We start from the raw sequence: 57,671 nt of genomic DNA, 5'->3' as shown, positions 1-57,671 counted from the left end.
CTTCCAGGAAAGAGTATTGAAAATTACTAGGCTAGGTCCTTCAGTCTTAACCTTTGAAGCTAAGTTATTTAACACCTCAGCCTTTAGTCTGTTTCCTGTGCTTAATACTTCTTTGTATTGAGCATCGCTGTCCTCATAAACTTCAGTTATTGAAGATCCTGGTATAATATCATGAAACTGATTTAAAAGCACAAGTTCCCAAGCATTGTTTATTTCTTCTTGATGATAGTTTGCATTTCTGTCTACAGTCTTAGCAAAGGTATTTAACGCTTCTACATCGTGAAGAACTATTTCTGATTGTCTATTGTATTTCTTAGTCTTAGCCTGAGAAGTAAGGGTTCCTCTGTGAACTTCAAGATAAAGTTCTCCATCCCAAGTATCCAAGTGCTTGTTTTCTGCAACTTCTGCTTCTAATCTCTTGAAGAAATCTTCAGCTTTTCCCATCTTTGCTTTTGGCATTACAGGCATATCTTCAGAAATATATATGCTTTCAATCATATCTCTTGTAGTTCCGCCGCCGCCGTCGCCGTGTCCGAAGGAAATAAGCACGTCTTTACTGTTGATGTCTTTATGTCTGTAGTTTTCCCATACTCTCTTGAAGCTGTATGGGTTTATATCTCCATTGTAGGTGTAGCCCCAATCTTCAGGGTTCTTTGCATTTTCAGGCATTGTCATGAAGTGTGTTAAAACTTCGCTGCCGTCTAGGCCTCTCCACCTGAAGGTATCGTATGGAGGTCTGTTAAACTGATTCCAGCTTATTTTTGTTGTTAAGAAGTAATCAAAACCACTCTTCTTCATTATTTGAGGGAGGTTTCCACTAAATCCAAAGGCGTCTGGAAGCCAAACTAATTTATTATCCACTCCAAATTCTTTCTTAAAGAATCTAGTTCCGAATAACAATTGTCTAACTAAGGATTCCCCTGAAGTTACGTTGGAATCTGCTTCTACCCACATTCCGCCAGTAGCTTCCCATCTTCCTTCTGCAACTCTTTCCTTAATCTTTTCATAGATTTCTGGGTAATCTTCTTTAATATATTTATATAGCTGCGGCTGTGATTGAAGGAAGTAGTAGTCTGGGTACTGCTTCATAAGATTTAATACCGTGGAGAAAGTTCTTGAAACCTTTTCTCTTGTGTGCCATAGCTGCCAGTACCAAGCTACGTCTATGTGAGAGTGGCCTATACAAGTTACCTCTGGTCTCTTACTTCTTCCAGCTGCTGCCTTTAATTCTTCTTTTATATAGAATAAGGCTTTATATATAGAATCATAGAAATTGTCAGATCCTTCTTCTCTCCAGTCTATAAGGTTTAGTGTGTTATCTATTACTGAAAGTATAACACCTCTCATATAGTCATCCTTTGGAAGAGTTAAAGCTGTATGAAGAGCCATCTTCATAGTAAGATATAAATTCTCTGTCTTCTCATCTATTGTAACTACTTCAGCATAAAGGAATTTGTTTTTGTAATCTCTTCTTCCGCTGAAGGCTTTTACATTGACCTCAAGCTTCCCATCTTTTATTAATTCCTTTGGAACAACTATTTCTCTGTGGTTCTTGTCACATCCTTGTATTGGTGTTCCATTTACATATATTAAGGATTCTGGATTTACACTAGGTACAGTGTAGTCTGAAAGTTCAAGATAAAGAGCAACCTTCTTATTTATATAGCTTTCTGGAAGCGTTATGATTGGGGATTTAAACCATACCAATACGTTCTTGCCCCCCCACATAAGCCCCCTATACGTGTCCTTATATTCCTCAGTTCCATCTTGTCTGTACTTAAGACCTAGATCCATTCTTTGTCTATATATAAACTTGAAAATTTCTTCTAGTCTTCTTTCAGTTTTCTTTTCTACGAAAAACATTAAATCATCTCCTTAAAGCTAATGCTGCATTTATCTTCTACAAAGTCTTTCTTCTAAGAACTTTAAGTTGTCTATAGCCTTCTTTAAAAACTCTTTGGTTCCAAAACTTCCTGATTTCAATACCATTAGAAGTCTTTCATTTGAGTTATAGCCAAACATATTTGGAAGACCTGGTTCAATTTCCTCTATTATTCTCATCTTTTCAATATTAAGGCCTTCGCTTACAGCCTCAGAGGTATCTCCCCCAGCAACAACAATTTTTCTAAGCCCCGTTGCCTTGTAAACTTCTTCAACTATAGCTGTAAGCGCAGCTGATATTTTCTTTCCTATTTCATTGTCTTTTAGCCCAAGCTGATAACCAAACTCTTTAGTTTTTCTAATTACCTCTCTGTCATTTGAGGTATGTATCAGAATATCTTTACCTTGGCTGACAGTTTTAATTGCTATTGCTGCAATTTCCTTTATAGCTTTCGCATAATCCTCTTCATCATAAATAATTAAAGTATCAAACTCTATTGTCTCAACCCCAACTTCTTTAAGGTAATTTATCTGTTCTAAAGTTTGCGGAGTTAAACTACCCGCTAAGGTTAATACTCCGTTTTTATCAATGCTGCTGTAAACTCCCTCTTCAAGCTTAAGTTCTTTAGAATTTCCAAAAGCCTTTGGCAGCTCCTCAGCAATTGCTGAGCTTCCGCAAAGATTTATTTCATCCTTTACTGACTCTGCAATTATTCTTAGGTCTTCCTGTCCTATTACATCCAAAATAATATATGAATACTCTTTTTTCATTTCTTCTATATTAATTTTCAGTGCTTCTTTGCCCTGCTTAACAATGTCGTAAGGAATAAAACCAACTGGCTTATCAGTTTGTGCTCCTAAAATCTTAACAAGATTTGATTCCTTCATAGGGTGTATAGGATCATTTGCAAACTGAGAATTTTCAAGAAGAACTCCATTTACATAGTGAAGACCATTCTTAGTTGCCCTGCCATTAGCAGGGAAGCCAAGGATTACAACTGATTTGTTTATTCCTAAAGCCTCCTGCATTGCATCAAACTCTACACCTATATTTCCTCTAAACACTGAGCAGGTCTTGTTAAAATACATATCGCAAGGTATCTTCATCAGGCTCTTGGTGGAATTATATACCTTTTCTGCGGCCACCTCTGGTTTATCAAATCTACTGTCTGTATCTATTATTATTACATCCACATCTCCAGAAGCTTCAAACTCCATATCCTTCTGATATCTGTACACCTCTGTTACCAAACCATTTTTAGCAAACATTATTCCTATATCATTTCCACCTGTAATATCGTCTGCTACTACACCTATTAGCTTCCTCAACCTCTCCACCGCCTCTTATGAAGTAAATATAGTCTTGTTAAAAGTCTGCTGACTTATCTGCACTTCCTAAGTATTCTTGAATTTTTTTCTTAACTTCTTCTTTAACTGCCATACCAGCCTTTTCTAATAGTTCAGCATCTAGCTGCCAGATTTCCTTGTTTAATAATCTCTTTTCCTTACCCAAAGCTTTAAGAAAAACTAATTCTAAATCAGTAGCAATATTTATCTTGCTTACTCCGCCTTCAGGTATGTTTATTGAATTTTTTATAGTTTCTATTGGAAGTCCTGAACCTCCATGAAGTACCAATGGAGTCTTAACAAGGCTTCTTATTTCCTTTAGTCTGTCAAAATCTATTTTAGGGTCTTTTACAGCATAAACACCGTGAGCTGTGCCAATAGAAACAGCTAAAGCATCTACTCCTGTTTCCTCAACAAATCTTTTTGCTTCTTCAGGTATTGTGTAGAATTCATCATCGCTATCAGTTTCTAGCTTATCTGTTGCGCCTATTCTTCCAAGTTCTGCTTCTACAGAAACACCCTTTGCATGAGCATACTCAACTACTTCTTTAGTTATCTCAATATTTTTATCCAAGTCTTTGTCTGAAGCATCTATCATAACCGAAGTAAAGCCTGCATCAATTGCCTCTTTTATTACGTTTATATCTTTTGTATGGTCTAAGTGTAAGCCAGCAACTATGCTGAATTGATCTTTAACCTTGTGGAAAGCTTCTCCAAACTCAGTAGCACTTACTTCAAACCATCTGAATTCATTTGCAGACATTTGAACTATAACAGGTGAATTTAATTCTTCAGCTGCCATAAGCACATATTTAATAAGAAAAGTGTTTCTTGCTGAGAAGGATCCCACTCCATATCCCTTAGCTTGTGCTATAGGGAGCATTTTATTTAATCCCATTAGTTTCATACTATTCCTCCTTGTAGTCGGAAGCACTGAGCAATTAAAGATTACTCGCTCCCGCTTGCTAATTGCTCGTTTAAGTCCATTTAGGACTTAAACCTCCATTCTTATTACATTTTCTATATCTTCAAATTTGTTTTTATATCTTTCATAACCCTTTTCATAGAGTGAAATAAGCTCGCTGTCCGGGTTTAATTCCTGCTTTAGTGCAGTACTGTTTTTTATATTAGCTAAGGCTTTTATACCTATACCTGCCAGCACTGCAGCACCTACAGCAGAAGCTTCATCCATTGAGGATAAAAGAAGTTTTTTGTTTAATATATTGCACTTAACCTTCATCCAAGTTGAATTCTTTGTACTTCCGCCAACTGCTTTTATCTTATTTATCTTTTTTCCCTTAAGACGCTCAAGTGTATCAATTACCCATTTGCCTTCGTAGGAAACACCTTCGTATATGGCTTTTATCAAATCAAACACATCCGTATCTGTCGATAGTCCAATAAAGCATCCTCTTCTTAAAGGATCTACATGGGGAGTACCGCTTCCACTTAAGTAAGGCATGTATATTACTTTTGAAAGCTCATCTATTTTCTTTCCATTATCAAAGAAGTTGTACGGAATTTCTCTGTCGATGGATATTATTTTTCTAAGCCACTCGATAGAACCTCCAGAAGCTGGAGTACTAGTCATCCAGTAATAGCCTCCTCCTGGAAAAGCACCTTGGTTAAAGCCCAAGTTGTAGAATTCCTCAGTTAAAACAGGTTCATCCTCTCTTCCAACGAACACTTCTGAAGTACCCATGGAATCCAGAATTTCATCCTCATCTTTTATTCCCAAGGCCATGGCTGCACATATATGGTCATGTGCTCCAGCAACTATCACCGTAGCTTTTGATATTCCAGTTTCCTCAGCTATTTCCTTAAGCAAAGTACCGGCTGGTTTTCCCGGTTCAAGCACTCTTGGAAGTATATCCTTAGTTCCCAAATAGCTCACTAAATCCTTATCCCACGCTTTTTCACTTATGTTATAAAGCATAGTTCTGCAAGCTAGTGTACTGTCTGTGACTATCTCTCCGCTTAGCTTAAAAATTATGTAATCACCTACGGATAGCCAATACTCTGTTTTCTCATACAGTTCTTTTTCATTTTCTCTAAGCCACATAAGTCTTGCTATGCTGTGTTTTGGGTGGGCAATAAGACCTGTCTTTTTATATATTTCGTAGCCGCCTAATTCCTTTTTGAGCCTATCCATCTGTTCTTTAGCTCTCATGTCATTCCAAGGGATTACAGGATACAGAGGTTGTTTATCTGCACTTAAAGGAACTCCAGCCTCAGCCATACTGGAAACTGAAATGGCAGTTATCTCGAGAGGATTAATAGTTTTAATTGCTTCCTTTATGCATCTTAATGCAATACTCCATAAATCCTCTGCTAAATAGACCTGGCCTTTGCCTTCTATATTAACTGAGTTATTGTCTTCAATATGAAGAGCCGTAAGTTCCAAGTTTTCATTTACTACGGCCGCTTTAATATGAGTGGTTCCTATGTCCAATCCTAATAAAAGCATAATTTATTCCCCCAATACTCTTTTAACAGCCTCCATACCTGTATAAGGGCTTATAAGGAATTTTTCCTTAAGCTCTTCTGGAATAAGCTTTACAGCTCTTGCCATTGAAGCTTGAGCCAATACTACAATGTCATTGCTTCTTAAAAGTTCTATAAGTTTTTGTGAAACAATTTTATCGTATTCTTCTTCCTTACCTTCGTTTAAAAGGCTTCCAACTCCTTCAATAAGCAATTTATCAATTCGTACTTCTTTTCCTGCTTCCTTTGCTTTGTTAAGAACAAGGCTTGAAGTTGGGCCTAGAGTGGAAGCTAAGGTAGCTGCCACTCCAATTTTATTTCCACTTTCAACAGCTATTTTAGCCATTGGCTCATCTATTCTAAGCACTGGAACCTTTACTAAATCCTTGCCTAAGTCAACAAGCTCTCCTATAGAAGAACAAGCGCATAAAATTGCATCTGGCTTTAATGTTGCAGCATTGACTAAGTAGTTGTTGAATCTGTACTTTACATCCTCTGGTATATAACCGATAGAATTTATTTCAGGTAAAATGCTATCATCAAGCACATTTACTATTTCGCAATCTATATTTAATTCGGAAGCTATATTCATTAACACCCCTATAGTAACTGGAGTGGTATGAATTACAGCTAATTTTTTACTCATACTTTTCACCTCTTTCAAAGGCATCCCAAGCTTTTCTTATAACCTTGTAGTCTTCCTCTGTAATGTCTTCCTTTGAATTATCTATCATATCAAGATAATACAGTGATGGAACACCAAGTTCAGGCTGAAGCTTAACATAATCTAACCAAGCTTGCTTATTTGGCATTGGCCAGTTGTCTGTATCTATAACTAAGTTAGGACATGCAGCTTTTGCAACTCTTGCTCTATGAAGCATTGCGCTGTTTATGTCTGTTGCAGTATTAACATCGTTAAGTCTTATCATATCTGTAACATCTTCCAGGTATGGGTTTGGCGTATGGCTCATAACCAATGCATCCTTTTTTACCTTCTTTGCTTCTGTGTATATGATGCCTAAATACTTTTTCATAAGCTCTAGGCCCCATACATTTTCGTAGGTTTTACAGTAAGCACCTGAAGGAATTCTTGCTGTAAAATCTATCTTGAAGCCATCAGCATCCAAGCCTTCTTCAGATAACATATTTCTTATGGAAGCTCTAAAAATTTCTTCATATTTTGGATTAGTTGGGTCAACAGCTAATTTGTTTCCTTTGAAATCTCTTATGCATAATTCTTCTGGAATGCCTTCTGGATCCCAAGCCTTAAGCCATAATAAAAGCTTTCTGCCACTGTTGTGAACTTCTTTTATAAAGCTCTTCATATCTGGCCACTTTTCTGTATCTACGTCATTTAACCCGTAGCTCTTCTGCCATTTATCATCAATAACGATTATGCCAGGGTTTAACTCAATTTCTTTAATCTTTTTTAAGAATCCATAGTAGTTTGATTCTGTAGCTAGCTTAGGTGCAAACTCGCCAGTCTTAGCTCCAATAGCGCATTGTGCTCCCCAGCCGCAGAAAATAGGCTTCTTCCACCAGCTTGGTTGCTCATAGCTTTCTCTATTGACTCTGTTTAAATCGCTGTAGGTTTTTAACAGCTCGTACTCATCTTCTCCAAAGATAAACACCATTTGTGGAAGTTCATATCTTCCTCTTACTTTTGTATGCCCTTCGTAGGATAAACTTAGATAAGAACCCTTTCCACCTTTGTAGATAAACTCTGTAAAGCCCCATTTTCCTGCTTCAGCCTTAATTCCCATAGTGAACTTTACATCTTCCTTTATGCCTACAAAAGAAAATGGTGGTGGAGTAAAGAACCAGTCATCCTTTCCGTAAATCGGAACTCCTGTTAAGTCTATTGCTACTGTTTCACTTGGCGAAGAATAAAATACTTCTTTGCAGTCTGGCTCAGGATTGAAAATTTTATCTACAGCAAAGCCTGAATAAAATCTTCCGCTCGCCCATCTAAGGCTTCCAGTAAAGTAACCGCTGAAGTATTCAGCCTCGTCTATGCTTCCTTCTCCCTCAACCTCGAAGCCATATTCAACTCTGTCTTCCTTACAAACAAGCTTGTAAATTTTATTTTTCCAAATTGCACTGTCAGATTTTGCAGTAAAAATTATTTCTTCTCCCTTTTCTTCATAGTCCCAAGCAGATATATTCGAAACTATGTCTCTGCCTTCTAAAGTGTGGCAGGAAGACATAAGATATAAATCCATTAAAAGCTTTCCTTCTTTGTTTCTTATTCCTACATAGGGCTTATCCTTGTAGAAATTCAAATCGTACTTTTCAGTACTAACTTTTATTACATCATTATTTTCAAATCTCATTGTCATTTCTCCTTACGTTCCTTAAGTTCATAACTTTTTAAATTTCCAACATATTTACTTCCCTGCATATATAATCTTGTTCTTCACCTGCAATCAATAAAGTTTTTATTTCGCATGGTAAAAAACTCAAATCATATTTCTTATTTAAAACCTTCATATCTAGCTGAACTTTGGTTTTAATTCCTTCAGTTTCATACATTCTTAAGATGTACCCTTCTATATCCTCTGCTTCTTTTAAAACCTCAATTACTACGTTCTTTTTGTCTATATTAATTAAACTCTTACTCTGCGCTTTCATATCGCCTTTATGATAAGTATCAATTAAGTACTCATATCCTATATTAATAATATCTGATAATCTATTTGCCTTTTGATATCCAGCTTTCTCATCGAAGCTTATTACATAACAGAAAGTTTGCTCTCCCTGATCCATATATCTATAGCTCATGCCTTCTTCTATTGGTGCCGGATCATGATGAGCGTAAACAGGGCTTCTGCATACAGTCATGTTATATACATTGCCTGTCATATCATAAGCATACTTGCTGTCGTTAGCTATAACAACACCATAATTCTTATGTTTTTCTTCTATTTTCACCCAGCTGTGCGCAATTTCTTCGTGTCCTTCATAAGATTCTCTATTTAAGTATCCGTAAGGTATCTCGCAAACAAGCTTAGGGACTTCAACATTAATGGGCATAGAAAATTTCAGCATCTTGTGCTTCTCATTCCAGTTAAGGATATTTTTAACCCCTATATAATCAGCATCTTCATACAAGTAGTAAAACTGCTCAAGTTTGGATTCCCCATAGATTGAGGTAACTCTTATAGTAGTTCTGTTACACCCTGTTTCTACAATCTTAATATCGATGACCTTGAATTGCCCTATAACTTCATCGAACTTAGTTACACCATGACCCCAAGTGTCGCTTTCATCCTTTATTACCTTAGCAATAGCTTCTCCCTTTAGAAGCTCATAGTTGTTTTTCTTATCATAGATGCTGCATATATTTCCTGTTTCTTTGCTGAAGATCACTTTAATATTTTTATTTTCAAGAACATTATCACAAATATTCATAGATTCTTTTGTTACTGAAGGCTCTCTATCAAAAATTCTATAAACTCTATAGCCAAAAGCAGGTATGCTGACTTTGAAAACAAGCCTTCTTCTTCCACCAAAATTGACATTTATAGTGGCAGCAGAAGTTTTAATCCTTTGATAGGTCACTTCATTCCCAAGCTCATCAACTATTGTCAATGACCTTTTGCAATCCCAAGCTATCTCGATATCAGCCCATTCATCGAAGTCATATGAATTAGTGTTGAATAAAATTAAAGGATAGCCTTCTCCAGAGGTATCTATTTTGTTAGCAATAGCTTGAATAGCTGTATTACTTATAACCTCTCCTTTATTAATTACCGAATTTAACTGTGCAGCTGCATCGTTTCTTGCTTCTTCTATGGAGGTTCCTGCTAAAATATCATGGAATTGATTAAACAGCAGCAGCTCCCAAGCTTTTTCAATTTCCTGATTTGATTTCTTGTTCCAGCCAATCATTTTTGACATGGCTACAAGCTTCTCAGTAACCATAAGCACATTTTCTGCTTTTCTATTTAAGCTCTTTAATTCAGAATCCGCTGAATAGCAACCTACTGAATGATGCTGCATTTCGTCCTTGTATACAGGAAGTTTTGTTTTATCTATCTTATTAAAGAAATCCTCCACTGTTGAGAATATTAAATCGGGCATGTTTTCATCTTTTTTCAGATCAAAAATAGTGTTTATATTCTGTATTGTAGGTCCACCGCCGTGGTTTCCAACTCCGTAGAAACAAAGCATCTCATCGTAGTTTTCCATAGTAGCTAAGGTTCTTTCTATATTCTTTAGCAAATGCTCCTTAAACCAAGCAGTATATTCACCTGGAAGTCTGCAGGTTATTACTTCGCTTCCATCCTCGCTTTTCCACTGGAAAAGAGGACTATCTAAATGCTTTTCATTTTCTGAAGGTCTCATAAACAAGTAATAATCAAACCCGCTCTTCTTTAGTATTTGTGGGAGCATAGCATTGTGACCAAAACTGTCTACGTTGTATCCTATCTTGCACATCTCCCCAAAAGTTTTCTTTAAGTATCTTTGTGAATAAAGCCCTTGTCTAATAAAAGACTCTCCACTAGGAATATTGCAGTCTGGTTCAACAAACCAGCCTCCTACTATTTGCCATCTACCTTCTTTTACCCTCTGTTTGATTTTCTCAAACATTTCAGGAGCTATTTCTTCTATCCATTTATAGTAAGCAACTGAGCTAGCTGTAAAATTGAATTCTTGGTATTCGCCCATCCTATCCAGTGCAGAAGAAAAAGTGGCCTTTACTTCCTGGAAGCCTTCCTGCCATCTCCAAAGCCATACTGGATCGATATGAGAATTGCCAATCATATGGAGTGTTTTTTTACTGTCGTTTTTCATGTCGCTTCTCCCTTTATCCACTTTATAAATCGTTTCCAAGACTTATAAACACTGTATGTTTTTAAGTTGTAATTCTATTTATACTCACTATTACTTATACTTATATTTTACTTATATAAGCAGTTTTATAAATAGAAGGGTGTTATTAAAACATGGTATAATGTTGGATTAAAGCTATATATAATAAAAAGTCTATTTATGTAGTTTTTATTACACAAATAGACTTTTGGGATGGCATCAAAATATTTATTTCTACTTATTAAAGTATTCTACTCTTATATCATCTATATCATCTTTAAGGATTATCTCTTTCTGTTCCTTAGGTAGAATTATGAAGTAATTATCATCAACTGCCTTATTAACGTAAACAAACAAGGCTGCATATTCACCTGGATTAAAAAACTTGATTTTTCCCTTATGTTTTTCGTATTGTAACGTTGCACCTTCAAGGTTTCTTAAAGTTGAAAGGTCCTCACCTTTAACAAATATATACTCATTATATTCTTGAGATAAAGTCGAGCTAACCCTTATTATTAATATTTTCTCGTCCGTCGTAATGCTCTCGGATGACAACCTAATTGCTTTTTCAGCTTCTAGACAACCGACGTTGTATTTCTTATCATATAGCTTTTGTCCCCTTAGGCTGTATATTTTCACATAACTTTCACTTTCCCGGACTATATCGTTACTGCTATTTACCCATACCTCAAAATCTAACTTATCCTTAAAAGACTGTGAAGAATATTTTAAACTCACGTTTACTGGTGCATAAGCTTTTTTCACATAATAATAGGACATTTTAGGAATACCATAGTAATTAATACTAGCAGTACCTACCCCATTAGGGAAAGGTTCGTTAAACTGCCAAGGTAAGGTTCCTCCACATTGGAGAGTCCTTCTTCTGTTGGCTTCGACAGCGTATCTTAAAGCTTCAGCCTGCAGGTAATGACTAAGCTTGCAATATTCTTTTATATCATCTAATTGTCCAAATGTTTTGCACATCATGTCGTAATTAATAAACCAAGCGCCGTGATGGCTCCAGTGTCTGTTTTCTCTAGTTGGAGGCCACATTTTATCTTCAGGCATAAATTTCTTTAAAGTTTCGTAGTCAACTGTTCCCTCAACTCCGAACTCGCTTTGAAGTGCACAGCTGTTTTCATTGTAAAGTTTATACTGAAGCTCTACACCTTGATATGCCCAAGGGCCGTGAATATCGTAAAGCTCGCCTTTTCTCCTAGTATTATCTAAATTCAGACCAAATACCTTTCCAAATGGTGAGGTTGGTAAATACAAGTGATTGTTTCCGTGCTCTTCAACAACCTTTTTAAACTCTGCAAGCATTGGGATATCGTTATCAAGAGGCATGCCGCTGTCGGAGATGAGCTCGTTGCCTCCGCACCATAAAGCAAGGGATGCATGATTCCTTCTTTTCCTTACTGCTGCTACTGCATACTGACGGAACATATCGATATACCACTTTTCATCATTTGGTTTGTTTTCAATACCCGAGCTTGAGTGATTGAACTCCTGCCATATCATTATCCCAAATTTGTCACAAAGCTTATAGAATATATCCTTTTCTATAAGGCCTCCGCCCCATACTCTTATTAAGTTAACATTAGCCTCTTTCGCAAGATTTAAAAGGTGTTCATACCTTTCGGTTTTGTCTCTTCCGTAAAGCAAATCTATAGGCACCCAATTCCAGCCCTTTATGAAAATGCTTTTTCCATTTACGTTGAACTTGTAGTTTGGCGCTTTTTCAAAGCCTTCATTAGCAAGCATTTTAACGGTTTTAAAGCCGAACGCTTCCTTGTGGCCGTATATTTGCTTATTGTCCTCTATTAGGCTCACTTCAAGTTTATATAAGCTCTGCTCTCCATAGCCATTAGGCCACCACAACTTTGGTTCATATATATCTATATAAATATTTGCTGTATTAAAGCCCTTCTTTAAACATACAGGCAAGGCTTTTTCAGCAACTACATCATCATTAATTTTTATTTTTATTTCAGCCTTTATTTCTGTAACTCTTATAGAACCAATCTCAAGCTCTGTATAGATTTTACCTTCCTTAAAGCTTTCATTTAGTTCTGTGAGGATCCTCGCATTATCAATACTCACTCCATCGTCAACTATAATATAAGCCTCATCCCAAATGCCAAGAGGAATAATCCTTTGTGCAAAGTCCCACCAGTAGTTTACTCTTGCCTTTGTTGTCTTTACCTTGCTTGTGTAACCTATCTGGCATTGCTCCTGTGGAGCTTCGTCAATAGCAACTGATATGATATTTCTTTCTCCATACTTTACATGTTCTGTAATATCAAACTCGACAGGCTCAAACATTCCTTCATGCTGTCCTAGTAAAATGCCGTTTATATAAAACTTTGCGGAATAATCCACGCCTTCATAATGAAGTCTAAGCCTTTTTCCCTTAAGAGAAGCATCTATGTCTAAAAACTTTTTATAAAGCCAGTTTCTTTGAGGCACCCACTCAGTCTTCATGGAGTTCATGTCATAATATAAATCTTCAATAAAGCCCTGCTCTAAAAGATCCTCCTGCACAACTCCAGGCACCTGTGCTGGTATAAAGCCCAACAATCTTTCATTTCTATAGTCGTTTCTTATAAACCATTCTTCTCCGTTGTACCATGCCAATTTCCAGTCTCTATCGTTTAAATTTATTTTATTCATTTGTCCCACCACCTATAATATAAACTAATATTTATATTTATCCTTAAAGGTCTTAAACCATGGATTATAATAATGTGCAAAGCTGTTTCTTGCATCATTAAGCCTGTCTTGTGCGTCCCCTAATAAAGTTGGATTTGAGTGACCAATCACCATCAAATCAAACTGCCTGTCGCAAAGTTTATCCAGTGACTTTTTCCAATCCTCTTCATTTGAGTCAATTTTAGCGCTGAAACCTCCGTACAAGGTATCTCCAGCAATAAGCACCTTTAAGCCTGTGGTTTCTAAAACATAGCATACACCGCCTGGAGTGTGGCCTGGAGTGTGTATTACTTCAATATTTATATATCCAAAACTGAAGTTTTCACCTCCCTTTAAAATTCTATCAACCTTAAAAGCTGTAAAGCTTTTTCCATACAAAAGCTCAGCTGTTGTTTTCATTCCATCTCCGCTTTCAACTCTCTCAACATCCTTTTCATGCAGAAATACTTCAGTACCGTACTTTTCTTTGAAAAGATAAGCTGCTCCAACGTGGTCATAGTGTCCATGGGTTCCAAAAATGTATTTAATATTTTCAGGCTCAACTCCGCACTTTTTTATATTTTCTATAAGTTTTTCATAGCCTTCTGCCGTTCCGCAGTCTATAAGTACTGAAAACTCTCCACAGTTTACTAAATAGGCTGTTGCATCAAATCTATGAGTAAGCACTTCGCCTGAAACCTGATAAAAATTACTTAAAAGCTTCATGTTATCCACTCCTGATTAATCTTAATTATTTTAGTTAATAAACAAGCCCCTATGTTGTTAAACACAGAGGCTTAGCATTATTACTCAATCCATTCTAAAAGATTAGTTTCAACCACTGGCTTTTCAGGATCCATAGGTATTCTATAAGTTTTTATTTCGCAAGGCTTGAATATAGAATTTATTGTCCTTTCAAGCTTTGGAAGCTTAATAGCAACTTCAGTTTCCTTTCTGGTTGTTTCATATAATCTTATAATAATATCATCATTGTCTTCTGCTTTTTTCATTGCGCTGAGAACTATGTTATTCTTGTCTATGCTCATAAAGCAATCCTTTTGTGGAAGGCTGCCCTTATGATAGGTTTCAATTATTACAACAGGCTTTTGGTTAAGCTCAAGAGCTCTGTTTACTGTCTCAGCTTCTTCCCAGCTTCCATTATGAGGATAGATTGTATAGTTAAACTGTTGAATTCCTTGATCTATGAAGGAATATTCTCCATCTGGGTCTGGTACTAATGGATCATGGTGAGCATATATAGGGCTTCTAAGCACAGTTAGGTTTATTTCTCTATTTAATACATCGTAGCTGTACTTTCCATCATTTAATATGGATACTCCAACTATATCGCTCCTATCTGGTACTGAACCAGTTATATCCATCCAATTTTGCATTGGATACTCTTCACCATCTAATTCCCTTTCGATGTGGCCGTAAGGTATTTCAAAAGTACCCTTTCTGAAAATAATATTTGTTGGAAACTTAAGCTTAAGCACCTTAAACTTTTCATGCCAATCTACAAGTACATTTACATCTATTTGATTTAATTCATTATACATTGTAAAATCCTGAACTATTTTTGAAGAACCGTATTCACTAACTACTCTAATGGTTGATTTAACTGGTCCGTATTCAAGTCTCTTAATGCTCTTTAACTTGAACTCGCCTACAACCTTGTCATATCTTCTAACATTGTGTGACCAAGTATCGCTATTGTCTTCTACAACTATAGGTCTTGCAGCTGGTGCTGAGAACAACTGAGAATCTGTATCCTTCTTTAGAAGGCCCTTTATAAAACCAGTTTCCCCATCAAATTCAAGTCTGTAATTTTTGTTTTCCATAACTGTATCGCTGCATTCTACAGTCTCTGCATTTAAAATCGATGCCTTTTTTAAAATCTTGTAAACTCTGTAGCCTAGTGCAGGAAGTTCAGCTATAAAACTTATCTTGCATCTTCCACCAGCGGTTGCAGCAGAGTGAACCATTTGAAGCGGTATTTCCCTGCCTTCTTCGTCTACAAGTATAAAGCCTTCCTTAACGGTGCTGGATTCAAGCTCAACGTTAACCTTGCTTTCAAAGCTGTGTGGGTTGAACACAACTATTGGTTTCATACCTTCAATCTGCTCTATATTTATGTCCCAGGAAATAGCTTGCACTGCATAGTTAAGTCCTCTTCCTGCTATGCTCATTGCTTCACCATACATATCCCTAGCATCATCATAAGCTGGTTCAATGCTTGTACCTGCCAATATGTCATGGAATTGATTAAAGAGGACGTTTCTCCAGGCTTTTCTATAATCCTCAACATAAGGTTGTCCAGCCAAAACGCTTGAAACTACTGAAAATTTTTCCGCAGCTAAAAGCTTGTTTTCAGCTTTTCTGTTCCACATCTTAACTCCAGAGTGAGCAGCATAGCAGCCGCTGGCATGGTGAACTAACTCCCCATGAACTACTGGAAGTTCATATTTTTTTACAGCTTCAAAGAAATCATTTAAAGAACTAATTTTAAGATTTGGATACTCTTCTCTTTCATTTAACTGGTGTATACTTTCAATATTCTCCTTAGTAGGTCCTCCCCCATGATTTCCTACTCCGAAGAAGCAAGCTATTTCATTAATTGGTGCCTTAGTTTCTGCTGCACACCTTAGTACATGATTGTTTAACTGTTTACCCCAGCTGCAGTATTCGTATGGAATTCTAAAAGCAGTTACCTGTGTGCCATCATTTGATTCCCATAGAAACAATCCATTGGGAAGTCCTTTTTCATGTGGGCCTGGTCTTAAGAATACATAATTGTTAAGTCCACTTTTGCTTAGAATTTGAGGAAGCATTCCATTGTGTCCGAAGCTGTCTACGTTATAGCCAACCTTTGCGGTAACTCCAAATTTTTCTTTGAAGTAGTGCTGACCATATAAAGCCTGTCGAGCAAAGGATTCTCCTGAAGGTATATTGCAGTCTGGCTGTATCCACCATCCTCCAACTAATACCCATCTGCCTTCCTTGATTCTTTCCTTTATTTCTTCAAACATTTCTGGTTCGTTGTTTTCTATCCACTCGTAGCAGGCTGCAGAGCTGTTATTGAAAACAAAGTCTGGATATTCCTTCATTCTGTCTAAAGCTGATCTAAAGGTTGCCTTAACCTCTTGAAAACCTTCCTGCCACTGCCACAGCCAAACTGGGTCCAAGTGAGCATTTCCTATCATATAAAGTGTTTTATCTTTCATTCGTCTTCACCTCTTGTATTCCTTTTTTGCACTTAAGAATTATTAATTCTTAAGCCTCTTAAAGTTTTTATAGTTCTAACAAGTTAACTTCTTTTATTCTTATATTGTTTGTCCCAATATTGATTTTTATAGTTTTTATTTCACAAGGTCCAAAGGATAGCTCACACTGTTTACCTAAAAAACTTAGTAAGCATTCTGTATTTAATCCTTCTGTTTCATAAAGCCTTACTATAAAGCTTTCATCATCCTCAGACCTTTTAACTACATTAACAATAATATTTTCTTTACTCACACTTATAAAACCCTTGCTTCTTAAGGATATATCTCCTCTGTGAAGATTATCTGCCAAATACTCATAGCTTAAGTTTATCTTGCTTGCCAGCTTTATTGCATCAAAGTTATTCACAGCCTTGCCATGCGCTTTTATTATATAGTTAAATTCAAGTTCGCCTTGGTCAGTATATCTGTTTTCCTTATCCTCATTGATTACATCGCCACTACCTCTTGCAAATACTGAGCTTCTGGAAAGGATCAATTCGTAGTTGTTTCCAAACATTCTATAGCCATATTTTGAATCGTTGGCAACTATAATTCCCTGACCAGTACTTTCTTCAAAAATTCTTGCATAGCTGTGAGCAAAATATTCTTCCCCATTATAGAAAGCTCTATCTTCAAAGCCGTAAGGTATCTCTCCCCTAAATACTGGTCTTTCAACATTTACTGGGATTGACAAGTTTATCAATCTGTTTTTCTCCAGGTTGAACAATCTATTTTTAACCTCTATATAGTCCGCATCCTTGTAAAGATAGTAGTATTGAAGCAGCGTGGATTTTCCATGCTCAAACATAACTCTTAGTATGCTTCTGTTTTCTCCCTCTTCTTCAACCTTTATCTGAACAAGTTTGAATTCACCTAAAAGTTCCTCTGCTTTTCCTTCTGCGCCCCAGGTGTCTCTTTCATCCTTGTAAACCTTGAAGGCTACGTCTCCCTTTAAAGCCTCATAGCCCGTGGATTTATCTATAATGCTCTTTATCTTTCCTGTAGTTTCATCAAAGGTTGCTTTTATAAGGTTGTTTTCCAGCACATAGTTTTCAATTTTCATCATGCTTCCTTCTACAGTGACCTTCTCTTGAAGCATTCTGTACACAGCATAGCCCATTGCCGGAACCTTAGCCTTAAACACTATTCTTCTTCTGCTGTCCTTAGCTATTAGTTCGTGCTTAGTTTCCTGATATAATACCTCTTCTCCATCCGGACTCTTAAGTCTTAAAGGCTTTCTTACCTGCCAATATACATCTGTTGTTACAACTTCTTCAATATCGTAGGAGTTTGGATTAAACAGTATTAATGGGAAGCCTTCGCCTCTTGTGTCGATGCTGTTTGCTATAGCCTGAACACTGTTATTTAGTATTCTTCTGCCTAGAGTTAACGCACCCTTAAACTCTTCTATTGCATCATTTCTTCCTTCCTCTCTTGATGTTCCTGCAAGTATATCGTGGAATTGATTGAAAAGTATAAGTTCCCACATGCTTTCTATAGCTTCAGCAGGATATTTTCTCTTTCCAATTAAAGCACCCAAAGCAGCTAAACGTTCGCTCTTTAGTGCAAGGTTTTCGCTTGCCCTATTAAATTTTTTTATTTCAGAGTCCACAGAGAAGCATCCTGGAAAGATTCTTTGAAGTTCTTTATCATACACAGGCATTTCTTTGCCTTCCAAGTCTTTAAAAAACTCTTCTAATGAGCTGCATTTGATATCTAAATCAGGTCTTTCATCATCGATTTCTCTAATGGACTTAATGTTATCTATAGTAGGTCCTCCACCATGATTTCCTACACCATAGAAGCAAACCATTTTATCTAGATTCTTTTCCTCCATTGATTTTAAGGTAGATTCAAGATTTTTCTCCACACCAACTTTTGTCCAAGCTGTATATTCTCCTTCAAGCCTGCAGCCTGTAACTTCGCTTCCATCCTTAGCCCTCCATTTAAATAGAGGTGAAGGAAGTTCTAAGCATGCGCTGTGCGGTCTCATTACTGCATAAGAGCTTAAGCCACTTTTCTTAAGTATTTGAGGAAGCATCCCGTTATGTCCAAAGCTGTCTACGTTGTAGCCAACGGAAGCTATCTGTCCAAACTTTTCTTTTAAATATCTTTGGGAATATAAACCTTGACGTACAAAAGACTCTCCAGAAGGGATATTGCAATCTGGTTCAATCCACCAGCCTCCAACTATATTCCATCTACCTTCCTTAACTCTTTTAACTATCTCTTCAAACATCTCAGGCAGGTTTTCTTCAATCCACTTATAAAAAATTACTGAGCTTGCATTAAATACAAACTCAGGAAACTCATTCATTCTATCAAGTGCTGAAGCAAAGGTAGACTTAACCTCCTGAAAGCCTTCTCCGGATCTCCAAAGCCAAACGGGGTCTATATGAGAATTGCCTATCATGTAAATTTTTTTATTATCCACTTAGTCTCCTCCAAACTCCAGTAAGTTTAGTTCTTTATATTCATTTTTTGATGCTTTTATAGTTTTTATTTCACAAGGCTTAAATTCTAGTATTAGCTTCTTCTTGCAACAGGCTATAGCAATTTCTGTAGTTGTGGCTATACCATCAGTTTCATACAGTCTTACAACTATGTCCTCATCATCTTCAGCTTGTTTTACTGCAGACAGCATAATATTATCCTTATCTATGAGTATAAAACCAACCTTCTGCTCTTTAAGCCTGCCTAAGTGATTTGTATCTGCAATATAATCTAAATCCACATTAATCAAATTGCTTAGTCTAACCGCTTCATAGTTCTCTATTTTGTTTCCGTGAGGCTTAAATATAAGTGTAAAGTCCTGTTCACCCTGATCCGTATATCTATAGGTATCATTCTCACTGTACCAGCCTTCGCAGGTTCCTTGAGCGTAAATAGCACTTCTTACTAGGGTTAGCTCGCAATTATTATCATTAATGCTATAGGCATACTTAGAGTCGTTAATTATAAGTGTACCTGAATCACTAGCTTTATCATAAGCATTTAACCAGGTATGCATAAATTCTTCACTGCCGTTTATAGCTTGTCTATCAATAAAGCTGTATGGAATTTCTGCTCGTGTCATCAAATTACTTATATTTAAAGGCAGGCTCATCTTAAGTAGCTTATGCTTTTCATTCCATACTAAATGGTTTTTAACTGCGACATAATCGCAATCTTTGTAGAGTATATAATGCTGTTCTAGTGTAGAGGTTCCATAGTTATAGATAGCTCTTATAACACTTCTATGAACGCCTGTTTCAATTTTTCTTATATCGCTAAGTTTAAAATCTTCTCCGAGATAATGAAATTGACTATTGTCTCCATGTCCCCATGTATCTCTTGTATCTTTATAAATTTTATGGCTTATTTGATTTGTAAGAGCTTCATACTGATTCTTTTTGTCTATAAGACTACATAAAAGACCAGTGTCTTTATTAAATCTTAAAGCTATAAACTTATTTTCTAAAGTAAAATTATCTACTTCATCAGAGATTTTCGAAATCAATCTTGGATTTTCTTCAATTAATCTATATATACTAAATCCCATAGGAGGTATATCAGCCTTGAAGATTATCCTTCTTCTTCCCCCAATGTTTCTGTTTATCATAGTACAGGAAGTTTTAATTCTTTGGTATTCCACTTCACTTCCAGCTGTATCTATAATTGTTAATGGCGCCTTACAAAACCAATTTAACTCTACTTCCACGTACTGATCTTTCAACTCATATCCATTTGTATTAAATAATATTAAAGGAAACCCCTTTCCTCGAGTGTCTATTTCATTCACGAAATTTTGTATTGAAACAGTTCTTATAAAGTTTGCTTTAGAGATTACTGCTCCAAACTGCATAACCGCCTCGTCTCTTGCTTCCTTAATAGCCGTGCCAGCAAGTGTGTCATGAAACTGGTTAAAATTAATGATTTCCCATATTTTTTCAAAGTCTTTATTTAAACTTTCATATATTCCTCCAATTAGCTTTGGAAGAACAGCTATTTTTTCAGCTCTTACTGCTGCTGTTTCCGACTTTCTATTTAAAGATTTAATCTCAGAATCTACGGAATAGCAGCCAACATTAATTCTTCTTGTCTCACCCTCAAACTCCTGAAGCTTATATTTTCTTATATTATTAAAAAAGCTTTTTAGATTAGAAAATTCAAGCTCAACTTCCTCGTATTCTTTCATAAGTTCTCTAATGCTTTCAATATTAGCTTTCGTTGGTCCTCCTCCATGGTTACCGACTCCATAAAAACATACCATTTCACGAAAACTTCCCATATTGTTTAAGGTGTGTTCTATGTTGTTAACTGTTTGCTCCCTAAACCAAGTAGTATATTCTCCTGGAAGCCTACATGTAACAACACTGCTTCCATCCTTACTAATCCAGTTAAACACAGGCTCCATTTCCTTATCTCCTGGTCTCATAAAGATATAACTATCTATACCACTTTTCTTAAGCAGCTGAGGGAGATTAGAATTATGACCGAAGCTATCTATATTAAACCCAACTTTAGCAATCCTTCCAAATTTCTCTTTTAGATATCTTTGAGAATAAAGTCCTTGTCTAACAAATGCTTCTCCGCTAGGAAGGTTGCAGTCTGGTTCTACAAACCAGCCCCCTACTATCTCCCATTTTTCACTATCAACTGCTTTTTTTATTTTTTCAGACATATTCGGCAGTATTTTTTCAATCCACTTATAAAAAGCAACCGAGCTTGAGGTAAATTTAAATTCCTCGTACTCATTCATTCTATCAAGAGCAGAAGCAAAGGTTGCTTTTACTTCTTGAAGACCCTCTTCATATCTCCAAAACCATACTGGATCTATATGAGAGTTGCCTATCATATAGAGCTTTCTTTTATTCAACTTGCTGTACCTCCATTTTGCCCATAGGAGCCTGATTCAGGTTATCCCTTAATACCTGACATTGATACTCCTTCGATGAAGTAGTTTTGTAATGTGAAGAATATGATTACTACTGGCAGCAATACTATAAGTGATGCAGCCATAAACATTTGCCACTCCATACCATTAGAGCTTTGGAAAGTTCTAAGTCCCATTTGAAGTGTATACATTTTTTCTTTTGTTAAATAAAGCAATGGCCCCATAAAGTCATTCCATTTGCCGTTAAATTCAAATATAGCTATAGCTGTTAAGACAGGCTTGCATAATGGAAGAATAATTCTTGAGTAAATCATGAATTCATTAGCCCCTTCTATCTTAGCTGCTTCTGAATAATCGTTTGGTATTCCCATTAGGAACTGTCTTATTAAAAACACATTAAATGCACCTGCGAAAAATGGAGGAATTATTAAAGGTAAAAATGTTCCTATCCACTTCAACTTAGCAAATAATATATAAGTTGGAATCATAGTAACTGATCCTGGTATCATCATTGTTGCAAGAAGCATTGCAAATAGAACTTTTTTGCCTTTAAAGTCAATCTTTGCAAAACCATAAGCAACAAGCGAGTTAGATATAAGAGCTCCAATAACACCCATTCCTGTTATGAATAAGGTATTTTTTAAATAGATTGTAAACGGCGCTGATTTCCATGCTCTAGGGAAGTTGTTCCACACCCAATCCTGTGGGATAAGAGAACTGTTTATAAATAATTCTCTATCTGACTTTAATGCAGTTGAAATCATCCAAACGAGAGGGAGCATTATAAATGCAGCTCCTGCTATCAAAATAATAAACACTATTATCTTTCCAATCAGCTCCATCCTGCTCTTGCTTTTATATTTAACTTCGTCTGAAGCAGAGTTCATCTTTTCTTGTCTATTCTTATTTTCTTTCATGAATTACTCTCCCCCTTCGTAGTGTACCCATTTCTTAGAAGCATACATTTGTATTCCTGTAAATATCAAGACTATTACAAATAATACCCATGCAAGTGCTGACGCATATCCCATTTGAAGTTCGAGAAAGGCTTTATTATATAGATATAAGTTATAGAACAATGTGGAGTTAGCCGGTCCTCCAGTACCACCAGATATAATAAATGGTCCGTCAAATATTTGGAAAGCTCCATTTATACCTGTTATCATTACAAATAGTATTGTTGGTGATATCATTGGAACTGTAATATGCCAAAATCTCTTAAAGCCTGTGGCCCCATCAATTTCAGCTGCTTCATACAAAGTTCTAGGCACGTCCTGAAGCGCAGCAAGAAATATAATCATGCTTCCACCTACTCCCCAAAGCCTCATTATGATAAGTGCTGGTTTTGCCCAAGCAGGGTCTTGGAACCATGATGGTCCTGCAATTCCAAACAAACTTAAAAGCGTGTTAGCTAATCCACCGCTTGGATTGAATATCCACATCCAAAGTAAGGTAACAGCAACACCAGATAATACTGATGGAAGATAGTAAATAGTTCTAAAAACTTTTACCCCCCAAACCTTTGAGTTTAGTAGAAGTGCTAAACATAAAGCAAGAATAATTGCAAATGGTACGCTAAATACTACATAATAGGCAGTATTTTTTAATGCTATTAAAAAATACTCATCATGTGTAAATATGTTAATATAGTTTTTAAGACCAATCCATTTTTGTATAGATGTTATATCATAAAAAGTGAAACCGGAATATAGGGAAAAAGCCATTGGGTAAAATGTAAATATTAAAAATCCTATAATCCATGGTGAAATAAATAAATAGCCTTTAAGTGTTTCTTTAATTTCTCTTTTAGTAGTTTTATACTTAGGTTTTCCCATAAAGACAAGCCTCCTTAAAAATTTGGCTGACGAGAGTTTCGTCAGCCATATATTCTTCTTATTAAACCTTCGTTATTTAGCTAAGGCTTGATTATCCTTTATCATCTTTTCAACTTCTGCTTGCGCTTTATCTAAAGCATCCTTAGGCTGAGCAGTTCCTGCTTTTAGAACATTATCTACAGCAGTTCCTACTGGCCCCCCGGCATTTGGGGCTGTAGGTATTCTTCTAATAACGTTAGTATATTTCATATTGTCTATAACTGCTTGCCATGCTGGATTTTTCTTAAGGTCAGCGTTTTCATTAGCATTCTTGTTAATCATAACGTCAGCTTGCTCTAAAGCCCATTTAGTTGTTGCCCAGTCATCAGTCATGAATTTTGCATATTCTGCTCCCCATCTTGGGTTAGCTGCTCCCTTAGGTACTACTACAACGAATCCACCACCAACTGAACCAGTTGTCTTTCCTGAAGGCCCTACTGGCATTGGTACTGCTCCATATTCCATATCAGGTGCATATTTCTTTAATGTAGCAATATAGTTACATACATTACCATATACTGCGACTTTTCCAGATATAAATGGATCGTTAGCTCCACTACCTACATTCATGTATTCTGTCCAAGTCTTAGTACCGTATCTTTCTTTCCACTTTAACATCCAATCTAATGCTTCAACGTTTTGAGGTGTATTTATTGTTGGCTTTGTTGGATTCATAAAATCATCAACAGTTTTTCCACCATTTGAAAGAGCAATTGTATCAAATCCGAAGTTACCTATCATTGGATGGAATGTTAATCTAGTATATTTGTCTCCGTCTTTCTTATCAAGCTTATCAGCTACCTTTAGGAATTCATCCCAAGTCTTAGGGAATTCAGTTACACCAGCTTCTTTAAATAGCTTCTTATTGTAGAATAATAATCTTGTATCTGTATTATATGGAAGAGCATATATCTTTCCATTGTATGTAACAGTATTCCAAAGATTATCATAGTATTTATTTTTAATATCAGCTGGTAAATAAGGAGTTAAATCCTCGAGCTGGTTTCTTGAAGCCATAACAGCTACAGCTTCAATTGGCTGAACTACTGCATCTGGAGGATTTCCTGCTGCTATTGCTGCAGTTAACTTCTTATCCATATCTCCAAAAGGTACGAAAGTTCCTTCAACACTTAAGTTCTTGTCTTTGTATAGCTTATTGAACTCATCAAGCATACCAGTTATAGTAGGCTTTCTTTGTTCTGAACCCCAGTGATGCCATAATTGAACTGTTACAGGTTTTGAAGGCTTATCAGCTTGTGCATCAGTATTAGACTTCGCAGCTTCTTTATTGCCGCAACCAGCTAGTACACCTGATACTACAGCCGCTGAAAGAATCATTGCAATTATTTTCCTAGTTTTCATTTTAGTTCCCCCTTTAATGATTTTTATTTTTTATTATAATTAAATAATAAATTCATTTGATAGTACAAAACATTATTAGAGACGAAAGTAGTATAAACTCACATTTCACTACTTATTCATATTTTGGAAGATAAGTCCCATGAGCTTCTATTAACTCATCGCATAAGCTTATTATATCATCTATGGATAACTCAGCTGCTGTATGAGGATCTAGCATGGCTGCATGATAAATATGCTCCTTCTTTTTAGTTAGTGCTGCTTCTATAGTTAACAGCTGCATATTAATATTAGTTCTATTCAAAGCTGCCAGCTGCTCTGGAAGATCACCAACATAACATGGAGTGATTCCACTTCTATCAACCAAACATGGTACTTCAACAACTGCCTTCTGCGGAAGGTTTGTTATAAGTCCTGTGTTCATTACATTGCCATGAATTCTAAAAGGTTTATCTGTTTCCATAGCTTCTAGTATATAGGAAGCATACTCTTGACTTCTTTCATGTTCTAGATTCTTGTTATTTAGAAGTTCATGTCCAATTACATTCCATCTTTCAATTTGCTCTTCACACATTCTTATATAATCATCTAAAGCGATATTGTATTTTCCTATTAGTTCTGGATACTTAGATTTTATAAAATATGGAGTATATTCAGATAGGTGGTTGCTGGATTCTGTTACATAATATCCAAAATGCTTCATTATCTCATATCTAACCATATTTCCGTGAGGGATAGGTCTTTCAGCTGCTTTTTTCTTAATCTCAGGATACAGATCCTTACCATCCTTTGTTACTTCCAAGAGCCATGCCATATGGTTTATACCAGCTATTTTCCACTGAACCCCCTCTGGATCCATACCCAATGGCTTAAACAAATCCTTTACACAAACCTGTACACTGTGGCATAAGCCAACTGTTTTAATCGAGCTTCCTCTTAAAAGAGCTCCAGTTATAATGGCCATTGGATTTGAATAATTTATAAGTAACGCCTCCGGACAAAGTTCCTCCATCTCTTTTGCAAGATCAAGTATTACTGGTATAGTTCTTAAACCTCTAAATATTCCACCTATACCTGCTGTATCAGCAATTGTTTGTCTTAGCCCATATTTTTTAGGTATTTCAAAGTCTATTACTGTTGAAGGTTTATAACCGCCAATCTGTACAGCATTTATTACATAATTAGCTCTTTCTAAAGCCTTTTTTCTATCAGTAAAAACTTTTATAGTAGCTTGTCCGCCATATCTTTTATTAATATTATTCAATATGGCTTCAGATTCTTTTAACCTTTGCAGATTTATGTCATAAAGTGCAATCTCAGAATTTTTCAACGAGTCTGTTAGTATGCAGTCTCCTAACACATTTTTAGCAAATATGGTACTTCCTGCTCCAATAAAAACTATCTTTGGCATTTTCTCCTCCTTGATAAGGACTTAAGAAACAATGTAAACGTAATACTTATATTTATATTTTACTTTTTTAATATTTTTTATAAATAGAAATTTGTTACTTAAATATGGTATAATGTTAGATGGAAGGAGGAATGTATAAAAATGTCTATTTCTGGTTTTGTAAACTCAAAGCGAGATAATATTGATTTGGTTTTATATACATGCGGTAAGGAAACCTGCAAACCTCGTCACTCATATGGTCCAGCTGTAAGGGATCACTTTTTAATCCATTATATTATTGATGGTGAAGGAAGCTATTACGTAGATGGCAAAACCTATAAGCTAACTAAAAATCAGGCGTTTGTCATTTTTCCTAATGTCTTAACCTATTATGAAGCAGATGAGTCTACCCCTTGGTACTATAATTGGGTTGGCTTTTCAGGCTTTAAGGCTGAAAATTATCTAAAACAAGCTAATATATCCAGAAATAATCCCATATTTACATATAAAAGAGGCGATTTAATAGAAAAGTATGTTGATGAGATGATTCAATACCAAACTCCTACTGAGGAAAATGAACTTAAATTACATGGACTGCTTTTTTTGTATTTATCTGAATTGGTTGGAAATGCTGATAAACATACTATTTCAGAAAACAGTCAAAAGGATATTTATATAAAAAAATGTATTGAATACATTGAAAAAAATTTTTCTCACAATATTAGTGTTACAAACTTAGCAGAATACATCGGATTGAACAGAAGCTATTTAAGCTCCATATTTAAAAGTTATCTAAATATGTCACCCCAGGAGTTTTTGATTAAATACAGAATGGATAAAGCAACTGAATTTATGTCTACACCTTCATTATCCATAAGTGAAATCTCCCGTTCAGTAGGCTATGAAGATCCTCTTGCCTTTTCCAAAATTTTTAAGAAAATTAAAGGTTCTTCTCCGAAAGAATACAGAGAGATTATGAAAGAGCGGTTAAACTAATTGATTTTAATGCCCTCTAGCAGAGAAAAAGTCAACAAGTTATATATGCCAATACTTGCGTATATAACTTGTTAACTTTTTATTTAGTTATAGTTATCTTATGTATTAACAGTAAATTATGGCCAAACATGTTTTACTCTTAATAATTATTTATTTTCGCTAATCAATATCTTTCCAGTTCTCATGCTATAAATAAATATCGGAAAACTCTACATTGGTAACTTGAACCAAACGATTATCCATTAAATCTGCACTTTCCATTTCATTCTCTTTCTCATCTATAATTTCATCTGGCAGCAAAATTGAAAAGGTACTTCCTTTATTCACTGTACTCTTCACAGATATGCTGCCGTCTAACGCCTCAATAAATCTCTTAACTAGTGATAAACCTATGCCCGTTCCTTCTGCTTGCCTTGATAAAGAGCTGTCAACCTGTCCAAACCTTTCAAATATAACTTTCATCTTGTCTTTAGGTATCCCAATGCCTTCATCCTTTACTTCAATACAAATACTCTTTTTCTTGGAAGCAAGACTTACAGTTATACTTTTACCCTTTGGCGTAAATTTAATAGCATTTGAGAGTAGATTTAAAAGAATTCTTTCGTATTTTTCATCGTCAATGCCTATAACCTTCCTGTGGATTTTAGAGATAAAAGTTACCTCTACCCCCTTTTGAGAAGCATAAGCTTGTACAGATTCTGTAATAGCTTTAGATATAAAAACTATATCTAGGTTCTTTTTATTAATTTTAATTCTACCTGCGTTTGCTCTTGTAATATCAAGAAGATTATTAACCAGCCTCAATTGTCTGAAGGTATTAAGCCTAATCATATCTACATACTTTTTAGTCCTTTCAGACAATTCATTTATACAAAAATAATTAATAGCTTGGATAGCAGTATTAATAACATTAAGTGGTGTCCTAAACTCATGTGTTATTAGTGACAAGAATTCGTCTTTCATCTCTAAAGCCTTTTCAAGGGCTATATTTTTTTCATATTCTGCACTAAGAAGTTCTTCCTTTTGCTGTTTTATCTCTTCTGCCTGCAGCTTAAGACGCTCATTTTGCTCTTTTATTACTCTCGCCTGTTCTTCTACTGTCTTTCTATATAATACCTGCTCTGTTATATCCTCAGTCATTTCAATGCAATACTTTAATTTTCCATTCTCACATATAGGAGTAAGAGTCGTCTTCCAATAAGTAATGCCTCTTTCAAATCTATCATATACATACTCATCTATTTTATGAGTTTTTCCAGTCTCAACGATAGTCTGCCATATCTTTTCAGAAGTGCTTCCCTTAAAACCAGTTACAAAATCACTAACTCGCCTTCCTATACAATTCTCTTTCTTATTAAATGGCTTGTCAAAAAAGCTTGCAAAAGTTTCATTAGCCTTTAAAAGAATCATATCTGGAAGGCTAAATACAGCAATACCATAATAGTTATCTAAGCACAGCTTGCTCATCAATGGAAATTTAGCATCAAGATTAAAATTAGGCTTCTCTTCAAAAACAAAACACTTAATTTGAGCCTCTTCTACTAGCTTAATGTTAACTCTCCTAACTTCAAGTAACTTTGTAAATAGGAAATAATCGATATTTTCATCGATATCATTAGTATTTACATCGGGACCAATCCTCAGTATTTTAAATATGCTATCTATATTCTGATTTAATAGCTCGTCAAAAGAAAACCCTGTTAAATCAATAAATTGTTGACTTATCTTAATTACCAAGCCATCTCTTACTAATAAGTAAGGTGATTTATCTGAACCCATTGGTAAAGCTTCATCATTTATGATGGTTCCCCCATAATTTCTGATAACTTAAATTTGTAGGTATTTATAAAATGATTTTATCATCTAATTTTACTTAATTCCACATATTTCTATAATATCACAACTAGCAATATGAAAAACTTGTCATAATAATAATTACTTTTTTAAAATACGTAAATTCCAAGAAGGATCTAGTTCTGCTAAAGCTACTTCATTTTTATAATCTTGGTAGCCTTGTTTCTTGAGTTCTTCCAAAAGCCAAGTTTCATCTTTACCTAAATGCTTTAAATTAGCATAGGCTATACTACCATCGAAAACTAAAGGTAATGTAATGCGTTCATTTTGAGTTTTTATATTTAAATCTTTTAAGGTTGCAGGCTTATTCTCAGCCTTAGGAAACACCGATAAATTTCCCTGAGGTTCAAAAATCGCAGTTTGTACATCGGAGACCTTATCATAGCCCTGCTGTCTTAAAAGACCTTCAAGTTGATTTAAGCTTAGGCTTAGCTTTTTCAAAGCTTTCATATTTAACTGTCCATTCTCAATAATCCTAGTGGCAGTATGTTCGAAAAACATTGTAAATCTATTTATAACCGCTAGACGAGCAGCTAAAACTATTAGAAGAACCAAAAGACCTACTCCATATACTGATTTCACTACCACCTTATCAACTAGTGGTTCTGATGCCACATTAGCCAAGATCATTAGGCCGGCTATATCATAAGCAGTCATTTCTGCCATAGCCTTTTTAGTCAGTATTCTTGTAGCTAAGTATGTAAAAAAGTAAACTAAAAATATCCTTACAGAATAGCTTAAAATAATATACATAAGAGAGCTCCTCCTATAAGCTTATAACAGTTATGGTCCTGAGAATGGTTTTATGACTAAATCTATAGCCTCTCTAAGTGCACCTACATATTCTAATGCACTATCTTGCTTATGCTTTACAGAAGTCTCCAGTTGTCCAATATTTTGCTCAAAGACAGTGAACGCTTCAGTTGCGTTGTTCATTTGAATGAAGATTCTATTTCTCCTGAAATTTTCTTTAAATCTAGAAGCATTCTCTTTTGCCTGAACCCAATCCTTCTTATCAATACTCTCTTCAATCTGGTTTAGCTGCTGTTTCATGGATTTAATTGGAAAGTAACTCTGAAACAAACTCCATATTCCTAAAAAGGCTACCACCCAAACAATTGCAATCTTAAACCTAGTATCATATCTATCAAACATTTATCTCCCCTCCAAAGGTACAGTTTATTAACAAAAAAAATTGACAAAATCCTTTTATTAATCTTAGTATCACAAATTTAAACTTGTTTATGTATTAGCATTAGCTAAAATTGCTTATGTCAAGGTAACAAGCCTATAGAATAAAGTTTCTTGGTTGATGAATAATAGAATTATAAAATAATATTATGAACAGCTATTAAAATATAGGGGGTAGTTCTTTTGAGTGAAGGTTTAGTTGTATTAGTACGTTCTATAATCGGCTTCTTCAGTCTGCTTATCTTTGCAAAGCTTCTCGGAAAAGAACAAATAAGCCAATTAACATTTTTTGATTATGTACTTGGTATTACAATTGGATCTATTGCTGCCACTTTAACTACGGATTTGTCCAGTAGGGCTTGGCCTCACTTTGTTGGATTATTAGGATGGTGTGTGCTGGGTTACTTAATGGAGTACATTACTATGAAATGGAGATATGCTGCAAAATATATAGAGGGTGAACCAACCATAGTTATTATGAATGGCAAAATAATGGAGAGCACACTAAAGAAGACAAAATACAGAGCTTCTGATGTTATGGAACTGCTTCGCAACAAGGATATCTTTGATTTGACACAGGTTGATTTTGCTATAATTGAACCTAATGGTCAGCTTTCTGTGCTTAGAAAGCCAGAGTATGAACCGTTAACAGCAATGGATATAAGTATAAAAAAGAACTCCTCAGGCATCAGCACAGAGCTTATATACGATGGCATACTTTTTGAAGAAAATCTTAGACAGCTCAATAAAGATAGAAAGTGGCTTTTAAATCAACTAAAAACTCATGGAATCAAAGATATATCAGAGGTTTTTCTAGCTACTTTAAACCCTGCAGGTTCTCTTTATATAGACAAATATGAGGATCATATAAAGAAGGTAACTGATATAGGCGACTATGATGGACCATACTAAGGAGTGTAACTTAATGAGGAAATTTATTATTAGAGCAATACCAATAGCTGCACTTATTATTTTTGTACTTATAATGATAAGTGCTAACTTTCTAAAGAAGCCCTTAGGGAAAGATGACGATATTCCTAATTCTATTCAGCTTATCTTAAAAGATGTCGGAAATGAGAACTGGGATGAAGCGAGTAAGAAAACTGATCAACTTGAAAAGGCTTGGAAAAAGATAGTTAAAAGAGTTCAGTTTAGTGCTGAAAGAGACGAACTTAATGACTTTGATATAAATCTTGCAAGACTTAGAGGAGCGATTATGGTAAAGGATAAATCAAATGCTTCTTTGGAACTCAATGAAGCTTATGAGCATTGGGATAATATCGGAAGATGAAATGTAAAAAATTCAAAAAGGAAGCAACTATAAGTGCTTCCTTTTTAATGCAGCTATATAACTATAATCCAAAATCAGCAGTGGTGCTCATCTTATTAATACATAAAAAAAATATACACTGTATTACACTGAGAGTTTAACTAAATAATAGGATAGTTTCTCTCACAGCGTGGATTGCAGTAATAAGGCGGTCTTAATCCAATCTTGGGCAGTTTAAAGGGATGAGTGTTTGGGGTATATAAAACTTCAACTTTTTCTTTAGATTGATTCACTAACAGGAGTCTTACTCCTGGACAAGATTTACTTTTTGACATAATACAGCCTCCTTAGAAAATTTATTTCTACATACTTTTTAGTTTATTCAATTCCACATTATCAAGTGCACTAACAAAGCAATGTTTTTCTACAGAAAAACATTCACACTCTTGCGGCGGGTTACATAAAATGATTTAGTAAAGCATATATGGTGGAGGTCTTCCATGCATAAGGATGATATATCATTTCGAAAAGAATCAAAAAATAATGGGTATCCTATGTACCCTAACTACGGGAAGATAACCCGTTACGAAGAGGTACCTATTACAGTACCCGAGCAGCGTCAGCTCCGTCAGCCTGGCTTAGAAAGCTTGATGATTCCAAGGCCAATCGTTGAAAACCCAAACTATAAGGGAAGCGGAAAATTAGAAGGTAAAGTAGCCCTAATAACAGGTGGAGATAGCGGAATTGGTGCTGCAGTATCAATTGCCTTCGCTAAAGAAGGAGCAGATGTTGCAATTGCCTATTTAGACGAGCATGAGGATGCAAATCGTACAAAATCAAGAATTGAAGAACTTGGTCAACGCTGTTTGCTGCTGCCGGGTGACCTGAGAGAAAAGCAGCAATGCATCAATATTGTTGAGAAAACAATCAAAACTTTTGGCAAGCTAGATATTCTGTGCAATCACGTTGGAATCCAGTTTCAACAGCTTAGCCTGCTTGATATTAGCGACGAACAGTTTGATGATACCTTCAAAGTAAACATATACTCTCACTTCTATACAACCAGAGCAGCCCTCCCCTATCTAAAAGCAGGAAGTACTATAATAAATACGGCTTCGGTTGTAGCCTATGAGGGCAACGAACAATTAATCGACTATACTGCCAGTAAAGCAGCCAATGTTGGGTTTACAAGAGCACTAGCAAACAACCTTATAAGCAAAGGCATACGTGTCAATGCAGTTGCACCTGGAAGGGTATGGACTCCCCTGATTCCAGCAAGCTTTTCACCAGATGAAGTTACTCAGGTCAATAACCCTATGAAGCGCCAGGCACAGCCCTTTGAGCTTGCTCCTGCCTACGTTTTTCTTGCATCTGATGATTCACGCTTCGTAGTTGGTCAGACAATACATGTAAATGGCGGAGAAATAACTTCATCTTGATAAATAGTTTTTAAAGGAAAAAATTAACAATAAAAAAAGATAACTTTTTAAAAAGTTATCTTTTTTTATTGTTAACAAGTTGTTCTGCGAGGACTTTAGTTTCATAAGTACTTGCACTGCTTAAGATTTTATTCAGCACTCTTAAGAGACTCTATCATATCAATTTTATCAAATCTTGCATACATGGCTAGATTTACAACTACTGAAAATAACAATGTGAGCAAAATCGAAATTAAATAGTAAACTGGGCCAATCTTTTGCAGGAATAATATATCATTAGTTTCTGCAGTACCAATTATAAACTTATTAAAAAACATTCCCATTGGTACCCCGAACAAACTTCCAAGAACAGTTAATATCATATTTTCCCTGTAGATATAAGCTGCAAGTTCATAATTAAAAAATCCTAAAAGCTTTATTGTTGCAAGTTCCCTTTTTCTTTCCTCGATATTTATGTTGGTGAGGTTGTACATTACAACAAAAGCTAAAACGCCTGCTGATACTATTAACACTGGTATTACAGAATTAATTGCAGAAGACATCTTGTTGAAGTTAATATGCACATTGCTTTTAAATTCAACAGAGTTGATATCGTCTAAAGCTTTCAACGCACTTAAAGTATTATCCTCTTCTTCCTCAGATAAATTATTTAAAAGTCCGTAGAAACTGTTAAAGGCTAAGCTATTTCCTGTCAAACTTTCGTAGTAATCAGGGCTTATATAGATATAATGTTGAAGGTAATGCTCTGTTATCCCAGAAATCTTAGCTTGGAAGGTGTTATCCTCTAGGTTGACTTCGATGGTATCTCCAACTTTTTTATCTAAAAGCTTAGCTAATTTCTTAGTTAAAATAACACCATCATCCTTAAGTTTTAATCCTTCACTATTTACACTTAAATTAATATAGTTGTTAAGTTCCTGTTTATTTTCAGGAACAACCAAATAGGCATCCTGACTTTTGTTATCTTTCATGTTTATTGAAACATTTTTTGAATAGCTGAACATAATTGCTTTGACATTTAAAGTACCTGCAGCTTTGCCCTTTAGAGCATTTTTATCAGATGTATTTAAGTTTTTACTTAAAGTGCCCTGCATATCATATTTATATATACTGCTGAATTGTGCTTCTGTTGCACCGATTATTCCTTCCTTTAATCCAAAACCCGTTATCATTAATCCAGTACAAGCTGCAATGCCTACCACTGTCATAAACAGCCTCTGTTTATATCTAAAGATATTCCTTGCTGTAACCTTTTTTGTAAAGTTCATTCTTTTCCATATAAAATTAATTCTTTCAAGAAGTATGGTTTTTCCTGACTTAGGTGGTTTGGGCCTCATTAAAGAAGCTGGAACTTCTCTCAGTTCCTCCAAAGCAGATGCAACTGCTGCAGCCGCTGTAAACAACACCGCAATCAGCGCTGCCTGGAGAGCAAGGTTTGAATTGAAAGGTACTATCATTTCACCGATATCATAACGAGTGGCATAAGCATTCATTATTAAGGACGGGAATAATCTAAACCCAACAAAGATACCAATAATGCTGCCTAAAATACTTGCTGAAAGTCCGTAAATAAGATAGTGAGCTACTATGGAAGCACTCGAATAGCCTAAGGCTTTAAAAGTGCCAATCTCTGTTCTTTTTTCCTGAACCATTCTTGTCATGGTTGTAAGACTTACCAAGGATGCAACAAGGAAAAATATTAGAGGAAACACCTTTCCTATACTATCAATTCTGTCACTGTCCTGCCTATACGTTTCATAACCAGCATTATGGGATCTTCCAAGTACATACCAGTCAGGTTTTTTAATATCCTTAAGCTTATCTCTATTTTGTTGAATTTCAACTTCTCCATCCCTTATCTTTTCATTTGCTTTTGCTTCCTCGGATTTTAGCTTTGTATAATTAGCATCAATTTCTTTCTGCCCATCCTCAAGTTTCTTTCTTGCACTACTGAGCTTTGCCAGACCTTCATTCCTTCCCTTTGCTAATTCTACTTCTGAAGCTGAAATTTTTCCCTTGTTTGCCTCAAGCTCTGCTGCTCCTTTATTAATTTCAGCTTCAGCTGCTTTAAGCTGCGGATTTTCTTCACCAAGCAGAAGCTTTGCATCTGCTATTTCTTTCTTTTTTGCATTTATATTGCTTTCTGCATATATAATCTGCTTTTTTCCATCTTCTATCTGTTTTTGAGCTGCTGTCATCTGCTTATTAAAAAGCACCTCATTTTTCACAAGTTCTTCCTTGCCCTTACGAATTTTATCCTTAGCCTTATCCAGCTCTTTATAACCATCAGCAAATTTTTCTAAGGCTTCTTTTTTTGAGCTATCAAGCTCAGCTTGTGCTTCATTGAGTTTGTCATTAGCTTTTCCTAATACCTCTGCATACCTTATCTCATTTCTTGATACTCCAATATCCTTAAGAGATTTTTCTATAGTTTCATTAAAGCTAGTATAGCCTTCATTATCCAAAAGGCTTTTTTCCGATTGAGGGCTATCTGTTTTTACATAGATTTCCGTATAAACCTCGCTTTTAAAAACTTCAGGAAGTATAAACATAAAGCCTTTAACAGAGCCATTTCCTACAGAACTTGGCTGTCTTTGCTCTGAAATATATAAAGGAGATTCAGCAGTTCCAACAATTTTAAATTCAGTGCTTTTTAAATTATCTTCTAAAGCATTTTCATCTCCTGATTTAAGTACTATAGTGTCACCTAAGGATAGCTTATGGTTCTCCATAAATCTTTCCTCTACAACTACTTCGTCGGCAGCTTCTGCCTTTCTACCTTTCATCAGCTTAATCTGGTTGATTGAATTTTCTGCAGGCATTGAATTAATGTTGAGTACTAATTGACGTTTATCTATTTCTACTACTACATCAATTGAATAGGAACCTTCTGCTTGTGTTACTCCACTTAGTTTTTTAATTTCCTCTACATCGCCATTTGTGAGTCCTAGAGTAGATATAAGCTTATAATCCATAAAGTTATTCTTACTAAAGTAAGTATCAGCAGATATTTTCATGGACGGGCTTGTCGCTCTAACGCCAGCATAAAATGCCACTCCAACAGTAATAATCACAACTATAGATAAAAATCTTGAAAGCGATTTTTTTATGTCTCTGTTTAAGTTTTTAAAAAATGATCTTTTCATAATTACCACTCTATGCTTTCTATGGAAACAGGATTTTCATTCTTTATCATACTAGCTATCTTGCCACTTCTCACAGTGATTACCCTATCAGCTATTGGTGCAATAGCCGAATTATGCGTAATAACTATAACGGTCATATTGTATAGCTTTGCTGTATCAGACAACATTTTTAATATTGCCTTTCCAGTATTATAATCTAATGCTCCTGTTGGCTCGTCACAAAGAAGCAGTTTAGGATTCTTTGCAATTGCCCTTGCTATGGATACCCTTTGCTGCTCCCCACCCGAAAGCTGTGAAGGGAAGTTGTACAGCCTATCCTCAAGACCAACGCTTTTTAAAACCTCAGCCGGGTCCATGGAATCTTCACATATTTCAACTGCTAGCTCTACATTTTCAAGAGCATTAAGATTCTGAACTAAATTATAAAATTGAAAGACGAAGCCTATATCATCACGTCTATATTTTGTAAGCTGCTTTTTGTCATACTTGCTTATTTCATTACCATCAACATATATGCTTCCTTCTGTAACAGAATCCATACCGCCTAAAAGATTAAGTATTGTTGATTTTCCTGCACCACTGGCTCCAAGAATAACAACAAACTCTCCCTTTTCTATTGAGAATGAAACGTCATTAACTGCATTAATTACTACTTCACCCATATCATAGCTCTTTTTTACATTTTTAAATTCAACATAATTTTCCATTTCATGCTCCTTCTTTGTCAGCTTGTGAACGTCGGTTCTCTTTTAGTCCAAAAAAATACTTCTCTATTTTACAAAAATTCCATAGTCCAAGACCTTAAGCTGTGTTTATACATAGAGAAGCTTGTTATTATTTTATATCTTCGGTATCTAATTTATTTATAAGATCAGTAAAAAAAATATCGATTAAGTTCAAAGTGAGTCTTCTAACCTGTGAACCATCATTGCATTTCTTAACTATAACAGCAATGCTCTCTAGAAGGCTTTGGGAAAGAAGATATATAATAAAATTATCCTCCAGTCTTTTGCCCTGTAATGACAGCTCGTACTGAGTTTTTTCTGTTAAGATTCTTGTTACAAAATCAACAAAAATACTTTTGCAGTTCTCATACTTTGTCCCTTTACTTTCATTAAGAAGTATAGAAATTTCAAAATTGTTCTTATTAAAAATTTCCATTATCTCATCAGCTAGCTTGTAAAATATGGTTTCTGCCTTTTCGTTAAGCTCCACATTCGCAAACTGCGTAATGTAATCCACAAATCTATCATAAATAGCACCCACAAGATTTTCATGCAGCTCTTCTTTTGATTTAAAATACTTATATAAGTTTCCTACAGATGTGTTTGAATTTTTAGCTATATTTCTAATGGATGCACCTTCATAGCCTTTTTCATTAAACTCTTTTAGAGCTTCTTCAACTATCCTGTTACGCACTTCATCCTTTTGATACTGCATTAGAAAACCTCCGTTCTCTTTTAAATTATATAAAAAATCAGAAACCATGTCAATTATTTTAAAAGTACATAATCTTAAAATGCTTTACTAATTCCATATAAATTTATTCACAGATATAATGACATTGTAGAGCAAGTAATTTCTAATTATGTTTACATGCTCTAAGGCTATTTCTTTGTACAGATAAACAGTCCAGTTTCTTTTGGAATATTAATTGCGCCTTCCTTTTTTCTAATCTCTTCAAAATAATCGTATAAGCCTTCTAAGTCATTTTCAGAATAACTTGCTATAGTTATTGTGGATTTCAACCAATCTATTAAATCCTGTGTTTCTGTGATAGATAACGAATCTTCAAAATCAAACCTTTGAACATTAGGAAAGTATCGGCCTAATATCTCCTTTCCATTTTGCAGATTAAAAGAAAAGTCTTTTGTGAAAGTATCTAGTTTTGGACTAACTTGTTTAAAGGCGTTACGCAGATATGGCCTCATACCGCCATTACCATTTGTTGAAGCATAAAACTTGCCACCAGATTTTAGTACTCTTTTGACTTCCGAAAGCGCCTTATGTAAATCTGGAACATGATATAACATATGATTAGCAATTACAACATCAAAGCAATCATTAGGAAATGGTATGTTCTGAATATCTACCTTCTGGGCTATCATATTATTATGGCTTGAATATTTTTCCCAGACGATATTCACCATACCTTCTGAGAAGTCAGATAAAACCAAGAGGCAATCCTCTGGCAGCTGCTGAATCCTATTCTGCCATTGCCCACCATTTCCGCATCCTAATTCTAGTATTCTATAACCCTTTGAAAACTTATATTGTCCGAAAAGCCAAGGAAAGAAACCTTGTTTATTCGTGCTGTGCTTGGCATGTAAATTACATCTTATTGCCAAATTATTGTCATCCTTATATTGTTCTTTCACATTTTCAGTATTATTCATTATAGACATAATCGCACCCCCATTAATTTTGCTATCTAAGCTTTTAATCAAAATCAAGTAATTAGCAGCAGATTGCTACTAACCTTTGGCATAATTTCCTATCACTACATCTTTATGTTAACATAACTATAATTAATCGCCAACGCTTATACTTCGAGTTTTTATTCTATTTACATTTTTATAATCATAAATTTAAAGCCTTATAAAAATTAAATACATAATTAGATAAGAAATTACAGCTAAATTTTCTAAATGTTTAATTTACTCCATTGTTTTAATCAAGAGCCAGTCTTAAAATTAATATTTGAGGATTTATTACAGAAAAATAAAGCAACATAAAACAATGAATATAAAGGAAGTGAATGTTCTTATGATTCTACGAAAACGTAGTATGGATATGACCAGCGGCCCACTACTTGGTAAAGTATTGATATTTGCATTACCAATAATGGCAATGAACATCCTGCAGCTGCTTTTTAATGCTGCCGACATGGTAGTGGTGGGGCGTTTTTCTGGCAGCCATGCTCTAGCTGCAGTAGGTGCCACTGGCCCACTTATTAACCTCATAGTCAACTTGTTTATGGGATTATCTGTAGGTACAAGTGTCATCGTGGCGCAGGACTCTGGCGCAGGTGATAAGGTTGCGGTTAGCAGGTCTGTTCACACTTCAATTGCTATCAGCATCATTGGGGGTGTTATAGTAATGTTACTTGGTCTTGCTCTTGCTGAGCCCTTGCTGACTATGATGGGTACCCCTGAGGACATTCTCGACCTTTCAGTACTATATATGAGAATCTTCTTCATCGGCATGCCTGCCAGCATGGTTTACAACTTTAGTGCAGCTATCCTAAGGTCTGTAGGAGACAGTCGAAGACCGATGTACTACCTCATTATTTCTGGTATTGTTAATGTGATACTAAACCTATTCTTTGTAGTTGTGTTTCATATGAGCGTAGACGGTGTGGCATGGGCAACAGTAATTTCTCAATATATCTCGGTAATCTTAATCATACTTTGTCTTCTTAAGAGTGATGGAGCCATACGCTTCATACCCAAGAAGATGCGAATTGATGGTGATAAACTGAAATCCATCGTAAAGATTGGCTTACCTGCAGGTCTTCAAGGACTTCTGTTTTCCATTTCCAATGTTCTTATACAATCAGCAGTTAACTCCTTCGGCTCAACAATGGTAGCGGCAAGTTCCGCTGCAGGCAATGTGGAAGGTTTTATTGGTACTACAATGAATGCCTATTATAACGCAGCTATTACCTTTACAGGCCAAAACATGGGTGCAAAAAAGTACGACCGAATTGATACTGTTGCAAAAGTGGTTACAGTACTAATCTTCGCTACTTGGATTGTATTAGGTGGTGCCACACTGCTTTTTGGAAGACCAATGCTTGGATTGTACACCTCCGATCCTCAGGTCATCGACTTAGGTATGCTTCGGATGAAAATCATGATGGTTGCATACTTCACTTGTGGAACCATGAATGTATATCCTGGTCTTACTCGAGGCATGGGTTATTCCATACTGCCTATGCTTTGCACACTTCTTGGTGCATGCCTCATGCGTATCGTTTGGCTGGCTACCATCTTCGCCTGGTATCCAACCATGGTTATGCTCTTTATCTGCTATCCGGTAACCTGGGGTTTAGCGGGGCTCGGTCAAGTAGGAGTGTTCTTCTATGCTCGGAAACAGATACGAAAACCTGCTATACCAAATACTGAGGCTTTGAAAATATAAATACTTCCTATACAATACAAAAAAGTCCCCCAAACTAATGCTTGAGGGACTTTTTCATGCAATCTGGAACAAACCTTCTATCATGCCCTATAGGTTACTGTGCTTCAATAACCTTGTCGCAGAACTTATCAAATTCTTCATCATATACCTGAAGTTCTTGGTTGTTTAATATATTCTCCAGACATATTTTTACACCTTGCTCAAACCTTACTGTCGCAACAAAATCAGGCTTGCACTTTACTAGAAAATCTGTTTAAACATGATCACTTCAACGCCTGCAGCTTCGCCTATGCAGTCGTATATTCTATTCCAAGTAATAGCTTCACCCAAAGCTGCACCTACAATCTTCACGAAAGAGAACGTATTTGTCTGTAAAATTTGTTGAATCAAAATATCTCAGGACTTATAGATGAAACAGTATTAAGGTTCCAGAGAATTTATCTATTGTTAGCTTTGATGATTCGCAGCTTGCCCTAGCTTCTGAAATAAAACTTACTACTGTCGCTCATCCAAAAGAGTTCCTAGGCATTGAGGCTGGTAAAGCTATGTTGCCTATAATTGAAAGAAGGCAGAAGTTTAACAACTTAAAAATGGAACCTAAATTAATCATTCGAAACAGTATTCAGAGAATGCTAAGATAATACAAATTAAGATGTTATGAAATAATCAAACAAATTTGAAACTGCTGTAAATATAATAATTTTAAAGACATTAATGGAGTTGTTCACATTCATTCTAGATGGGCAACTATTTGGGTTCAAGCTGATAGGTCAATCCCCGCTTATGGCACTACCCATGCGGACTACTTTTATAATGAAATACCTTGCACAAGAAAGATGACTGCTGAGGAAATCAACATAGATTATGAAATAGAAACTGGCAATGTATATTGTAGAAACATTTAAAGAAAAGAATCCAATAATGGCTTACCATTCTTTCGCTCTTACTCCAAACCTAGGTCCTATTGATCAGGCTCTACTAGATAAGCATTTACTAAGAAAACATGGTGCTACTGCATATTATGGCCAAAACACTTCCAGCAAATTGGCAAGCGGGGAATAATATTGTTTAAAGGAGCTTGTACCGAAATTATCACTAGTGCGTAAAAGTGTTTATTACTCATTAAAAAGCTATTTACAAAATATAAGCCACAAACTAATTGTTTCAAAAGACTATTAGTTTGTGGCTTTTCTGAGCCTCTTGCACAGTTAGTAGCTCAGAAGACATATTTTATATATTAAAGGGGTACTTTAAGCGTAAATTATATTTTGAAGCATCCCGATAAGCTTTAGCCTCTATGATTTTGCCTTCATCTTCGAAAGCACATCAAAAGCTACAGCCATTAATAGAACCAAACCTTTTATAGTCATTTGCATATCGCTTCCTACTCCTAGAATTGACATACCGTTGTTAAGAACACCCATAAATAAAGCTCCTATGATTGCTCCAACAACTGTTCCAACCCCTCCATAAGCAGAGGCTCCTCCTATAAAGCAGGCTGCTATGGCATCTAATTCAAAGTTCATACCAGTTTGAGGTGAAGCTGCATTAAGACGTGAACTGAAGGCTATTCCTGCAACCGCAGCTAGTAATGACATATTTACATAGGTAAGAAAGAGTACCTTGTTAGTATTAATACCTGAAAGCTTTGCTGCCTTCTCATTACCTCCCATGGCATAGATATATCTCCCTGGGACTGTCTTTGTGGTAAAAAAGGAATATACAACAATAAGTGTACCAATTAGAACTAAAATAACTGGAATACCTTTGTAAGACGCTAGCCAATAAGTAAATAAATTTATTGCGGCCAGTATTACAACAAGTTGAATTATGAAAAGTCTGAAAGGCATATCTTCAAAATTATACTTTTGTCTTTCTGCTCGCTTTTTTACCTGTGAATATACATATATAACTGAAATAATAATTCCCACCAAAAGTGCTGTTAAGTTTAGCTTGACTACAAATCCCTTGAAGACATCAGGCACAAAGCCAGCACTTATCAATTGAAAGTTTTCAGGAAATGGTGAAAGAGTCAACCCTTTAAGCATAGTAATTGTAAGTCCTCTAAAGAGCAGCATGCCTGCAAGGGTTACTATAAAGGCTGGTATTCTTACGTAAGCAATCCAAAAACCCTGCCATACTCCAATAAGAACACCAACTACAAGGCATAAAGCAATAACAATAACTATATTCATCTTCATAGTTATTATGCCCATCCCTGCTATAGCTCCAATAAAGGCACATATTGAGCCAACTGAAAGGTCGATATTTCCACCTGTTAATATACAAAGCGTCATACCAATAGCCAGGATTATTACATAGCTGTTTTGAAGCACTAAATTTGTCACATTCATAGGAACAAGAAGTATCCCATCAGTTAAAATCTGAAATAAAACTATTACTACTACAAGGGCAATAAGCATTGCATACTGTCTTATATTGCTCTTGAAAGTATTCTTAATTGTGTCTACTATATCAGTTCCTGCATTATTTTTAGAAGTGTTTTTAACAGGTTCCATCATATTACCTCCCTATTGCTCTGCATTATGCATTTCATTATACTTTCCTGAGACGCATCCTTATTATCAAGCTCTCCAACAATTCTTCCCTCATTCATTACATAAATTCTGTCGCACATTCCCAGTATTTCAGGAAGTTCGGAAGAAATAATAATGATAGCCTTGCCATCTTCCGCCAATTTGTTTATGATTGTATAAATTTCATATTTGGCTCCTACGTCAATTCCTCGTGTAGGCTCATCAAGTATCAACACCTCTGGATCAGTAAATATCCATTTGCTTAGTACTACCTTCTGCTGATTTCCTCCAGAAAGATTTCCTGTCTTCTGCAGAATACTTGAGGATTTAATGTTAAGTTTTTTTCTATAGTCCTCTGCCACACGAATTTCCTTATTTTCATCGATAATCTGACTTTTACTTAACTTATTCAGCTTTGCCATAGAAATATTTCTTTTTATATCATCTATAAGCACTAGTCCTGCTGTTTTTCTATCCTCAGTAACATAAGCCAGCCCATTATCTATTGCCTGTCGTACATTTTTAAGTTCAAGTTCTCTTCCATCTTTGATAATTTTACCAGTAATATGCTTTCCATAAGCTCTTCCAAAGATGCTCATAGCAAGCTCTGTTCTTCCAGAACCCATAAGTCCTGATATTCCTACAACCTCACCTTTATGAACTTTAAGGTTTACATCCTTTATAACCTTTCTGTCGTCAATAACTGGATCATATACACTCCAATTATCAACCTGGAAATACACCTCTCCAATTTTAGCTTCACGTTTTGGATATCTATTTACTAAATCACGACCTACCATCCCTTTTATTATTCTGTCTTCGCTTACCCTGGAATCCTTTTTCACGGTTTCTATGGTTGCACCATCACGAAGAATTGTTATACTATCTGCTACCTTCATAACTTCATTGAGCTTGTGCGAAATAATAATTGAGGTAATTTCGTGCTTTTTTAATTCAAGTATCAAATTCAATAAATTATTTGAGTCTTCTTCATTTAAAGCTGCAGTAGGCTCATCTAGTATTAGAAGTTTTACATCCTTAGCAAGAGCCTTTGCAATCTCCACAAGCTGCTGCTTTCCTACTCCAATATCTTTAATAAGTGTTTGAGAATTTTCCTTAAGTCCTACTCTTTTTATAAATTCAGAAGCCTTTGCATGGGTTGTATCCCAATCTATAATTCCATTTTTTGATCTTTCATTACCTAAAAAAATATTTTCTCCTATAGAAAGATACGGTATAAGTGCGAGTTCCTGATGAATTATGGCTATGCCAACTTTTTCACTGTCTTTAATATCTCTAAAAACACATTCTTTTCCTTCAAATATAATTTCTCCGCTGTAAGTACCATGCGGATAAATGCCGCTCAGCACACTCATTAGCGTAGACTTTCCTGCTCCGTTTTCTCCAACTAAAGCATGAATTTCACCTGTCCTAACCTTTATATTTACATTATCAAGCGCTTTGACTCCTGGAAAGAGTTTTATTATGTTTTTCATTTCAAGTATAAATTCAGCCATTGTTTCACCCCCAACGAATTTTGCGTTGTAAAACTAAATGGTAATTATAAATGAAGAATGAAGGATCCATGTGTATTCCTCATTCTTCATTTTTTATTCCCTTACTTTAAATCTGATTCTTTATAGTAACCGCTGTCTATAAGTATTTGTTTATAATTATTCTTATCAGCATATACTGGATCGCAAAGGAAGGAGGGAACAACTTTAGTACCATTGTTGTAAGTCTTTGAATCATTCACTGTTGCTTCTTTGCCTTGTAGAACTGCATCAACCATTTCTACTACCTTCGCAGCTAATGTTCTTGTATCCTTGAAGATTGACATTGATTGTTGTCCGTTTATCATAGCTAGTACGTTTGGTTTGTCGCAGTCTTGACCAGTTATAATTGGGTATGGCTTGTCAGCATTTCCATAACCAGCGTTCTTAAGCGAAGCAATTATTCCAATTGCCAAACTATCATTAGGTGAAAGAACTACATCTAATTTCTTTCCACTTGCATAGTTAGCAGTTATAAGATTATCCATTCTTGACTGCGCCTTAGCTGATTCCCAGCCTTGTATTGCTATTTTCGTAAAATCCTTTTGACCACTTGTAACAACAAGCTTCCCATTGTCTATATAAGGTTGAAGTATGCTCATTGCGCCATTAAAAAAGAACGTTGCATTATTATCGTCTGGAGATCCACCGAATAATTCAATATTAAAAGGTCCTTTTCCATCTTTGAGGCCTAATTTATCTTCTATATATTTGCCTTGGGTAACACCAACCTTAAAATTATCAAAGGTTGCATAGTAGTCAACATTTTTGCTGTTCATAATAAGTCTGTCATAAGCTATTACCTTAACCCCATTGTCTGCAGCTTTCTTAAGTACATCAGATATTGCAGAACCATCTATAGAAGCTATAACTAAAACCTTAGAACCCTTAGTAACCATATTTTCTATTTGTTGTGTTTGAGTGTTTACATCGTTGTTTGCATATTGAAGATCAACCTTGTAGCCCTTAGCTTCAAGCTGGGATTTCATGTTTGCTCCGTCTTGATTCCAGCGTTGAAGTGATTGAGTTGGCATAGCTACACCAATTAATTTGTCTTTTGAGCCACTAGTGGCGGTTCCTGGATTAGAAGTATTTGTTTGTGTTGAGCCGCAGCCTATTAGCCCAAGTGTTAGCGCTACTGTCAGCACTGAAGCAATTATTTTTTTCATTTTTAATTCCCCCTCAATATTTTTTTGTACTTGAGTATTATTAATGCTCAAGCCCTATGTAAAATAATTTAATTTACGTATTTATCATATAATTTGTAAACGTTTATCTCAACGTAATAACTTGCCTACCTTCTTTAAAATACTGCTTGTTTTGCAGCATAATTTTGCTATGAAAAATCGCAAAAAAAAACTATACAGCAAAATTGCTGTATAGTTTCTATAAGAACTTAACTTTAAACTCGCTGGGAGTTACACCTTCATATTTTTTAAAAACCTTACTAAAATAATTAGGATCGCTGTAACCTACAGAATAGCATATTTCCTTTATGCTCAAAGAGTCACCTTTTAGAAGTTCCTTAGCTTTTCTAATTCGAAGCATGTTTATATAATCAGAAAAATTGAACCCTAAAACTTCTTTAAAGCTTCTACTAAAATAATAAGAACTCAAATTAAACTTTGCTGCTGTTTTCTCCAAGTCAAGCTCTTCTTTTATATTTTCTGCAATATATTGCTCTACTCTTTTAAATACAGCAATTTTTTCCTTTTCCATACCTTGAATTTTACTACTAGAGCTTTCCTTCACATTCATGCTGTTCTTTATATCCTGAAAGTGAACGACATTTATGCTTTCGGATATAAACTCAAGAGAGCTACAAGCTTCCTCATAGGACTGATGCATTAGATTTAATCCATTATAAAACTGGCCAATCCCAATTTTAATAGACACGTCAAACACCCTTCTGACTTCTCTTCTAATATCTGCTGCCAGATTAACTATATCAAATCTTGCCTCATACTCGTCCATCTGTTCCTTTAGCTGAAGAAAATACACTATATTTTTAGTAAATCTATAGCTTGCGATAGTTTTATATCTTCTTTCAATATATTCCTTAACATATTCCCCGATTTGAACCTTAATATTTTTAATAGTAGGTTCATCTTTAAACTTCACAACCATAGAACAAGCCTTTTGAAAGTCTACCCCTAAATATCTTAAGTAGGTTTCATAATCAATGGAAGTTATTGAGTTATTTATTATTGAATAGCTCAATTCATTTTCCAAGACTGGCATAAGATTATATAGTCTTTCCTGATTCTCAATTTCTCTTTTTCTCTTTTCTCTTTCCATGTTAACGAAACCTGCCGCAGCTTTTATTTTTTCAGTTATATCTGATCTGCTGAAGGGCTTTAAGATATATTCCTTAACATTATTTTTTACTGCTTCCACGGCAAAATCAAAATAGTCATAGGCTGTTAAAATTATAATGTAGGCGTTGGGAAGAAACTTTCTAATTTCTAAAATAGCTTGAAGCCCATTTATTCCAGGCATTTTAATATCCATAATTATTATATCAGGCCGTATTCTTTCAGAAATTTCAATGGCTTCTCTTCCATTTTTCGCTTCGCTAATATCAAACTCATTTCCAAACGCTAAATTAAGTATGCTTATAATCGCCTCTCTGTCATACTTTTCATCATCAGCTACTAGAAGCCTTAGCATAAACACTCAACTCCTTCATAGGAATCTTTAAATATATCTTTGTGCCAATACCTTTTTTGCTTGTTATTTCAAACATATTTTTTTCGTCGTACATCAGTTCAAGTCTCTCTATAACACTTCTTATTCCCATACCCGTTGTATGACCAATATGTTCCTTATTAGAGTCCTCCGAAATAATTTTGTATAGAGTTTCCTCATCTATCCCACATCCATCGTCTTCTATTGATACAAAATAAATATTATCTTTCTCATAAATATTTATTTTAATCTCTCCTCCCTCCTCTTTAGGCTCAATACCATGGATGAACGCATTTTCAACAAAAGGCTGAAGCGTCATTCCAGGTACCTTTAATTTTGTTAAATCTGCATTAATATTCAGAGTGAATTTTATTCTTTCTTCATATCTTAACTGCTGAATAAACATATACTGCTTAGTTATATTAATCTCTTCATCTAGAGTAGCGTTTCTATTCATCATGCTTAAGCTATATCTTAAAATTCCCGAAACAGATTTTATAAGACTTTCAGTTGCTAATGCTTTTTCTTTTATAGCTGTTTGATTTATACAGTTTAAGGTATTAAAAAGAAAGTGAGGATTTATTTGAGATTGAAGTACCTTCAGCTGAGAAAGTTTAAGAGCATTTTCATACTTTAAAAGCTTCATCTCGTCATCTCTTATTTTCTTTTCTAGCTCAGCGGTTTCCTTTAAGGAGTTAATATGCTTTTTAATATTGCTTATCATTGTTCTAAAGGCTTCAGATAGTATGTCCAACTCATAAATATTAGTCTTCTGCCCCTCATAGTATGTAAAGTCACCATTAGAAACCTTTTCTGAGTTATGCACTAGTTCACGAAGCTTATTTAATATATTTTTTAAAAAGATAAGAGTATAAAGAATACTTATCAAAAGCGCAAAAGCAATATAAGTTACCAAAACCTTATAGATAAAGGTTTCTTTCTCTTTTAATTTATTGTAGACTTCGTTATTATAGCTAAGATAACTGTCGCTAAGCTTGGATATAAACGTATTGCAATAACTTGCTATTTCCTTTGTATTAACGTATCCTCCGTAATAAGCATCAATGGCGCTTTGCTTATCATAAATCCTTATTGTGTCATCGGCTGAAGTTTTATAGCTTCTTAATGAATTTTCCACATCTCTTAATATATATCTGCTTTGCAAGTCTGAATTTTCCTTAAGATAATTTAAACTCTCAATTGCTTCGCTATAACTTTCTTCGTATATATTCTTGCTTTGTATGGTATTGGTCTGTATATATTTATTAAAGTTGTTGAAGGAGTTAGTAAGATAGGTTTTTATTTGGTTAGTTCTGCTCATTTTATTCATCATGAAATTATAATGATCGTTAATTCTCTTGCTGATCATCAAGGATACTATACTGCTGGTTGCTATAGGAGTAATTATAATAACTACAAAAATTATGAATTTACTTCTTAAACTATTTGGCTTCACCACCATACTCCCCTTTTTCCTTTTCATACTCTTCAAGATTTTCCTTTTTAACAACATAAACATCCGTTGAGAATACCCCTTTTGTATCCTTGCCTTCAACTATATTCATTATTATATTTACTGCATTATATCCCATAAGATTTGGCATTTGAACTATGGTGGAGGTTATTACACCGTTTCTTATACCATTAATTGTTTCAGGCAAATCATCAAAGCATATAATTTTAACCTTACCAGCTAGTCCTAATTTGGTTAGTGCCTTTGCTGCACCAACTCCATCTAAGGCTGAAGCACAAAAAATAGCTTTAATATCCCTATTACCTAGCAGTATTTTCTTTGCTGCAATTTCTGCCTCTAATAGGTATGAATCAGAAGATTCAACAGTAGCTATTGAAAGCTCTGAATTTTCACTTATATAATTTTTAAAGCCTTGTACTCTTTCCATCTGATTTTTAACTGTGTTCCCTCCAACTATAATTCCTATGTTTCCTTCCTTCCCCACCTGATTGATAAGCTCTTCAGCAGCTACACCTCCTGCCTTAATATTATCTGTTCCAATGTAGGCTAAACGTTTACTCTTTTCAGCATCAGAGTCAATAGTTACTACAGGTATATCACCCTCCACAACCCTATCTATAACAGGCTTATACTTTTCTTCATCTTGAACATACGTGATTATTCCGCTTGCCTTTGCGGCATAGGCCATGTTTATAAACTTTATTCCTTCTTCTACGCTTGCACTGTCTGGTCCCTGAAATTCAACTACTGCATTTCTTTCTCTTGCTGCTTTTTCAGCGCCTTGCTTTATATACTGCCAATATGGGTTCGAATAGACATGAGATATAAGTACTATCTTTGGCTTGATTTTCCCTTCCACTGCCTTTTCTTCTCTTAAACTATTCAAAAGTATGATATTAAATATAACAAATATAACTATAATTGATATATAGCTTAACACCCTAAATAGAAATTTCACATTTATCCCCCTTACCCTTTGACTTTAAATACAAGTAATGTAAATATTATACCATATTTCTAACCAAGCATTTACTTTAATTATTATAACAATTCAAATGTTTAAATAATTAAAGTTATACTATATAATTGTATTTGTACTATATGATTATCATTTAACTAGCAGAGGTGTTTACCAAATTGAATATATCAAATTTTTTATATGAAATATTTCCTGAAATTATACACGTAGTTGATAGAAATGCAAATATATCTTGGAAGCTAGATGATCGTTTAAGTTTTTATAATTTAATGCTAATTTACGATGGCAAAACTGAATTTTTCTGCAATGACACAAAATTTGTAGCTTCTAGAGGGGATTTAATATTTTATAAACCTGGCGATATCCGAAAAGCCCATACTTTCCCCGATAATCTTATGAAGGCTTTTGCTATAGACTTTCAATACACTTGCCCAATTTATTCTGATGGAAATTGGAAACATGAAAACTGTGAGCTTCCCTTTTCATTTACACAAAGGATCGAAGATGAGTATCTTCTTTTAAAGCTAATGGATTTATTTTCAAGGTTAAACCAATTTGCACTATCTACTAAAAGCACAAAAAGAGTTAATGAAAGGCTCATTTTTACCGAAATACTCACCTTATTATTTCAATACAAAGAAGGCAATCATTATAGCTATTCAAACATTCGAAAGATTGACAAAGTTATTAACTATATGACTGAGAATTATTCACAAAATATTACCCTTCAACAACTTGCTGAGTACTCTCAAATAAGTTCTTCTTATTTAGGTAGTATTTTTAAAAAGGTTACTGGAAAATCTACTATTGAATACCTTATAAATATTAGAATAAACAAAGCGAAATCTCTGCTTAAGGATGGTTTTACAGTCTCAGAAACTTCAAAGCTTGTTGGTTTCAATGATATTTTCTATTTCAGCCGGGCTTTTAAAAAATATGAAGGCATTAACCCTTCTCAATATATAAACCTTCAAAGCAGTGAAATGTAAATCAATTTACAGTGAAATATTACAAATACAATTATATAGTTCATGTTATCAAATGCTTATATCATGGTATTATATAATAAAAAGTTATAAAATTCATAGGATTTGGAGTTGATTATTATGCAAATGACATTTAGATGGTATGGCGAAGGAAATGATTCAATAAGCCTAGCTGAAATAAGACAAATACCTGGAGTTACAGGTATCGTTTGGTCTCTTCATGATATGCCTGCTGGTGAAGAATGGTCAATGGAAAGAATTCTTAAAGAAAAAGAAATAATAGAAAAACATGGTTTCAATATTGATGTTGTAGAAAGTGTAAACGTTCATGAAGACATTAAGCTTGGTCTTCCTACAAGAGAAAAGTATATAGAAAACTACAAGAAAACAATTGAGAAGCTTGGAAAGGTTGGAGTTAAGGTAATCTGCTACAACTTCATGCCTGTTTTTGACTGGACTAGAACAGATTTACACAGGGAGCTTCCAGACGGTTCTACTGCCTTGTTCTATGAAAAGGCTAAAATTGAAAATGCAGATCCAATGGAGCTTGTAGAAAATATAGCTCACGGCGTTAAGGGCTATACAATGCCAGGCTGGGAGCCTGAAAGACTATCAAAATTAAAGGAGCTTTTCAAGGCTTATGAAAATGTTACAGAGGAAGATTTATGGAACAACTTAAAGTACTTCCTTGAACAAATTATTCCTGTTTGTGAAGCTAACAATGTAAAGATGGCTATACATCCAGATGATCCAGCATGGCCAATCTTCGGGCTTCCAAGATTAATAATTAATAAAGACAATGTTAGAAGATTCTTAAGCTTAGTGGATAGCCCATACAACGGATTAACCTTCTGCAGCGGTTCTCTTGGTTCAAATCCTAACAATGATCTTATAGGAATAATCAAGGAATTTGCGCCAAGAATACATTTTGCACATATAAGAAATATAAAACATTTTGAAAATGGTGATTTTATTGAAACATCCCACAAAAATTCCGATGGTTCACTTGATGTAGTTGGAATGGTTACAGCTCTTCATGAAGCTGGCTTTAAGGGCTATGCGAGACCTGACCACGGAAGGCACCTATGGAATGAAAAGTGCAGACCTGGCTACGGACTATATGACAGAGCACTTGGAATCATGTACTTATGGGGAGTATGGGACTCTCTTGAAAAAAATAGATAATGAGAGGTAGTTGTAGATGGAAAGCTTAATACTAAACAAGCAAAGTATAAAAAACACAGAAGCTTGGACTAAATCAAGCATAGAACTTCCACAGTTCGATTATGAAAAAATGGCAGCTGCCACTTATGAGAATCCAACTTGGGTACACTTTGGCTCAGGAAATATCTTCAGGGGCTTTATAGCTGTGCTTCAACAAAAGCTTTTAAATGCAGGAAAAGCATCTACTGGTATAATCGCAGCAGAGGGCTACGATTATGAAATTATAGATAGAATTTATACTCCTTATGATAATTTAAGTCTTCTTGTTATAATGAATCCAGATGGAAGTCTTGAAAAGAAGATTATAGGCAGCATAAGCGAAAGCCTTGCTGCAGAGCCCTCTAGAGAAAAGGAATGGGAAAGACTAAAAGAAGTCTTCACTAAGCCTTCACTTCAGATGGCTAGTTTTACCATAACCGAAAAAGGTTATGCCCTAAAGAATATTTCCGATGAGTTTTTCCCTTTTGTTAAGGAAGATATAGCTAACGGACCAGCTAGTCCAAAGGGTACAATGGCAAAAGTCGCTGCTCTTGCTTATGTTAGATACAAAGCTGGAGAGCTTCCAATAGCTTTCGTCAGCATGGACAACTGTTCAAGAAATGGTGAAAAACTTCAAAACTCTGTAGTGACAATTGCAGAGAAGTGGGTTGAAGGCGGACTCGTTGAAGAAGGCTTCCTAAGCTACCTTCAAAATCCTGAAAAAGTAAGCTTCCCATGGAGCATGATAGATAAAATTACACCACGTCCTGATAACAGCGTAAAGGAAAATTTAGAATCAACTGGTTTTGAAAGTACAGAAATTGTCATCACAAAAGCTAATACTTATATTGCTCCTTTTGTTAATGCAGAAGGACCTCAGTACTTAGCTATAGAAGACAAATTTCCTAATGGACGTATGCCTCTTGAGCTTGCAGGAGTATTTATGACTGACAGAGAAACAGTTGAAAAAGTAGAGACAATGAAGGTTACTACTTGCTTAAACCCTCTTCATACAGCTCTTGCAGTTTTCGGCTGCACTCTTGGCTTTAAGTCAATAGCTGCTGAAATGAAGGACCCTTGCCTAAAGAAATTAATAGAAAAAATAGGCTACGAGGAAGGAATGCCTGTAGTTGTAAACCCAGGAATATTAAATCCTAAAGATTTTATTAAGGAAGTAATAGAAGTAAGATTCCCAAATCCTTATATTCCTGATACTCCTCAGAGAATTGCTTCAGACACTTCTCAAAAGGTAGGTATAAGATTTGGAGAAACAATTAAATCCTACATTAAAAGAGAGGACTTGGATGTTAAGAACCTTAAATATATACCTCTTGCTATTGCCGGCTGGTGCAGATATCTTCTTGGAGTTGACGATTCAGGCAACGAGATGCAGCTAAGCCCCGATCCACTGCTTGAGGTGTTAAAGGGTTATGTATCAGGAATAAAATTAGGCGATACAGCTTCAGCTTCTGAAAAGCTGAGACCAATACTTTCAAATTCTGAGATATTTGGCTCTGACCTTTACAAGGTTGGCTTAGGTGAAAAAATTGAAGGCTACTTTGCTGAAATGTTTTCTGGCGCTGGTGCTGTAAGAGCAACCTTAGAAAAATACTTAAATTGTTAAAAATATAAAAAGTTAAATTGTTAAATTGTTAAATTGTTAACTTTTTACTCATAAAAATTAAGAGATCAGCCATCATTTATGCTGATCTCTTAATTTTTATATAAATATAGCTCTCACTCTTTATTAGCAAGCTAAGCATTGCCTGTTATTGCATCTTTGCCGCAATAGTATACTTTCTAAATCCGTTATAATCTCCTACTATAAATATACTATCTAACTACAATTTAATATCAGGATATATCATTACAGTTTGCTTACTTCTTTAAAGCAATCCTTTAGTGTTGGATATAATTTGTTGTATATTTTATATATCTTATTATATTTTTCTACATTTTCTGGAATCGGATCTACTGAATCAGTAACCTTAATAAGCTTCTCACAAGCTTCATCTACAGTTTTATATTTTCCGCAACCTACTGCTGCAAGTATAGCAGCTCCATAAGCAGGACCTTCCTTAGAGCTTATAACTTGAACCTTTACACCAAAAATATCAGCTAAAATCTGTCTCCAAAGCAGGCTCTTTGCCCCTCCTCCGCTAACTCTAACTGCTTCCACTGGAACATTAAGGCTCTTAAGTATTTCTAAAGAATCTCTAAGCCCGAAGCAAACACCTTCAAGCACTGATCTTGTCATATCTGCTCTGTTAGTTGTTATATTTATTCCAAAGAACACTCCCTTTGCATTAGGGTCGCTGTAAGGTGTTCTTTCCCCCATTAGATATGGAAGGAATACAACACCATTGCTTCCTACAGCTGCATTCCCTGCCTCTTCTAGAAGCTGATGAAAAACATCTCCCTCGGCTTGAACATCTTTATTTATACCCTCAATCCACCATTTTAAGCAAGAAGCAGCTGAAAGCATAACGCCCATTTGATGCCACTTTCCATTTGAATGGCAGAAGGAATGAAGTCTGTTAGCTTCATCAACCTCGTAATTGTCGCTGCTTGCAAACACTACTCCCGAGGTTCCAAGCGCAACTGATAGTATTCCACTTTCAATTATTCCAGTTCCTACAGCACCAGCAGCCTGGTCTCCAGCACCTCCTACTACTACAGTGTCCTCTGTAAGTCCAGTATATTCAGCTACCTCTTTGGTAAGTCTTCCTGTAACTTCCCAGGATTCATAAACTTTAGGAAGCATTTCTTCCTTTATATCTAGTATTTCGAGCATTTCCTTGGACCACTTTCTCTCTTTAACATCAAGCATAAGCATTCCTGAAGCATCTGAAACATCTGTAGCAAATACTCCTGTCAATCTATATCTGATGTAATCCTTTGGAAGCATAACATGAGCTATATTATCAAAGATCTCTCTTTCATGCTTTCTAACCCATAAAATCTTAGGAGCTGTAAAGCCGGTTAAAGCCATATTACCTGTATATTGGGATATCCTATCTTGTCCAATTACATCATTTAAATAATCACACTCTTCTTGAGTTCTCTGATCACACCAAAGGATTGAAGGTCTTAAAACCTTACCTCCCTTGTCTAATATTACAAGTCCGTGCATTTGTCCGCTGAAGCCTATACCTTTTATGCTTGCGCCATCTACATTTGAAGATTTAACTAAATCTCTTATTCCGTCTTTTGTCGCATTCCACCAATCCTCAGGATTTTGCTCAGCCCAGTTAAGTCTTGGGTAACTTACGTCATAATCTTTTGAAACTGATGCTGTAACTTCACCAGCATCAGTCATTATTACTATCTTTACTGAGGAGGTACCTAAATCTACTCCTATAAAATTCATATTTAATCCACCATCCTGAACCTATTTAGTAAAAGCTTCTTCCCAGTCTTTCTTGAATTTTTTTATTCCTTCATCTGTTAAAGGATGCTTAAGCATTTGCATAACAACCTTATATGGAACAGTTGCGATATGTGAACCAGCTTCTGCAGCATCTATAACGTGAATTGGGTTTCTTGTGCTTGCGGTTATTATTTCTGTCTTTATTCCTTGAACCTTAAATACATTAGCTATTTTTCTTATTAAATCTATTCCTTCTGTTGAAATATCGTCAAGTCTTCCAAGGAACGGGCTTACGTAAGTTGCTCCAGCATTAGCGGCAAGTAGGGCCTGAGCAGTGCTAAACACTAAAGTAACATTTGTTTTTATTCCTTCCTTTGAAAGAACATTTACAGCCTTTAGCCCTTCGCCAGTCATAGGGATCTTAACAACCATATTCTTGTGAACCTTTGCTATTTCTCTTCCTTCTTTTATCATGTTTTCAGCATCGTCACTGATAACTTCTCCGCTAATTGGTCCGTCAACAATTTTAGTTATAGTCTTAATTGTTTCCCAAAAATCTCTTCCTTCTTTCGCTATAAGTGATGGATTTGTTGTAACCCCGCTTATAACTCCCATATCATTTAATTCTCTGATTTCATCAATATTAGCTGTGTCAATAAATAGTCTCATTTCATACATCTCCTCTTTATAAGTTACTAAAGCCAAAGCTGTTCAAGACTGGTACGAGTGCTGCCCCCAGTATGTTTGAATCATTTCCAAGCCCTGAAAATAATATTTTCACATCCCCTTCTTTGTAGAACTCATTGTTACAAAAAATTCTACTAGAAAGCTCACTACTGAAAACATCTGAATACTTGCTTATATCTCCACCTATGATTATATAGTCTGGATTAAATATGAATATCAAGCTTAGTATTCCTTCTGTCAGGTTATCTATATACTCACTAACTACTTTAACCGCAGTTGATTCTTCTGTTTTAAATTTATGAATCAGTTCGTCAACATTTCTTACAGGTTCATTTGACTTTTCATTATAATCTTTTATTAATGCACGACTTGAAGCATAGGTCTCCCAGCAGCCCTTTCTTCCACAGTTACACTGCCTTCCATTCTTGGCAATACACATGTGCCCAATTTCGCCTGCTCTTCTGTCTCTTCCCTTATACATATCATTATTTATAAAAATACCGCCACCAATTCCTTCTGTTACTGAAACATATATAAGATTATCTAAATCTCTTGCAATACCAAGCTTTGACTCTGCTAAAGCCCCTGCATTAGCTTCGTTTTCAAGAAAAATAGGCAGATTAAAGTAAGAATGAAGTTCCTTAAAGGATATATTTTTAAGTCTAAAGTTTGTTGCAACCTCCAAAGTAAGTTCCTTTTCATTCACTGTTCCAGGAAGTGACAAACCTATTCCTAAAACCTTACTTTCTATATCATCCTGTGAATTAATCAAATCCTCTACTAAGGTTTTTATAACCTTTAATACTTCACGCTCAGTAATAACTATCAGGTCTTTTTTTCTATCTTCAATTATCTTAGAATCCAAATTAGTTAAAACAGCTCTTACATAGTCTCTTCCAAGATATATTCCAACACTGTATCTCGAATCAGGCAAAAACCGTATTATAACGGGTTTTCTTCCACCTGTTGAAGTTGCCATACCTGCTTCTTCTACAATTCCATCTTCCTTAAGTTCTCCAACAATTGTGGTTACTGTAGGAACACTTATATCAAGTTTTCTTGATATGTCAAGCTTTGTAAGTTCTCTTTCCTTTGAAAGAAGATTAATAACTCTTTTCTTGTTATTTGTTTTTATATCGCTATGATCTAACGCTACCATTTCATCACCATCTATAAATATAATGTAGAGACAGCTAAGGTCTCTACATTATTTTACACTATTATTCGTTGAATATATATTGATTTAATTTTGCTTCTAATAATTCTTGTCTACCTGACTTGTTTTTAATTATACTGTTTGATAAAGCATATTTTTCCAGAGATTCAAAATCAGCTTTGCCTTCAACGATATCCTTTCCGATTCCTTCAGTAAAGCTCTTATATCTTTCAGCAACAGCCTTTTCAAATTCTCCTTCTTCAAGCATTCTATAAGCAATTCTTAAGCCTTGGGCTAAAGTATCCATTCCAGCTATATATGCAAGGAATAAATCTTCTGCTTCGAAGGAAGCTCTTCTAACCTTAGCATCGAAGTTAAGTCCGCCTTTACCTATTCCACCATTCTTAAGAATTTCATACATAAGGAGAGTAGAATCATAAATATTTGTTGGGAACTGATCTGTATCCCATCCAAGATTTGGATCTCCTTGATTAACATCAAGACTTCCTAATACTCCGTTTATTCTAGCTAATGCAACTTCATGCTGGAAAGTATGTCCTGCAAGTGTAGCATGGTTAGCTTCTATGTTCATCTTAAAGTATTTGTCTAAGCCGTAGTTTCTTAAGAAAGCTAAAACTGTAGCTACGTCAAAGTCATATTGATGCTTTGTTGGCTCCTTTGGTTTTGGCTCTATCAAGAACTGTCCAGTAAAGCCTATCTTGCGAGCATAATCTACAGCCATTCGTAAAAACCTAGCTAAGTTATCCTGCTCTAATTTTAAATCGGTGTTAAGTAAGGTTTCATAGCCTTCTCTTCCACCCCAAAATACATAGTTTTCTCCGCCCAGTTCCTTAGTAACTTCCATGGCCTTCTTAACTTGTGCTGCAGCATAAGCATATACATCAGCGTTACAAGAAGTTGCAGCACCATGCACGTATCGTGGATTTCCAAATGCATTAGCTGTTCCCCATAGAAGCTTCTTTTTATTTGTTTGCATTAGTTCTTTGCAGTAAGCAACT

Annotated in this window: 43 protein-coding genes and 1 pseudogene (2 of these 44 running past the window's edge); 10 read left to right on the top strand and 34 right to left on the bottom strand. The window is 35.3% G+C overall.

Annotation, left to right across the window (positions count from 1 at the left end):
• The 16 genes from NBE98_RS14885 to NBE98_RS14810 form a co-directional block, all read right to left on the bottom strand.
• On the bottom strand, window positions 1-1,863 hold the 5' portion of the coding sequence (locus NBE98_RS14885; protein WP_250815800.1) for an alpha-mannosidase. The gene continues 1,251 nt to the left of window position 1, outside the view; only the first 1,863 of its 3,114 coding nucleotides appear in the window; the start codon lies at window positions 1,861-1,863; its stop codon lies off the left edge, out of view.
• Window positions 1,864-1,893: 30 nt separating this feature from the next.
• Window positions 1,894-3,210 (bottom strand): four-carbon acid sugar kinase family protein, encoded by a 1,317-nt coding sequence (locus tag NBE98_RS14880; protein ID WP_250815799.1) that lies wholly within the window; start codon window positions 3,208-3,210, stop codon window positions 1,894-1,896.
• A 37-nt stretch (window positions 3,211-3,247) separates the two neighbouring features.
• The gene (locus NBE98_RS14875) at window positions 3,248-4,135 is read right to left on the bottom strand and encodes a class II fructose-bisphosphate aldolase (protein WP_250815798.1); all 888 of its coding nucleotides are present in this window, start codon (window positions 4,133-4,135) and stop codon (window positions 3,248-3,250) included.
• Window positions 4,136-4,222: 87 nt separating this feature from the next.
• Window positions 4,223-5,695, bottom strand: a complete 1,473-nt coding sequence (locus NBE98_RS14870) for an FGGY-family carbohydrate kinase (protein ID WP_250815797.1) — start codon at window positions 5,693-5,695, stop codon at window positions 4,223-4,225.
• Between the two features lie 3 nt (window positions 5,696-5,698).
• A complete protein-coding gene (locus NBE98_RS14865; protein WP_250815796.1) occupies window positions 5,699-6,358 on the bottom strand; it encodes an aspartate/glutamate racemase family protein in 660 nt (219 codons plus the stop codon).
• Window positions 6,351-8,045 carry a TIM-barrel domain-containing protein gene (locus NBE98_RS14860; protein WP_250815795.1) on the bottom strand — a complete coding sequence of 565 codons (1,695 nt, stop codon included), beginning with the start codon at window positions 8,043-8,045 and terminating at the stop codon, window positions 6,351-6,353. The genes NBE98_RS14865 and NBE98_RS14860 overlap by 8 nt, the downstream gene beginning before the upstream one ends.
• 37 nt (window positions 8,046-8,082) lie before the next feature.
• Window positions 8,083-10,509, bottom strand: a complete 2,427-nt coding sequence (locus NBE98_RS14855) for an alpha-mannosidase (protein WP_250815793.1) — start codon at window positions 10,507-10,509, stop codon at window positions 8,083-8,085.
• A gap of 252 nt (window positions 10,510-10,761) precedes the next feature.
• Window positions 10,762-13,200 carry a glycoside hydrolase family 2 protein gene (locus NBE98_RS14850; RefSeq protein ID WP_250815792.1) on the bottom strand — a complete coding sequence of 813 codons (2,439 nt, stop codon included), beginning with the start codon at window positions 13,198-13,200 and terminating at the stop codon, window positions 10,762-10,764.
• A 24-nt stretch (window positions 13,201-13,224) separates the two neighbouring features.
• Window positions 13,225-13,944: an MBL fold metallo-hydrolase gene (locus NBE98_RS14845; protein WP_250815791.1), complete on the bottom strand. Its 720-nt coding sequence runs from the start codon at window positions 13,942-13,944 to the stop codon at window positions 13,225-13,227.
• An 80-nt stretch (window positions 13,945-14,024) separates the two neighbouring features.
• The gene (locus NBE98_RS14840; protein WP_250815790.1) at window positions 14,025-16,442 is read right to left on the bottom strand and encodes an alpha-mannosidase; all 2,418 of its coding nucleotides are present in this window, start codon (window positions 16,440-16,442) and stop codon (window positions 14,025-14,027) included.
• 67 nt (window positions 16,443-16,509) lie between these two features.
• Window positions 16,510-18,915 carry an alpha-mannosidase gene (locus NBE98_RS14835; RefSeq protein WP_250815788.1) on the bottom strand — a complete coding sequence of 802 codons (2,406 nt, stop codon included), beginning with the start codon at window positions 18,913-18,915 and terminating at the stop codon, window positions 16,510-16,512.
• Entirely contained in the window at window positions 18,916-21,339 is a 2,424-nt protein-coding gene (locus NBE98_RS14830) for an alpha-mannosidase (protein WP_250815787.1), read from the bottom strand. It lies immediately after the preceding gene.
• Between the two features lie 41 nt (window positions 21,340-21,380).
• A complete protein-coding gene (locus NBE98_RS14825; protein ID WP_250815786.1) occupies window positions 21,381-22,274 on the bottom strand; it encodes a carbohydrate ABC transporter permease in 894 nt (297 codons plus the stop codon).
• A gap of 3 nt (window positions 22,275-22,277) precedes the next feature.
• Window positions 22,278-23,192, bottom strand: a complete 915-nt coding sequence (locus NBE98_RS14820) for a carbohydrate ABC transporter permease (protein ID WP_250815784.1) — start codon at window positions 23,190-23,192, stop codon at window positions 22,278-22,280.
• A 72-nt stretch (window positions 23,193-23,264) separates the two neighbouring features.
• On the bottom strand, window positions 23,265-24,593 hold the full coding sequence (locus NBE98_RS14815) for an ABC transporter substrate-binding protein (protein WP_250815783.1): 1,329 nt from the start codon (window positions 24,591-24,593) through the stop codon (window positions 23,265-23,267).
• Between the two features lie 112 nt (window positions 24,594-24,705).
• Window positions 24,706-26,001, bottom strand: coding sequence for an alpha-glucosidase/alpha-galactosidase (locus NBE98_RS14810; RefSeq protein ID WP_250815782.1), 1,296 nt, complete (start codon window positions 25,999-26,001; stop codon window positions 24,706-24,708).
• A 141-nt stretch (window positions 26,002-26,142) separates the two neighbouring features.
• Here NBE98_RS14810 and NBE98_RS14805 point away from each other — a divergent pair, with 141 nt between their 5' ends.
• On the top strand, window positions 26,143-26,976 hold the full coding sequence (locus tag NBE98_RS14805) for an AraC family transcriptional regulator (RefSeq protein ID WP_250815781.1): 834 nt from the start codon (window positions 26,143-26,145) through the stop codon (window positions 26,974-26,976).
• A gap of 186 nt (window positions 26,977-27,162) precedes the next feature.
• Here the strand turns inward: NBE98_RS14805 and NBE98_RS14800 are convergent, their stop codons facing one another.
• From NBE98_RS14800 to NBE98_RS14790, 3 genes are all read right to left on the bottom strand, one after another.
• Window positions 27,163-28,755 carry a sensor histidine kinase gene (locus NBE98_RS14800; RefSeq protein WP_250815780.1) on the bottom strand — a complete coding sequence of 531 codons (1,593 nt, stop codon included), beginning with the start codon at window positions 28,753-28,755 and terminating at the stop codon, window positions 27,163-27,165.
• A 156-nt stretch (window positions 28,756-28,911) separates the two neighbouring features.
• A complete protein-coding gene (locus NBE98_RS14795; protein WP_250815779.1) occupies window positions 28,912-29,583 on the bottom strand; it encodes a DUF421 domain-containing protein in 672 nt (223 codons plus the stop codon).
• Between the two features lie 30 nt (window positions 29,584-29,613).
• Window positions 29,614-29,985, bottom strand: a complete 372-nt coding sequence (locus tag NBE98_RS14790) for a DUF4363 family protein (RefSeq protein WP_250815778.1) — start codon at window positions 29,983-29,985, stop codon at window positions 29,614-29,616.
• Window positions 29,986-30,204: 219 nt separating this feature from the next.
• Between NBE98_RS14790 and NBE98_RS14785 the strand changes: the two genes are divergently transcribed.
• Both NBE98_RS14785 and NBE98_RS14780 read left to right on the top strand, forming a co-directional pair.
• On the top strand, window positions 30,205-30,933 hold the full coding sequence (locus tag NBE98_RS14785; RefSeq protein ID WP_250815777.1) for a DUF421 domain-containing protein: 729 nt from the start codon (window positions 30,205-30,207) through the stop codon (window positions 30,931-30,933).
• Between the two features lie 13 nt (window positions 30,934-30,946).
• Window positions 30,947-31,312 carry a DUF4363 family protein gene (locus NBE98_RS14780; RefSeq protein WP_250815776.1) on the top strand — a complete coding sequence of 122 codons (366 nt, stop codon included), beginning with the start codon at window positions 30,947-30,949 and terminating at the stop codon, window positions 31,310-31,312.
• A 140-nt stretch (window positions 31,313-31,452) separates the two neighbouring features.
• Here NBE98_RS14780 and NBE98_RS14775 read toward each other — a convergent pair whose 3' ends face one another.
• Entirely contained in the window at window positions 31,453-31,626 is a 174-nt protein-coding gene (locus tag NBE98_RS14775) for a hypothetical protein (RefSeq protein WP_250815775.1), read from the bottom strand.
• Between the two features lie 165 nt (window positions 31,627-31,791).
• On the opposite strand from NBE98_RS14775, the gene NBE98_RS14770 reads away from it, so the two are divergent.
• Entirely contained in the window at window positions 31,792-32,730 is a 939-nt protein-coding gene (locus tag NBE98_RS14770; RefSeq protein WP_250815774.1) for an SDR family oxidoreductase, read from the top strand.
• Between the two features lie 128 nt (window positions 32,731-32,858).
• On the opposite strand, the gene NBE98_RS14765 is transcribed toward NBE98_RS14770, so the two are convergent.
• From NBE98_RS14765 to NBE98_RS14750, 4 genes are all read right to left on the bottom strand, one after another.
• A complete protein-coding gene (locus NBE98_RS14765) occupies window positions 32,859-35,876 on the bottom strand; it encodes an FtsX-like permease family protein (protein ID WP_250815773.1) in 3,018 nt (1,005 codons plus the stop codon).
• A gap of 2 nt (window positions 35,877-35,878) precedes the next feature.
• A complete protein-coding gene (locus NBE98_RS14760) occupies window positions 35,879-36,583 on the bottom strand; it encodes an ABC transporter ATP-binding protein (protein ID WP_250815772.1) in 705 nt (234 codons plus the stop codon).
• Window positions 36,584-36,710: 127 nt separating this feature from the next.
• Window positions 36,711-37,316: a TetR/AcrR family transcriptional regulator gene (locus NBE98_RS14755; protein ID WP_250815771.1), complete on the bottom strand. Its 606-nt coding sequence runs from the start codon at window positions 37,314-37,316 to the stop codon at window positions 36,711-36,713.
• Between the two features lie 167 nt (window positions 37,317-37,483).
• Window positions 37,484-38,281: a class I SAM-dependent methyltransferase gene (locus NBE98_RS14750; protein ID WP_250815770.1), complete on the bottom strand. Its 798-nt coding sequence runs from the start codon at window positions 38,279-38,281 to the stop codon at window positions 37,484-37,486.
• A gap of 361 nt (window positions 38,282-38,642) precedes the next feature.
• On the opposite strand from NBE98_RS14750, the gene NBE98_RS14745 reads away from it, so the two are divergent.
• The 3 genes and pseudogenes from NBE98_RS14745 to NBE98_RS14740 form a co-directional block, all read left to right on the top strand.
• Window positions 38,643-40,019 carry an MATE family efflux transporter gene (locus NBE98_RS14745; RefSeq protein ID WP_250815768.1) on the top strand — a complete coding sequence of 459 codons (1,377 nt, stop codon included), beginning with the start codon at window positions 38,643-38,645 and terminating at the stop codon, window positions 40,017-40,019.
• Between the two features lie 419 nt (window positions 40,020-40,438).
• A complete protein-coding gene (locus NBE98_RS22605; protein ID WP_432432687.1) occupies window positions 40,439-40,660 on the top strand; it encodes a substrate-binding domain-containing protein in 222 nt (73 codons plus the stop codon).
• 51 nt (window positions 40,661-40,711) lie between these two features.
• Window positions 40,712-41,081, top strand: a pseudogene (locus tag NBE98_RS14740) (class II aldolase/adducin family protein); the annotation flags it as partial.
• Between the two features lie 233 nt (window positions 41,082-41,314).
• Here NBE98_RS14740 and mmsB read toward each other — a convergent pair.
• The 6 genes from mmsB to NBE98_RS14710 form a co-directional block, all read right to left on the bottom strand.
• Window positions 41,315-42,538, bottom strand: coding sequence for a multiple monosaccharide ABC transporter permease (mmsB, locus tag NBE98_RS14735; RefSeq protein ID WP_432432686.1), 1,224 nt, complete (start codon window positions 42,536-42,538; stop codon window positions 41,315-41,317).
• Window positions 42,538-44,073, bottom strand: coding sequence for a multiple monosaccharide ABC transporter ATP-binding protein (mmsA, locus tag NBE98_RS14730; RefSeq protein WP_250815765.1), 1,536 nt, complete (start codon window positions 44,071-44,073; stop codon window positions 42,538-42,540). The genes mmsB and mmsA overlap by 1 nt, the downstream gene beginning before the upstream one ends.
• Window positions 44,074-44,174: 101 nt before the next feature.
• Window positions 44,175-45,278 carry a multiple monosaccharide ABC transporter substrate-binding protein gene (chvE, locus tag NBE98_RS14725; RefSeq protein ID WP_250815764.1) on the bottom strand — a complete coding sequence of 368 codons (1,104 nt, stop codon included), beginning with the start codon at window positions 45,276-45,278 and terminating at the stop codon, window positions 44,175-44,177.
• Window positions 45,279-45,495: 217 nt separating this feature from the next.
• Window positions 45,496-46,779: a response regulator gene (locus NBE98_RS14720; RefSeq protein WP_250815763.1), complete on the bottom strand. Its 1,284-nt coding sequence runs from the start codon at window positions 46,777-46,779 to the stop codon at window positions 45,496-45,498.
• Window positions 46,757-48,259 (bottom strand): sensor histidine kinase, encoded by a 1,503-nt coding sequence (locus NBE98_RS14715; protein ID WP_250815762.1) that lies wholly within the window; start codon window positions 48,257-48,259, stop codon window positions 46,757-46,759. The genes NBE98_RS14720 and NBE98_RS14715 overlap by 23 nt, the downstream gene beginning before the upstream one ends.
• Window positions 48,240-49,229: a substrate-binding domain-containing protein gene (locus tag NBE98_RS14710; protein ID WP_250815761.1), complete on the bottom strand. Its 990-nt coding sequence runs from the start codon at window positions 49,227-49,229 to the stop codon at window positions 48,240-48,242. Before NBE98_RS14710 ends, NBE98_RS14715 begins: the two co-directional genes overlap by 20 nt.
• 179 nt (window positions 49,230-49,408) lie before the next feature.
• Between NBE98_RS14710 and NBE98_RS14705 the strand changes: the two genes are divergently transcribed.
• The 3 genes from NBE98_RS14705 to NBE98_RS14695 all read left to right on the top strand — a co-directional run bounded on the left by NBE98_RS14705 (window position 49,409) and on the right by NBE98_RS14695 (window position 53,063).
• Window positions 49,409-50,239: an AraC family transcriptional regulator gene (locus NBE98_RS14705; RefSeq protein WP_250815760.1), complete on the top strand. Its 831-nt coding sequence runs from the start codon at window positions 49,409-49,411 to the stop codon at window positions 50,237-50,239.
• 117 nt (window positions 50,240-50,356) lie between these two features.
• Window positions 50,357-51,421 (top strand): mannonate dehydratase, encoded by a 1,065-nt coding sequence (gene uxuA, locus NBE98_RS14700; RefSeq protein WP_250815759.1) that lies wholly within the window; start codon window positions 50,357-50,359, stop codon window positions 51,419-51,421.
• Window positions 51,422-51,437: 16 nt separating this feature from the next.
• Window positions 51,438-53,063, top strand: a complete 1,626-nt coding sequence (locus NBE98_RS14695; protein WP_250815758.1) for a mannitol dehydrogenase family protein — start codon at window positions 51,438-51,440, stop codon at window positions 53,061-53,063.
• 243 nt (window positions 53,064-53,306) lie between these two features.
• Here the strand turns inward: NBE98_RS14695 and xylB are convergent, their stop codons facing one another.
• The 4 genes from xylB to xylA form a co-directional block, all read right to left on the bottom strand.
• Window positions 53,307-54,809, bottom strand: a complete 1,503-nt coding sequence (gene xylB, locus NBE98_RS14690; protein WP_250815756.1) for a xylulokinase — start codon at window positions 54,807-54,809, stop codon at window positions 53,307-53,309.
• A 21-nt stretch (window positions 54,810-54,830) separates the two neighbouring features.
• Complete coding sequence (gene fsa / locus NBE98_RS14685) at window positions 54,831-55,478, bottom strand: fructose-6-phosphate aldolase (protein ID WP_250815755.1); 648 nt, start codon at window positions 55,476-55,478, stop codon at window positions 54,831-54,833.
• 16 nt (window positions 55,479-55,494) lie between these two features.
• Complete coding sequence (locus NBE98_RS14680) at window positions 55,495-56,655, bottom strand: ROK family transcriptional regulator (protein ID WP_250815754.1); 1,161 nt, start codon at window positions 56,653-56,655, stop codon at window positions 55,495-55,497.
• A gap of 61 nt (window positions 56,656-56,716) precedes the next feature.
• Window positions 56,717-57,671, bottom strand: partial view of a xylose isomerase gene (gene xylA, locus NBE98_RS14675; RefSeq protein ID WP_250815753.1) — the 3' portion only. 365 nt of this gene lie beyond the right edge of the window; 955 of the gene's 1,320 nt are visible here — the last part of the coding sequence; its start codon lies off the right edge, out of view; it ends in the stop codon at window positions 56,717-56,719.

It is taken from the genome of Clostridium swellfunianum (assembly GCF_023656515.1).
GTDB lineage: Bacteria > Bacillota > Clostridia > Clostridiales > Clostridiaceae > Clostridium_AT > Clostridium_AT swellfunianum.
The sequence above is the reverse complement of the archived record's forward strand: the minus strand, read 5'-3'. Positions and strand labels throughout refer to the sequence as shown.

What these genes read in the sequence shown, in the direction of transcription:
- NBE98_RS14875 (WP_250815798.1), bottom strand. Translation starts at nt 4,135, where the DNA reads ATGAAACTAATGGGATTAAATAAAATGCTCCCTATAGCACAAGCTAAG.
- NBE98_RS14870 (WP_250815797.1), bottom strand. Translation starts at nt 5,695, where the DNA reads ATGCTTTTATTAGGATTGGACATAGGAACCACTCATATTAAAGCGGCC.
- NBE98_RS14865 (WP_250815796.1), bottom strand. Translation starts at nt 6,358, where the DNA reads ATGAGTAAAAAATTAGCTGTAATTCATACCACTCCAGTTACTATAGGG.
- NBE98_RS14860 (WP_250815795.1), bottom strand. Translation starts at nt 8,045, where the DNA reads ATGAGATTTGAAAATAATGATGTAATAAAAGTTAGTACTGAAAAGTAC.
- NBE98_RS14855 (WP_250815793.1), bottom strand. Translation starts at nt 10,509, where the DNA reads ATGAAAAACGACAGTAAAAAAACACTCCATATGATTGGCAATTCTCAT.
- NBE98_RS14850 (WP_250815792.1), bottom strand. Translation starts at nt 13,200, where the DNA reads ATGAATAAAATAAATTTAAACGATAGAGACTGGAAATTGGCATGGTAC.
- NBE98_RS14845 (WP_250815791.1), bottom strand. Translation starts at nt 13,944, where the DNA reads ATGAAGCTTTTAAGTAATTTTTATCAGGTTTCAGGCGAAGTGCTTACT.
- NBE98_RS14840 (WP_250815790.1), bottom strand. Translation starts at nt 16,442, where the DNA reads ATGAAAGATAAAACACTTTATATGATAGGAAATGCTCACTTGGACCCA.
- NBE98_RS14825 (WP_250815786.1), bottom strand. Translation starts at nt 22,274, where the DNA reads ATGAAAGAAAATAAGAATAGACAAGAAAAGATGAACTCTGCTTCAGAC.
- NBE98_RS14820 (WP_250815784.1), bottom strand. Translation starts at nt 23,192, where the DNA reads ATGGGAAAACCTAAGTATAAAACTACTAAAAGAGAAATTAAAGAAACA.
- NBE98_RS14815 (WP_250815783.1), bottom strand. Translation starts at nt 24,593, where the DNA reads ATGAAAACTAGGAAAATAATTGCAATGATTCTTTCAGCGGCTGTAGTA.
- NBE98_RS14810 (WP_250815782.1), bottom strand. Translation starts at nt 26,001, where the DNA reads ATGCCAAAGATAGTTTTTATTGGAGCAGGAAGTACCATATTTGCTAAA.
- NBE98_RS14805 (WP_250815781.1), top strand. Translation starts at nt 26,143, where the DNA reads ATGTCTATTTCTGGTTTTGTAAACTCAAAGCGAGATAATATTGATTTG.
- NBE98_RS14800 (WP_250815780.1), bottom strand. Translation starts at nt 28,755, where the DNA reads ATGGGTTCAGATAAATCACCTTACTTATTAGTAAGAGATGGCTTGGTA.
- NBE98_RS14795 (WP_250815779.1), bottom strand. Translation starts at nt 29,583, where the DNA reads ATGTATATTATTTTAAGCTATTCTGTAAGGATATTTTTAGTTTACTTT.
- NBE98_RS14790 (WP_250815778.1), bottom strand. Translation starts at nt 29,985, where the DNA reads ATGTTTGATAGATATGATACTAGGTTTAAGATTGCAATTGTTTGGGTG.
- NBE98_RS14780 (WP_250815776.1), top strand. Translation starts at nt 30,947, where the DNA reads ATGAGGAAATTTATTATTAGAGCAATACCAATAGCTGCACTTATTATT.
- NBE98_RS14775 (WP_250815775.1), bottom strand. Translation starts at nt 31,626, where the DNA reads ATGTCAAAAAGTAAATCTTGTCCAGGAGTAAGACTCCTGTTAGTGAAT.
- NBE98_RS14770 (WP_250815774.1), top strand. Translation starts at nt 31,792, where the DNA reads ATGCATAAGGATGATATATCATTTCGAAAAGAATCAAAAAATAATGGG.
- NBE98_RS14765 (WP_250815773.1), bottom strand. Translation starts at nt 35,876, where the DNA reads ATGAAAAGATCATTTTTTAAAAACTTAAACAGAGACATAAAAAAATCG.
- NBE98_RS14760 (WP_250815772.1), bottom strand. Translation starts at nt 36,583, where the DNA reads ATGGAAAATTATGTTGAATTTAAAAATGTAAAAAAGAGCTATGATATG.
- NBE98_RS14755 (WP_250815771.1), bottom strand. Translation starts at nt 37,316, where the DNA reads ATGCAGTATCAAAAGGATGAAGTGCGTAACAGGATAGTTGAAGAAGCT.
- NBE98_RS14750 (WP_250815770.1), bottom strand. Translation starts at nt 38,281, where the DNA reads ATGTCTATAATGAATAATACTGAAAATGTGAAAGAACAATATAAGGAT.
- NBE98_RS14745 (WP_250815768.1), top strand. Translation starts at nt 38,643, where the DNA reads ATGATTCTACGAAAACGTAGTATGGATATGACCAGCGGCCCACTACTT.
- mmsB (WP_432432686.1), bottom strand. Translation starts at nt 42,538, where the DNA reads ATGGAACCTGTTAAAAACACTTCTAAAAATAATGCAGGAACTGATATA.
- mmsA (WP_250815765.1), bottom strand. Translation starts at nt 44,073, where the DNA reads ATGGCTGAATTTATACTTGAAATGAAAAACATAATAAAACTCTTTCCA.
- chvE (WP_250815764.1), bottom strand. Translation starts at nt 45,278, where the DNA reads ATGAAAAAAATAATTGCTTCAGTGCTGACAGTAGCGCTAACACTTGGG.
- NBE98_RS14720 (WP_250815763.1), bottom strand. Translation starts at nt 46,779, where the DNA reads ATGCTAAGGCTTCTAGTAGCTGATGATGAAAAGTATGACAGAGAGGCG.
- NBE98_RS14715 (WP_250815762.1), bottom strand. Translation starts at nt 48,259, where the DNA reads ATGGTGGTGAAGCCAAATAGTTTAAGAAGTAAATTCATAATTTTTGTA.
- uxuA (WP_250815759.1), top strand. Translation starts at nt 50,357, where the DNA reads ATGCAAATGACATTTAGATGGTATGGCGAAGGAAATGATTCAATAAGC.
- NBE98_RS14695 (WP_250815758.1), top strand. Translation starts at nt 51,438, where the DNA reads ATGGAAAGCTTAATACTAAACAAGCAAAGTATAAAAAACACAGAAGCT.
- xylB (WP_250815756.1), bottom strand. Translation starts at nt 54,809, where the DNA reads ATGAATTTTATAGGAGTAGATTTAGGTACCTCCTCAGTAAAGATAGTA.
- fsa (WP_250815755.1), bottom strand. Translation starts at nt 55,478, where the DNA reads ATGAGACTATTTATTGACACAGCTAATATTGATGAAATCAGAGAATTA.
- NBE98_RS14680 (WP_250815754.1), bottom strand. Translation starts at nt 56,655, where the DNA reads ATGGTAGCGTTAGATCATAGCGATATAAAAACAAATAACAAGAAAAGA.